19 protein-coding genes are annotated in these 41241 nt (G+C 44.3%); 8 read left to right on the forward strand and 11 right to left on the reverse strand.

Features of this window, described 5'->3' with window-relative positions:
- The first annotated feature begins 6 nt into the window (after positions 1-6).
- From Q0954_RS17595 to Q0954_RS17610, 4 genes are all read left to right on the forward strand, one after another.
- Positions 7-11694: a gliding motility-associated C-terminal domain-containing protein gene (locus Q0954_RS17595; RefSeq protein WP_299458811.1), complete on the forward strand. Its 11688-nt coding sequence runs from the start codon at positions 7-9 to the stop codon at positions 11692-11694.
- A gap of 88 nt (positions 11695-11782) precedes the next feature.
- The gene (locus Q0954_RS17600) at positions 11783-12730 is read left to right on the forward strand and encodes a type IX secretion system membrane protein PorP/SprF (protein WP_299458812.1); all 948 of its coding nucleotides are present in this window, start codon (positions 11783-11785) and stop codon (positions 12728-12730) included.
- 320 nt (positions 12731-13050) lie between these two features.
- The gene (locus Q0954_RS17605; protein WP_299458813.1) at positions 13051-15030 is read left to right on the forward strand and encodes an OmpA family protein; all 1980 of its coding nucleotides are present in this window, start codon (positions 13051-13053) and stop codon (positions 15028-15030) included.
- A gap of 500 nt (positions 15031-15530) precedes the next feature.
- Complete coding sequence (locus Q0954_RS17610; protein ID WP_299458814.1) at positions 15531-16145, forward strand: MarC family protein; 615 nt, start codon at positions 15531-15533, stop codon at positions 16143-16145.
- 319 nt (positions 16146-16464) lie between these two features.
- Here the strand turns inward: Q0954_RS17610 and Q0954_RS17615 are convergent, their stop codons facing one another.
- Both Q0954_RS17615 and Q0954_RS17620 read right to left on the reverse strand, forming a co-directional pair.
- On the reverse strand, positions 16465-17574 hold the full coding sequence (locus tag Q0954_RS17615) for a BamA/TamA family outer membrane protein (protein ID WP_299458815.1): 1110 nt from the start codon (positions 17572-17574) through the stop codon (positions 16465-16467).
- Positions 17574-18239 (reverse strand): hypothetical protein, encoded by a 666-nt coding sequence (locus Q0954_RS17620; protein WP_299458816.1) that lies wholly within the window; start codon positions 18237-18239, stop codon positions 17574-17576. Before Q0954_RS17620 ends, Q0954_RS17615 begins: the two co-directional genes overlap by 1 nt.
- A gap of 881 nt (positions 18240-19120) precedes the next feature.
- Here Q0954_RS17620 and Q0954_RS17625 point away from each other — a divergent pair.
- The 4 genes from Q0954_RS17625 to Q0954_RS17640 are packed head-to-tail and all read left to right on the forward strand — an operon-like array spanning position 19121 to position 26242.
- The gene (locus tag Q0954_RS17625) at positions 19121-21328 is read left to right on the forward strand and encodes a TolC family protein (protein WP_299458817.1); all 2208 of its coding nucleotides are present in this window, start codon (positions 19121-19123) and stop codon (positions 21326-21328) included.
- A 19-nt stretch (positions 21329-21347) separates the two neighbouring features.
- Positions 21348-22460 carry an efflux RND transporter periplasmic adaptor subunit gene (locus Q0954_RS17630; protein ID WP_299458818.1) on the forward strand — a complete coding sequence of 371 codons (1113 nt, stop codon included), beginning with the start codon at positions 21348-21350 and terminating at the stop codon, positions 22458-22460.
- Between the two features lie 16 nt (positions 22461-22476).
- Positions 22477-25587 carry an efflux RND transporter permease subunit gene (locus Q0954_RS17635; protein ID WP_299458819.1) on the forward strand — a complete coding sequence of 1037 codons (3111 nt, stop codon included), beginning with the start codon at positions 22477-22479 and terminating at the stop codon, positions 25585-25587.
- A 13-nt stretch (positions 25588-25600) separates the two neighbouring features.
- Positions 25601-26242 carry a potassium channel family protein gene (locus Q0954_RS17640; protein WP_299458820.1) on the forward strand — a complete coding sequence of 214 codons (642 nt, stop codon included), beginning with the start codon at positions 25601-25603 and terminating at the stop codon, positions 26240-26242.
- Between the two features lie 374 nt (positions 26243-26616).
- On the opposite strand, the gene Q0954_RS17645 is transcribed toward Q0954_RS17640, so the two are convergent.
- The 9 genes from Q0954_RS17645 to Q0954_RS17680 form a co-directional block, all read right to left on the reverse strand.
- Positions 26617-27153, reverse strand: coding sequence for a hypothetical protein (locus Q0954_RS17645; RefSeq protein WP_299458821.1), 537 nt, complete (start codon positions 27151-27153; stop codon positions 26617-26619).
- Positions 27154-27174: 21 nt separating this feature from the next.
- On the reverse strand, positions 27175-28200 hold the full coding sequence (locus Q0954_RS17650; RefSeq protein WP_299458822.1) for a hypothetical protein: 1026 nt from the start codon (positions 28198-28200) through the stop codon (positions 27175-27177).
- Between the two features lie 66 nt (positions 28201-28266).
- A complete protein-coding gene (locus Q0954_RS17655) occupies positions 28267-29376 on the reverse strand; it encodes a hypothetical protein (protein ID WP_299458823.1) in 1110 nt (369 codons plus the stop codon).
- A gap of 138 nt (positions 29377-29514) precedes the next feature.
- Complete coding sequence (locus Q0954_RS17660) at positions 29515-38358, reverse strand: LamG-like jellyroll fold domain-containing protein (protein ID WP_299458824.1); 8844 nt, start codon at positions 38356-38358, stop codon at positions 29515-29517.
- Positions 38359-39143: 785 nt separating this feature from the next.
- On the reverse strand, positions 39144-39935 hold the full coding sequence (locus Q0954_RS17665; protein ID WP_299458825.1) for a WG repeat-containing protein: 792 nt from the start codon (positions 39933-39935) through the stop codon (positions 39144-39146).
- Complete coding sequence (locus Q0954_RS17670) at positions 39935-40204, reverse strand: WG repeat-containing protein (protein ID WP_299458826.1); 270 nt, start codon at positions 40202-40204, stop codon at positions 39935-39937. The genes Q0954_RS17665 and Q0954_RS17670 overlap by 1 nt, the downstream gene beginning before the upstream one ends.
- Entirely contained in the window at positions 40092-40538 is a 447-nt protein-coding gene (locus tag Q0954_RS35080) for a WG repeat-containing protein (protein ID WP_366916750.1), read from the reverse strand. The genes Q0954_RS17670 and Q0954_RS35080 overlap by 113 nt, the downstream gene beginning before the upstream one ends.
- A 44-nt stretch (positions 40539-40582) precedes the next feature.
- Positions 40583-40744, reverse strand: coding sequence for a hypothetical protein (locus Q0954_RS17675; protein ID WP_299458827.1), 162 nt, complete (start codon positions 40742-40744; stop codon positions 40583-40585).
- A partial coding sequence (locus tag Q0954_RS17680; RefSeq protein WP_299458828.1) for a hypothetical protein occupies positions 40744-41241 on the reverse strand: 498 nt, incomplete at its 5' end. The genes Q0954_RS17680 and Q0954_RS17675, both read right to left, overlap by 1 nt.

Below are 41241 nucleotides of genomic sequence, written 5' to 3' on the forward strand. Positions count from 1 at the left end.
CCTACTGTGGCATCAGTAACGGGAGGCGACCAAACCTTGTGTAATGTAACAACAGCCAATATCACTGGAAACACGCCTACAGTAGGCACTGGCCAGTGGGTGAAAGTATCGGGTCCAGGTACGATTACCAATGTGAATGCGGCCACTACCACAGTGACTGGCATCAACAGTACCATTCCCACAGTGGTGCGTTGGTTGATCACAAGTGGAGCTTGTACTTCACAAGAAGACATTACGATTACGGTAAGTCCTAACCCTACTGTGGCATCAGTAACGGGAGGCGACCAAACCTTGTGTAATGTAACAACAGCCAATATCACTGGAAACACGCCAACGGTAGGTACCGGTCAATGGGTGAAAGTATCGGGACCGGGTGGTATTACGAATGTTAACGCAGCCACTACTACGGTGACAGGTTTGAACAGCACTACGCCCACTGTAGTAAAGTGGGTAATTACAAGTGGTGCTTGTAATTCAGAAGATCAAATTACGATTACAGTAAGTCCAACGCCTACTACGGCGGCCATCACTGGGGGTGACCAAACATTGTGTAACGTAACAACAGCAAATATCACTGGAAATACGCCTACCGTAGGCACTGGTCAGTGGGTGAAAGTATCGGGTCCTGGTACGATTACGAATGTAAATGTGGTCTCTACTACGGTGACAGGTTTGAACAGCACAACCCCAACGGTGGTACGCTGGGAAATCACCAGTGGGGCTTGTACCTCTCAAGATGACATTAATATTACGGTAAGCCCAACACCTACCACTGCATCAGTAACAGGTGGCGATCAAACACTTTGTAATGTAACGACGGCCAATATTAGTGGCAATACGCCTACGGTAGGTACCGGAGCTTGGGTGAAAGTATCGGGACCGGGTGGTATTACGAATGTTAACGCAGCCACTACTACGGTGACTGGCTTGAATACAACTACGCCTACGGTGGTGAAGTGGGTCATTACAAGTGGGGCTTGTAACTCAGAAGACCAAATCACGATTACCGTGAATGAGGCTGCCACGATTGCGGCGGCAGGTGCCGATCAAAACTTATGTAATGTAACCACAGCCACACTTGCTGCAAATAACCCCACGGTGGGTACCGGAGCCTGGCAAATTGTATCGGGTCCTGGAACCATTGCGGGAGCAGACTTGAACAACCCGAATGCACCTATTACTGGATTGAGTACCACTACCTCTACGGTAGCCCGTTGGGTAATCACCAATGGAAGCTGCAATTCACAAGATGAGGTGACCATTACGGTAAGCCCTGCACCTACTACGGCGGCAGTAACTGGTGGTGACCAAACGCTTTGTAATGTAACCAGCACGACCATTACCGGAAACACGCCTGCGGTGGGTACCGGAGCTTGGGTGAAAGTATCTGGTCCTGGTACGATTACCAATGTGAACAGCACCACAACAACGGTGACAGGTTTGACTACGACTACTCCTACGTTTGTAAAATGGACAATTAGCAACGGAAGTTGTACTGCTTCTGAAAACCAAATCAGCATTACAGTAGATGCAGCACCTACGGTGTCTAATGCAGGCACGAACCAAACCTTGTGTAATGCAACCACGGCAACAATGGCGGCGAATAACCCCACAGTGGGTACCGGCGCTTGGGTAAAAGTATCTGGTCCTGGTACCATAGCGGCGGCCGAGGTAAACAACCCAACTGCTCAGATCACTGGTTTAACAGCTGGTTCTACTACCCGCTATCAGTGGGTGATCAGTAACGGGGTTTGTACCAATTCCAGCAGTACAGTAGACATTATTGTAGATGCTTTGCCAACTGTGGCCGCAGTAACCGGAGGCAACCAAGACTTATGTAATGTAACTACTACCAATATCACTGGAAATACCCCGACAGTGGGTACTGGTCAGTGGGTGAAGGTATCAGGTCCTGGAACGATTACGAATGTAAATGCGGCTACTACTACGGTGACAGGTTTGACTAGCACTACTCCAACTGTAGTGAAATGGGTGATTAGTAATGGAAGTTGTACCGATTCTGAGAGCCAAATCAGCATCAATGTAAATGCTACGCCTACGGTGGCCAATGCCGGGGGCAACCAAACGCTTTGTAATGTGACCACGGCTAATATCAGTGGAAACCCTCCCACGGTAGGTACTGGTCAATGGGTGAAGGTATCAGGTCCTGGTACGATTGCCAATGTGAACGCGGCCTCTACCACGGTGAATGGCTTGAACACAACTACGCCAACTGTGGTGAAGTGGGTGATTAGTAATGGTACCTGTACCGATTCGGAAGATCAAATTACTTTGACTGTCAGCCCTACTCCAACTGTAGCCAATGCTGGAAGCGATCAAACGTTGTGTAACGTGACCACAGCTACGCTTGCTGCGAATAACCCGACGGTGGGTACTGGAACCTGGCAAATTGTATCAGGTCCTGGTTCTATTGCGGGGGCAGACTTGAACAATCCGAATGCCCCTATTACTGGTTTGAGCACCACTACTCCTACGGTAGCTCGTTGGGTGATTACCAGCGGAAGCTGCACCTCACAAGATGAAGTAACCATTACGGTAAGCCCAACGCCTACTACGGCAGCAGTAACAGGTGGCGACCAAACCTTGTGTAATGTAACCACTACCACTATTACTGGCAACACGCCTACGGTAGGTACCGGAGCTTGGGTGAAGGTGTCAGGACCTGGCACGATTACGAATGTAAATGCGGCTTCTACCACGGTGACTGGCTTGACTAGTACCACACAAACGGTGGTACGTTGGGAAATTACTAGTGGAGCTTGCAATTCACAAGACGACATCAACATTACAGTAAGCCCAACACCTACTACGGCATCGGTGACAGGTGGTGACCAGACGCTTTGTAACGTAACAACAGCAAATATCACTGGAAATACGCCTACCATAGGCACTGGTCAGTGGGTGAAAGTATCGGGTCCTGGTACGATTACGAATGTAAATGTGGTCTCTACTACGGTGACAGGTTTGAACAGCACAACCCCAACGGTGGTACGTTGGGAAATCACTAGTGGGGCTTGTACCTCTCAAGATGACATTAATATTACGGTAAGCCCAACACCTACCACTGCATCAGTAACAGGTGGTGACCAAACGCTTTGTAATGTAACAACGACCAATATCAGTGGCAATACGCCAACGGTAGGTACCGGTCAATGGGTGAAAGTATCGGGACCGGGTGGTATTACGAATGTTAACGCAGCCACTACTACGGTGACTGGCTTGAATACAACTACGCCTACGGTGGTGAAGTGGGTTATTACAAGTGGGGCTTGTAACTCGGAAGACCAAATCACGATTACCGTGAATGAGGCTGCCACTATTGCGGCGGCAGGTGCCGATCAAAACTTATGTAATGTGACCACGGCCACACTTGCTGCGAATAACCCCACGGTGGGTACCGGAGCCTGGCAAATTGTATCGGGTCCTGGAACAATTTCGGGAGCGCAGTTGAATAACCCGAATGCACCTATTACTGGATTGAGTACCACTACGCCTACGGTAGCCCGTTGGGTAATCACCAATGGAAGCTGCAATTCACAAGATGAGGTGACCATTACGGTAAGCCCTGCACCTACTACGGCGGCAGTAACTGGTGGCGACCAAACGCTTTGTAATGTAACCAGCACGACCATTACCGGAAACACGCCTACGGTGGGTACCGGAGCTTGGGTGAAAGTATCTGGTCCGGGAACAATCACCAATGTAAATAGTACTACAACAACGGTGACTGGCTTGAATAGCACCAATCCTACTGTGGTACGTTGGGTGATTACAAGTGGTGTTTGTAGCTCACAAGATCAGATGACAATCACAGTAAACGCTGCTCCAACCGTGGCTAATGCGGGGGTTGATCAGAGTTTATGTAATGTAACCACAGCCACACTTTCGGCAAATACGCCCACCGTAGGTACTGGAACCTGGACAGTAGTTTCTGGTCCTGGAACGATTGCTGGGGCACAGCTGAACAACCCAAATGCACCTATTACAGGCTTGAACAGTACTACCCCCACGGTAGTACGTTGGGTGGTAAGCACGGGTGCTGGCTGTAGCTCACAAGACGATGCCACCATATCAGTAGATGCCTTGCCAACAGCGGCAGCAGTAACTGGTGGCAACCAAGACTTATGTAATGTAACCACGACCAACATTACTGGAAATACCCCGACAGTGGGTACCGGAATTTGGGTGAAGGTATCTGGTCCTGGCACGATTACCAACGTGAATGCAGCTTCTACCACAGTGACAGGTTTGACTAGCACTACTCCAACTGTAGTGAAATGGGTAATCAGCAACGGAAGTTGTACCGATTCTGAGAGCCAAATCAGCATCAATGTAAATGCTACGCCTACGGTGGCCAATGCCGGAGGCAACCAAACGCTTTGTAATGTGACCACGGCTAATATCAGTGGCAACACGCCTACGGTAGGTACTGGTCAATGGGTGAAAGTATCAGGTCCTGGAACGATTGCCAATGTGAATGCGGCCTCTACCACGGTGAATGGTTTGAACAGTACGACACCTACCGTGGTGAAGTGGGTAATTAGTAATGGTACTTGTACCGATTCGGAAGACCAAATTACTTTGACTATAGAGGCACTGCCTACGGTAGCCAATGCCGGAAGTGACCAAACGCTTTGTAATGTGACCACGGCGAGTATTACCGGAAACGCCCCTGCGGTAGGTACCGGAGCTTGGGTGAAAGTATCTGGTCCGGGAACGATCACCAACGTGAATGCGGCGTCTACCACGGTGACTGGATTGACTAGTACTACCCCTACTGTAGTGAAGTGGGTAATCAGTAATGGAAGTTGCACCGATTCGGAAGACCAGATTAGCCTGAGTGTAGACGCCTTGCCCACGGTGGCATCGGTGACTGGTGGTGACCAAACATTGTGTAATGTGACTACGGCAAATATCAGTGGCAATACGCCTACGGTAGGTACTGGAGCTTGGGTGAAAGTATCAGGTCCGGGAGCGATTGCGAATGTAAACCTGGCAAGCACCAGTGTAACTGGTTTGAACAGTACTACGCCAACTGTGGTGAAGTGGGTAATCAGCAATGGCACCTGTACCGATTCGGAAGACCAAATCACGATTACGGTAAATGAAGCGGCCACGATTGCGGCGGCAGGTGCCGATCAAAACTTATGTAATGTGACCACGGCCACACTTGCTGCGAATAACCCCACAGTGGGTACCGGAGCCTGGCAAATTGTATCGGGTCCTGGAACCATTGCGGGAGCAGACTTGAACAACCCGAATGCGCCTATTACTGGATTGAGTACCACTACGCCTACGGTAGCCCGTTGGGTAATCACCAATGGAAGCTGCAATTCACAAGATGAGGTGACCATTACGGTAAGCCCTGCACCTACTACGGCGGCAGTAACTGGTGGCGACCAAACGCTTTGTAATGTAACCAGCACAACCATCACTGGCAACACGCCTGCGGTGGGTACCGGAGCTTGGGTGAAAGTATCTGGTCCTGGAACGATTACCAATGTAAACAGTGCGACCACTACAGTGACAGGTTTGACTACAACTACTCCTACTTTTGTAAAATGGACAATTAGCAACGGAAGTTGTGCTGCTTCTGAAAATCAAATCAGCATTACAGTAGATGCAGCACCCACAGTATCTAATGCTGGTACCAATCAAACCTTGTGTAATGTAACTACGGCAACCATGGCGGCAAATACGCCTGCGGTAGGCACCGGAGCTTGGGTGAAAGTATCTGGTCCGGGCACCATAGCGGCGGCCGAGGTAAACAACCCAACGGCTCAGATCACTGGTTTGACGGCTGGTTCGACTACCCGCTATCAGTGGGTGATCAGTAACGGGGTTTGTACCAATTCCAGCAGTACAGTAGACATTATTGTAGATGCTTTGCCAACTGTGGCCGCAGTAACCGGAGGCAACCAAGACTTATGTAATGTAACCACCACCAACATTACTGGAAATACTCCGACAGTGGGTACCGGAATTTGGGTGAAGGTATCAGGTCCTGGAACGATTACGAATGTAAATGCGGCTACTACTACGGTGACAGGTTTGACTAGCACTACTCCAACTGTAGTGAAATGGGTAATCAGCAACGGTAGTTGTACTGATTCTGAGAGCCAGATCAGCATCAATGTAAATGCTACGCCTACGGTAGCCAATGCCGGAGGCAACCAAACGCTTTGTAATGTGACCACGGCCAATATCAGTGGCAACACGCCTACGGTAGGTACTGGTCAATGGGTGAAGGTATCAGGTCCTGGTACGATTGCCAATGTGAATGCGGCCTCTACCACGGTGAATGGCTTGAACACAACTACGCCAACTGTGGTGAAGTGGGTAATCAGCAATGGTACCTGTACCGATTCGGAAGACCAAATTACCTTGACCATAGAAGCACTGCCTACGGTAGCCGATGCCGGAAGTGACCAAACGCTTTGTAATGTGACCACGGCGAGTATTACCGGAAACGCCCCTGCGGTAGGTACCGGAGCTTGGGTGAAGGTATCGGGTCCGGGCACGATCACCAACGTGAATGCAGCTTCTACCACGGTCACTGGCTTGAACAGTACCACTCCTACATTAGTGAAGTGGGTAATCAGTAATGGAAGTTGCACCGATTCGGAAGACCAGATTAGCCTGAGTGTAGACGCCTTGCCCACGGTGGCATCGGTGACTGGTGGTGACCAAACATTGTGTAATGTGACTACGGCCAATATTAGTGGCAATACGCCTACGGTAGGTACTGGAGCTTGGGTGAAAGTATCAGGTCCTGGTACGATTGCGAATGTAAATGCGGCTTCTACCACGGTGAATGGCTTGAACAGTACTACGCCAACTGTGGTGAAGTGGGTAATCAGCAATGGCACCTGTACCGATTCGGAAGACCAAATCACCATTACGGTAAATGAAGCGGCCACGATTGCGGCAGCCGGTGCCGATCAAAACTTATGTAATGTGACCACGGCCACACTTGCTGCAAATAACCCCACGGTGGGTACCGGAGCCTGGCAAATTGTATCGGGTCCTGGCACCATTGCAGGAGCAGACTTGAACAACCCGAATGCACCTATTACTGGATTGAGTACCACTACGCCTACGGTAGCCCGTTGGGTAATCACCAATGGAAGCTGCAATTCACAAGACGAGGTGACCATTACGGTAAGCCCTGCACCTACTACGGCGGCAGTAACTGGTGGCGACCAAACGCTTTGTAATGTAACCAGCACGACCATTACCGGAAACACGCCTACGGTGGGTACCGGAGCTTGGGTGAAAGTATCTGGTCCGGGAACGATTACCAATGTAAACAGTGCGACCACTACGGTGACAGGTTTGACTACAACTACTCCTACGTTTGTAAAATGGACAATTAGCAACGGAAGTTGTACTGCTTCTGAAAACCAAATCAGCATTACAGTAGATGCAGCACCTACGGTGTCTAATGCAGGTACGAACCAAACCTTGTGTAATGTAACCACGGCAACAATGGCGGCAAATACGCCTGCGGTGGGCACCGGAGCTTGGGTGAAGGTATCGGGTCCGGGTACCATAGCGGCGGCTGAGGTAAACAACCCTACGGCTCAGATCACTGGTTTAACAGCTGGTTCTACTACTCGTTATCAGTGGGTGATCAGTAATGGGGTTTGTACCAATTCCAGCAGTACGGTAGACATTATTGTAGATGCTTTGCCGACTGCTGCCAATGCAGGTACCGACCAAACATTGTGTGGGGTAACTACGGCTAATTTATCGGCCAATGCCCCAACTGTAGGCACCGGAACTTGGTCAGTAGTATCTGGGCCAGGAACGATTGCAGCGCCACAGTTAAATAATCCAAATGCGACGGTCACTGGTTTGAGTACTACTACACCAACTATACTGAAGTGGATGGTGACCAATAGTACTTGTAACTCTGAAGATCAGGTAACCATTACAGTAGATGCGACACCAACAGTAGCCAATGCAGGGGGTAACCAACAATTATGTGGGGTAAATACTACCACCACGACAAACCTTGCCGCGAATGCTCCAACAGTGGGTACAGGAACCTGGACAGTAGTGTCAGGGTCGGGAAGCTTTGGTAATGCCAATGTGCCTACTACTACAGTTTCTGGTTTATCGTATGGAGCCAATGTATTCCGTTGGACCATTAGCAATGGTGCTACTTGTACACCCTCTATGGCTGATGTAACGATTACCTTATTTCAACCACCAACTACTGCCAATGCTGGGTTGAACCAAAGCTTATGTGGACCGAACACCACTACTACGGCAAATTTGGCGGCAAACACACCCACGGTGGGTACGGGTGCTTGGACTGTAGTGTCTGGTACGGGTTCATTTAGCAATGTCAATGCGGCCAATGCGACGGTCTCTGGACTGTCTTATGGAGCCAATGTATTCCGTTGGACAGTAACCAATGGTACTTGTGCACCATCTGCCTCTGATGTGACGATTACCTTGTTTGAGCCACCAAGCACGGCAAATGCTGGCAGTAACCAAAGCCTATGTGGGCTCAACACTACTACTACGGCCACGCTCAACGCTACTAATCCAGCGGTAGGTACGGGTACTTGGACTATAGTATCTGGTACAGGTTCATTTAGCAATGTCAATGCGGCCAATGCAACGGTTTCGGGCTTGTCTTATGGCGCCAATGTGTTCCGTTGGACAGTAACCAATGGCAATTGTACACCAACGGTTGCTGATATAACAGTTACCTTGTTTGAGCCACCAAGTACAGCCAATGCAGGGGTAAGCCAAACTTTGTGTGGAGTAAACACCAGTACCACAGCAAGCATTACTGCCAACACACCTACAGCTGGTTCGGGAACCTGGACAGTAATTTCGGGAAGTGGGGTATTTGCCAATGCCAATACGCCTAATACTACTATTTCGGGCTTGTCTTATGGCGCCAATGTATTCCGTTGGACAATCAGCAATGGCTCTTGCCCAACGTCTAGCTCTGATGTAACCATTACATTAAATCAGCCACCTACCAATGCCAATGCTGGGGCAGATCAGGTTTTGTGTGGCTTGACAGGAGCAACGAGTACAAGCCTTGCCGCGAATAACCCTACGGTAGGCACTGGAACTTGGACGGTGGTATCTGGTACAGGGTCGTTTAGCAATGCCAATGCGTCCAATGCCACAGTTTCGGGCTTGTCTTACGGTACCAATGTATTCCGTTGGACAATTAGTAATGGTAATTGTACTCCGTCTGTATCTGATATGACTGTTACGTTGAATCAGCCGCCTACCACTGCCAATGCAGGAGGGGCTCAGACAGTATGTGCTACTACTGCTACATTGAATGCCAATACCCCAGCGGTAGGTACGGGAATGTGGACGTTGATTTCTGGAAGCGGAGCCGTTACCAATGCTACAAGCCCTATTACTACAGTTACTAACCTGGGAGTAGGTATTAACACCTTCCAGTGGACAATCAGCAATGGCAATTGTACCAATAGCACCGCTACGGTAACTATTACCCGTGAGGCTACCCCAACCACGGCAAACGCTGGCGCAGATCAAAGGGTATGTGGAACGTCAGTGACCTTGAATGGTAACAATCCAAGTGCTGGTACGGGTCAATGGACTTTGATAAGCGGCAGTGGTACTATTTCTAACGCAGCAAGCCCTAATACTACTGTGTCTAACCTGGGCATAGGAGTCAATGTATTTAAGTGGACAATCTCTAATGGCTCTTGTCCAGTTTCTGAATCAAATGTAAACATTACCAGGGATGCGCCGCCTACAACTTCTATTGCCGGAGGTAATCAAACAACTTGTGCCACTACGGTGAATCTTACAGGTAATACACCCACTACTGGTACTGGGCAATGGAGTATTGTGAGCGGTTCAGGTGTTATTACTGATCCTGGTAACCCTAATACGCAAGTATCTAACCTGGGTGTAGGGTTAAATATATTCCGTTGGACAATCACCAATACCTGTAGCAGTTCTTCGTCAAGCATTAGTGTTACCAAAGAAGCTACTCCAAGTACAGCAAACGCTGGCAGCAATCAGGTTGTTTGTGTAAACACGGCAACACTGACTGCTACCTCGCCCACCGTGGGTACTGGTAACTGGACGACTGTAGCAGGAACCGGAACCGTAACCAATCCTACGAGTCCTAACTCTGGGGTAACCGGATTGAGTGTAGGAGTAAATACCTTCCAATGGACAGTTTCTAACGGAAGTTGTACGCCGTCAGTGGCCAGTGTGAGCATCGTAAGAGATCAGGAGCCTACCATTGCAAGTGCGGGACCTGACCAAACACTTTGTGGAGCCACTACTGCCACTTTTGCTGCCAATAGCCCCACAGTGGGTACCGGACGCTGGACACAGGTTAGTGGTCCGGGTACGGCCAACATTATTAATCCAGGAGCAAACGTATCTGGAATCACTGGTTTGGTGGCTGGCTCTTATACTTTCCGTTGGACAATTACCAATGGAAGTTGTACTGCAAGCACTGACGATATGGTAATGAATGTGATTGCAGCACCTGTTACTACGGTTAATTTGCAAGTAAGCGATGCTACCTTCTGTATAGATCAACGGCCAGCTGTATTCAATATCACAGTGAGTAATACCGAAGCTGGTACAACCTATGAGTTAAGAAATGGGGCTACTGTACTTACCTCGCAAGTAAGTGCGGGTGGAACGCTTACATTTAGCAATTTGCCAACTCCCACAGCTTCGGCAACTTATGATGTATATGCAACTCCTGCGGCAGTAGGTGGTGCCTCTTGTCCATCCGAGAAGCTGGCTGATCGGGCGCAGATAACCATTGATAATTGTAATACACCAGTGGCAAATAACCTGACGCTGAAAACAGACAACTGTACAGACATTAACCTGAATTTGCTACCTGATTCAACCAATCAGGCGCAAGGTGGAGTTACCTTTGCTGTGACCGAAGCCAGAGATTTTGTAACGCCTACGGGAGGGATTGTCAATATGAGCGCCAATGGCACATTTAAGTATGAACCACGCACCGCCTTTATTGGGCGCGATAGTGTGTCTTACCAAGTGTGTAATTCTAACGGTAGTTGTGCTGACGGCAAAATCTATATCAGTATTGAGGCTTGTACCAACGATGCCCCCGAGGCCAAAGATGATGTGTACACCATTGATAATTGTAAGGTGCTCACGGGCAACGTGTTGCTAAATGATGTGGATGCCAACACCAATACCTTGAAAATAAGTATGGTAGGCTCGTTATTAACCAATCGTCGTGGAGTAGTTATACTTGAAGCAGACGGTGGGTTTACTTACACGCCTCCTGAGGACTTTGTGGGAATTGACACCCTGGCTTACCAAGTATGCGATGACGCTTCTATTAGTAAGTGTGATAGTGCCTTGCTCATTGTGAATGTGACTGAATGTGGACAAATATTTATTCCAAATGGCTTCTCGCCAAATGATGATGGTAAGAACGATACTTATGTGATTTTGGGAGTGGAAAAATACCAGGTAACATTTAGCGTGTACAACCGTTGGGGAAGTCGGGTATACTTTAATAAGGATTATAAAAATGACTGGAATGGTTTTGCCAACCAAGGCAACCTAAGCGGGCAACGTTTACCTGATGGTACTTACTATTATGTTATTGACTTGAACAATGGCCAAAAACCATCGGCTGCTTATTTGATTTTACAACGATAGAATATACCAACCTCAGCCCTTGCTTTGTGAGGGTTGAGGTTATTCAAACATAAAAATTTATAATACATTAAAAACGAACGGGCAAACTATGATGCACATTAAAAAATATGGTTTATTAAGCCTTTTGGTATTTTGGGGGCTTAGCCTGCTGTCGGTGCAGAAAGGACAGGCACAACAAGACGTACAATTTACCCAATACATGTTCAATGGATTGGCAATTAACCCAGCGTATGCAGGTAGTCGCGATGTGTTCAGTGTTACGGGATTGTTTCGTAAACAATGGACAGGCATTGAAGGAGCCCCGGTTACCCAAACGCTCTCTGGGCACTTGCCCCTTGTCAAAGATCGCATTGGTCTGGGGTTGACCTTGGTCAATGACAAAATAGGTATTACCAACAATTTTTCAATGATTGGTTCTTATGCCTTCCGGATCAGGTTTAATACTGGAGTATTGGCCATGGGTATTCAGGCAGCCATTACTCAGTTCAGGGCTAATTTTACTGATGTACGCTTTTCGGTAGACCCTACCAGTACCGACCCGGCGTTTGACCAGAATATCAATAAGACCCTGCCCAACTTTGGTACTGGCGTGTATTATTATACTGACAGGTTTTATGCGGGGTTGTCTGTACCTCAATTGATCAACTGGGACCTGGCAGATGGAAATATTTCTAATGCTCGTCAATCGAGGCACGTGTTTGCTACAGCAGGCTATGTGTTTGATGTATCGCCTACAGTGAAAATACGTCCTTCGCTGCTTGCCAAATATGTATCGGGTGCCCCTTTTTCTATAGACATAAACGCCAATGTATGGTTGTTTGACCGGTTTGCGGTAGGGGGGTCTTATAGAATAGGAGACGCAGTAAATTTATTAGCCGAAGCCCGTATTTCAAATAATATCTCGGTAGGGTATGCGTATGACCTTACCCTCACCCAGTTGGGGAGGTACAATTCGGGTAGCCATGAAATAATGTTACGAGTGGAGTTTGGGGTGGGCAAAGACAAAACCAAGATATTGACTCCCCGTTATTTTTAATAAAAGTGAGTTATCAGCTGCTAACTTAGTATGTACCAAGACAAAATTAAATATACCTAATATGCAAGTATAACTATCATATTATGAGAGAGTTATCTTTACTTGTAGCTTATAGCTAATTGCACCGATATTCATCGGTATCTAAGGACTTGCTGCTACTTAATGTTGCCGAAATAATGTCAGTAAATATTCTTTCGCCTTGTCTAGCGACTAAAATATACAGTTAAAATGGGGAAGTTATTTTGACTGCATTACTTAACAATTAACTGAAAATAAACTTAACCATTAATTACCCAGTGTTATTGAAAACAACTACAGGAATGAAAAAAGGAGTCTTGCTTATTATTATTTTAATGTGCTCGATGTGGGTACAGGCACAACGTACCCGTTTGCGTAAAGCAAATGTTGAATTCGCAAAGTTTAATTACAAAGAGGCCATTAAGTTATACGAAACTTACCTGGCAAAAAACCCTAGTAATAAAGAGGCACAAGCAAACCTGGCGCATTCTTATCGGAAGGTAAATGATAGTAAAAATGCCGAAAAATGGTATGCAGTGGTAGTAAACCACCCTAACACCAACCCTACCAACAAATTGTACTATGCCCAGGCATTGGCTATGAACGGGCGTTACAAAGAGTCACGCAAGTGGTATAAAATATACGCCAAAGAAGTAGGACATGATGAACGTGGGCATGTGTTTGAACAAACGTATCAGAACTTGGCGCAGTTTTATGAAGATGCCAGCAAGTATGAGGTAAGACTAGCACCATTTAATTCAAAAAAGGCAGACTTTAGCCCTATGTTTTATCGCAATGGCATTGTGTTTTGCTCTAGTAGAGAGCCTGATGAGGACAAAAGAAAAGACAAAAAAGAAAAACATGGGTGGAACGGTGATCGTTTCCTGGATTTGTACTACACCAGGGGAGGAGTGACTTCTCCTGAACCCTTTCATAAGGATCTTAACTCTCGTTATCACGAAGGACCTTTGAGTTTTTATAATGGAGAGAATTCGGTGGTATTTACCCGGAATAATTATTACAACGGCAAGTTTAAAAAGAGCAAAGAAGGGATAAATAAATTGAAGCTTTACCTTGCTACCATAGTGAGTGACAAATTTGCCGAGATTACCGAGTTTCCTTACAACGATGACGAATACTCGGTAGGTCACCCCACCTTAAGCAGTGATGGCACTACGTTGTATTTTGTATCTGATATGCCTGGTTCGCTAGGAGGCACCGATATTTTTAAGAGTACGCTTCAGGCAGGACAATGGGGACCTCCCCAAAACCTGGGTTCTGGCATTAATACCAAAGGAAATGAAATGTTTCCTTTTTTAGACGCTGATAATAATTTGTTTTTTGCGTCTAATGGACATGCTGGGCTGGGTGGACTGGACATATTTCTTGCGCGTAATATCAATGGGCATTTTGCCCCTCCCGAAAATCTGGGTGCCCCTGTAAATAGTAGTAAAGATGATTTTGGCTTTATCATGGACACTGATAAAAACGAAGGCTACTTTAGTTCTAATCGCGATGGGGGAGTGGGAGACGATGATATTTATTATTTTAAGCTGCACCCCTGTAAAATAGCTGCAGTAGTGGTAGATTCTGTGACAGGCAGAATGATTGATCGGGCTCACCTTGAAATCCACGAAGAAGATACCAAAAAACAGGTCATTCATGTAAATGCAAGCAAGTATTTATTTACACTACAAACCAAAATACGCACTAATTATTTAATCACTGCCTCGAAAGAGGGGTATGTGCCCAAAACCATAGAAATTACCCATCAACAATTGATTGACTGTAAAAACCAAGACCGTAAAATAGTAGATACGATTAAAATTGCCTTGGGTCCACCTATCATTGCACGCAAAACAGGTAAGCCGAGCAGGGGAGGTAACATATTACGGACGCCGCCAGGCAGAGGTTGGGACTCCACCAAGATTATCCAGGTAAAAACCATCTATTATGACTTAGACAAATACTTTATCCGACCCGATGCGGTAAAAACCTTGGACGAACTCTTGGTTATTTTGTATCGAAACCCAAAAATGCGCATTGGACTGTCGTCGCATACCGACTCGCGCAACACTTCTAAATACAATGTGCAATTGTCGCAAAGGCGTTCGCAGTCAGCGTTGCAGTATTTAGTGAGTCGTGGTATTAGCCCCCAACGCATTATTGTAGATTGGTTTGGTGAAACAAAATTAGTTACCCCTTGCCCAGACGGTGTACCTTGTAACGAAACTCAGCATCAGCTCAACCGACGTACCGAAGTGATTGTACTTGAAGAGTAGCTTTTGCTGGTTTTAATGTATTGAGATAATATGCCCATTGAAGTTCGATGGGCATGTTCTTTTATGTTTTAATTAACATAATGTTTGATTATAAAACAATACAAACGCCAAAGCAGCTACACATAATTATGTGAAAATAAAAAAAATGGGGGAGAATAGACAAAATAAAGTACTTTGTAATAAATTCAGGCTTTATTTAAAAGCGCTTTAATTCCTGTAGTTATTGCAGAATATATTGAAATAGAAACAGGGGAGGACAACCCATAAATATTGCCTACTTGTGACTTGTCAAATAATTATTCTAATATGGTATTGTGCTTATTTTAGGGTGGGTATGGTATGGTTTAAAATAGGGATGCAATAGTGCCTATACAATAAAACACTCCACTCCCTTTTTTGTTTAACATAAAAATGTCTTGCCAAGCAATTGCTAACAAAAATGAATAACTTTGCGAGACATTTTGAGATAAGGATAGTGCATACCCATAAAGCAAATATAGATGAGCGATTTGATTAATAGTTTTCTTTTTCTTGTAGCAGTGCTTGATCCCATTGGTTCTGTACCTGTATATTTAGAGGCGACTAAGGATTTTGATAAAAAGCATAAAAAGAAAATAGCTGTAAGAGCCTCATTCATTGCTTTCATGATTTTACTGGCTTTTATTGTCATTGGGCAGTTTTTTTTAGAAGGTATGTCCATTACTCTAGATGCCTTTAGAATATCGGGTGGACTAATTTTGTTTTTGTTTTCACTTACTATGATTTTTGGTGAGAGTAAACCTGAGTCGGAGAAACAACTGATTACTGATTATAAACACGTGACCATATTCCCCATTGCTATCCCCTCTATAGCTTCTCCAGGGGCTATTATGTCGGTGGTAATATTGACCGATAACCATATCTATACTATAGAGCAACAAATCGTTACCACTTTACTAGTGGCTTTGGTGGTTTTTCTTACCGCCCTCATACTGCTTGCCGCCGTAGCAGTTCAAAAAAGAATTGGAGACTATGGTATCATTATCATTAGTAAGGTGATGGGACTGATATTGGCTTCTTATGCAGTACAGAATATTTTGAGTGGTTTGAAAAACTTCTTTATGTCGGTAAAATAGCCTAAGAAAAGCAACAAAATGCCTTGCCCATGATGGACTAATGCTGGCGTAGTTCCGCTGAGCACCAATATACATTGGCATCTAAGGACTCGTAAGCTCGGTTCCTTAACAAGACCGTTGACTTTAGCCTGTTGCAGATGGCTTATGCGTCTGTTTTTTTTAATGCTCAACTCTTAAGAAACCGATGGCTTCCGTTGCTGGAGATTCGTCCAACATCTACTGGAGTTTGTCGTGCTTAAAAACACCCCTCACCAGCATTACAAACTCATCATTTTTAGCGCTGAAGACCTGATGATTTAACACATACTCTAAAGTCAAATTAAAATGCCTCGTTTACCCCAAAATAAATTCCACCATTGCCGTCTCTGTTGTACCCATAATCGAGCCTAAGCAAGGTGTTTTGGTCTTTTACAAATTTAAACCTAAATCCTCCTCCAAAACTGACCTTAAAGTCATCAAAAAGTCGATTTGGCACATCGCTTATGCCACCAATGATACCAAAGGCTGCCATGCTCCATCGGGAATGTAGCTGTAAACGGTATTCTAATTGACCCACATACATATGGTTATCGACAAACCTACCTCTAAAATAACCTCTCCCTCGTTGGCCACCTCCATACCAGGCTTTGCCCTGAAAGGGTACCACCCCAAATGTATTTTCAGAATATACTTGCATTGCCACAACACTACCTGTGCCAATGGATTGATAAGTACGAAAATCACCAATAAATTTGTTAAACCCAGATGTAGCCCCCCAATTTTCGCTGGAAAATTGAGTATCCATTCCAAAGAAAAATCCTTTTCGGGGAGATTCAATCATATCGCGGCTATCAAAATTAAATATAATGCTCAAACCACTGATGATAGCCCCATCACTACCTAAGATGTTGCCTTGAGCCAACAATCCACCTTCTGCAACCTCGGTAACTTGATGCATTTGAAGGTTTAATCCAATCCCAAAATTCAATAAAGGGGGAAGGCGTTTAAGAAATGAAGCCTTCACTTCGGTAGAGGTCATATTGTATCTTTCTTCATTAGATGCAGGGGTATCGTTTCCGACACCCCAAAAAGAATTAGGGAAGATTTTATACTTTGTCTCCACATCCAGAAAGTAATTTCCCCGACCAAAGTAAATTTGAGGCCTTACCTCTAGAGAAAGCTGTTGGTTAAGTGTATAGATAGCGCTCATCAAAATGTTAGAAGTCCGCGAATTATATACATTGGAATTATTTAATAGTATAAACTGGGCTCCACCACCAAAGCCAAAGTTTGTTTCAGGAGAGGTAAAGGCAATAGGTAAACCAATAATTTTCAGTTTCTTTTGTTTGCCAATGGTGTCAAGGCGATAAATAATATTATTTTCTTCTTCTTGGGCAAACGCTGAACAAAATGTCAAAGAGACAATGATCAGGGTAAAGAGTAGCTTCATTAAAAGAAATATTTATCCAGTATTACATTAAATCCAAATGAAAACAAAATACCCCCAAAGGCAATGTTTTCCCTTATCGTTAGCCCCGAAGGGTCTATCGATTTGTTGGCTACTACCCTAAAGGAGTTGATGTCTACTCCAAGGTCAAAAACAAGGTGATCAGTGATGGCGTAGGAATATCCTATACCTATTTCGCCTCCATACCCATTACCTCTGGTAACTTCTTTGATAGATGCTGTACCGTTCTGAATAATTGATTTTTGGAAGAAGCGTACGTAGCCAAATGCAATTGATATAAACACAGAGCCTTGCGAATTGTCAGATAGGTATTTTACAAATGTAGGAGCTGCAAATAGTGTTTCTGATTCATTTTCTGTAAATTCATTGTTATCGCTGGTTCGGGCAAGACCCAGACGAAAACCAGGCAAAAACCGCCCACCAGAAAATTTTCCGTTGAAGAATTCGATATGGTAACCATTCGAAAAAAAATTATTGCCACTACTACGACTACCACTGTTGGATTCTATACTACCAGATAGCCCGGTAAACCACCTGCCTTTTCTGAAAGGGGTTTGCGAGGAATCTGTTTTCGCTTCTTGGGCAGATAGATAAGTAGTACAAAAAAGTAAACAAGCTATGAAAATAAAAGTAGTTTTTTTTTTCATTAGGTGAAATATTTAGCACTTATGATTGGGGCAATATAGTAGAAAAACAAAGAGGCAACCTGATAAATCAGGAGTATTTTTTTGATCCTTTACAAAATACTCGGAAGGCTATAGTAATGGCCATTACTTCAAAAAATGCCTCGCCCCCAAGAAAAATCTCCACCTAAATTTTGCCTATTTTATTTCTTAATTGACCCCTAAATAGATGACGAGTGTTTTTTGTTGAAGGTCAGGTAAATGTGTTTAAACAAAAGTATATTTTCGCTTGAAAGTTTGTTAATAGCAAAAAATAGTACATACTTGTCTTGTCGATATAACTTACCATTTCATCCGTAGCTCTCTTTCTTAGATACTTAAACAATTAAGTAAGTAGCAACAAGCAATTAGCTATAAGCTACAAGTAAAGATAACTCTCTCATAGTATGATAGTTACACTTGCATATTAGGCATAAGCCATCCTACTATACATTTTGGCTCAAGCTGGCAGTGGAGACACTGCCAGCGGCGCGTCCGCCTCGAGTTGTGTCTCCACAACCGAAAAATGTATAGTAGGATGGGTATAAGCTACAAGTAAAGATAACTCTCTCATAATATGATAGTTATACTTGCATATTAGGTATATTTAATTTTGTCTTGGTACATAGAGTTTATTTTAAACTTTATCTTGCTTACATAAGTTGTTTTTGCACTTATTTTTAAGTGACTATGAACTGGTGAGTTATAAGCAAATTGATTCAAAAAAAGGTCAATCCATGTACAAATTAAAAATTCTAATCCTACTATTGTCAATTACCCATTTCGCGATGGGTCAAAAACGGGTCCGTATTGGTATATCCACTGATTTTGAAAAAACAACCACTTCAGATTCTCTATTTCAATCTATGGTTGCCGAAATTGATCGTACTTTGGGCGCTTCTAAGAAAGTGACATTGCCCAACGACCAAGTGTTTTTTGGTAATAATAGCTTGAGCAAAGCACAACAAAACTATGACAAGTTAAGCGGTAAGGTTGACCTGGTTTTACTTGTCGGTTCTATTAGCACCAAGGGGGCTTTGCAAAACAAGCGTTTGAATAAGCCAACGATTGCGATTGGAGTCATCGACCCTAACCTCCAGGAGCTACCTTACCAAAATGGCACCTCTGGGAAATACAATTTTAGCTACATTTGGGCAAATAAAGATGTGTTTAAAGAGTTGTCCGAGTTCAGGAGATTGGTTGGGTTCAAAGAGTTGGCGGTGCTTGTCAATGCTTCATCTGCTTTAACCGTAAATACCCAAAAAGGAAAAAGACTGCTTGATTCCTTAGGCAAAGCATTTTCTGCCAAAGTCAGCGTGGTTCCAATAGGAGACAATATAACTACTTCATTAAATGCCCTCCCTTCAAAAACCGATGCGGTATATCTTACACACCTTTATGGCAAAACATCTGCCGATATAACAGCCATTGCGAGCGAGCTTAAGAAAAGAAAATTACCCTCTTTCTCAGGAAGCCAGTGGCATGTCAAGCGTGGTATTTTGGGAAGCAATGGTGAAGAAAACGATCTCAGACAGGTAATTAGAAGGTTGTCGCTGATGGTAGATGATGCTTTGTCGGGAAGTGCTCTGGCAAAAATGCGGGTGAGTATCAATTTTAAGCAATCTTACAGTTTAAATGTGAAAACTGCCCGAGAAATTGGCTTGTCGCCAGCATTTGATGTATTATTTACTGCCAATCTAATAGATGAAGATAAAGTAAAGTCGACTACTTACTCGCTCACCCAGATACTAGACCAGTCGTTGCAAAAAAACCTCGATATCAAACTTGCCTACAAAGATATTGAACTCACTTCGCAAGACATTGTCTTGGCACGTTCTTCGGTTTTACCCAATGTAAGTTTAGATGTTTCAGCAGTCCAGCTCAACCCTGATCAGGGCAGTTTTATTTCTCCAGAAAGGCAAGGAAATGCGCAGTTGTCCCTTACTCAGGTGATATACTCAGAAGAAGCAGTAGCAGCTATTCGGATAGCTAAATACATTAATGAGGCTCAAAAATATCAAACTCAGGCCAATGTACTGACTGTATTGATCAACACTTATGAGGCGTATTTTAATGTGTTGTCAGCCAAAACTGACTTATTGATTCAACAAGAAAACCTAAGAAACTCGCTGAAAAACCTGGAAATTGCCAAAGTAAAAATAAGTACGGGAGCTTCCAGCAAAGCCGATGCGCTAAGGTGGGAAAGCGAAGTAGCGGCTTCTCGCCAAGCAGTGGTGCAATCCGAAACAACCGTGATGTCGGCGAAGTTCAGGCTGAATAATTTACTTGCCAATACGTTGGAACAGGATTTTGATATTGCAGATATTACCATTGAAGGAGACATTTTTAAGAAATTGAGTGAAGATAGAATATCAAAACTTATCACGCGCCCCAGCGATTTTTCCAGCCTGTCTAATTTTTTGGTGACAGAAGCAGTACGTTCAAACCCCAATAAAAAGCAGTTGCTGGAAAACCTCAAGGCCATTGAAAGAACCCAGCTCCAAAATAAGCGTTTGTTTTATGTTCCCACCATTGCCATTCAAGCATCAGCGGGGTATGTATTTCATAGAAGCGGTAACGGTTCTGAAGGAATTCCTGGCTTTAACCTGGTAGATAATCCCTGGCAAGTAGCTTTGTCTTTGAGTTACCCCATTTTTGTTGGAAACCAAAGAAGAGCCAACCTACAAAAATCCCATATCCAATTAGACCAAATCAAGTTAGCCCGTACCCAATTGGATCAAAGCCTGGAGTTACAAGTAAGAACTAGTTTATTGACTACCTTGAGTGCCTCTACTAATATCAATTTTAGCCAACTTGCTGCTCAGAATGCTTTAGAAAATTTTGAGCTGGTAAGAAATAACTACCAACAGGGAGCGGCTACCATCACTCAGCTCATTGATGCTCAGAGAGCTGCATTGAACGCTCAGTTGAGTAATGCTTTATCTATTTATAACTTCATACTGGCTAAACTGAGGGTTGAGTTTGCTATAGGATTTTTCTCTATGCTTACCCCCGAACAACAATTGAAGGATTTTGAAGACCGTTTTGAAAAATATTTAAATGCTAAGGACTAACCGATAAAAGAAGCTATTCATGAGAACTTACATCAAAAATATGACAGGAATCATTCGTTGTTCCTTGGTTGTTTTGATTTTTTTATGCCTCAATGCTTGTGGAGGTAAGGAAGAAAAAAAAGTAGAAGTACTGCGCCCTGTTAAATACAAAAAAGTAGGCATTTACAGTGGGGAAAAAATAAGAACATTTAGCGGCATAGCCAAAGCAGCAGGCGAGGTGGTGCTAAGCTTCCGAGCGGGGGGCATCATTACCGAAGTAAAAGCAAAAGTAGGAAATCGAGTGAAAAAAGGTGATTTGATTGCCAGACTAGACAACGTAGAAGCCCGTCTTGCATTGGAAAAATCGGCTACTTCAGTCAATAGTGCACTGTCGGGAATGAACACTGCCAAAAGTGAACTCGATAGAGTAAAGACACTTTATGAAAAAAATAGTGCTTCACTCAAAGAGTATCAGGCAGCGCGAAACGCTTACCAAAATGCCTTGGCTCAATACGAATCTGCCAAACGAAATCAAAGCATTCAGGCAACCCAAACCAAGTATGGATTTATTTATGCCCCTCAGAGCGGGGTAATTGCCGGGGTTGATGGTGATGTAGGGGAGAGTGTACAACCGGGGCATCAGTTTGCTACCCTCAATGCAGGAGATGGCATGCAAATAGAAGTAGGCATTCCTGAAAACTTGATTAATAAGATTACTACTGAAATGGAAGTAGATTTGTCTTTTTCATCTTTAGACAAAAAAACTTTTAAAGGTAGTGTGGTGGAAGTAGCCCAAATCACTGATAAAGGAGCGGCTACCTACAAAGTCAAAATAGATGTAATAGCCCCAGTGAGTACCATCAGACCAGGCATGGCAGCCGATGTTACTTTTAAATTTGGAAAAAAACAAAAGGAAGAAAAGCACAAGGTAGTAGTTCCGGTGAAGGCGGTAGGAGAAGATGGAAATGGAAACTTTGTGTTTGTAGTCACCTCTAAAGATGGCAAGGTGGGGGTTGTCAAAAAAAGAAAAGTAGTCATAGGAGAGATTTCTTCAGATGGCTTTGAGATTAAAACAGGGCTTTCTCAAGGTGAACTCATTGCTACAGCTGGTCTGCAAACTTTGTTGGATGGACAAAAAGTAAAACTTCAATAACTCTATATACTTAGCCATGAATCTTACAAAATTTTCAATTGAAAGAAATCGAATAGTTTTAAGCATACTGGGTATCATAGTAATTACAGGGTTGTTGATGTATCAGTCTCTACCCCGGGACAGTATGCCCCCTTATACCATCAGGGTGGCTTCTGTTGTGTCAGTGTTTCCTGGTGCCAGCCCCAAGAGGGTAGAGGAGTTGGTCACCGATAAAATTGAAAAAGTAGCCCAGGAATTACCAGAACTTAAATTGGTTAAAAGTACTTCACGTACTGGTCTATCAGTGGTTCAGGTGGAGCTAAGAATGGAAGTAAAGCCACAAGAATTGCAGCCTGTATGGGATCGGCTAAGGAGGAAACTAAGCAATGTTCAAGGACTACCAGAACGCGTGCGCCCTCACCTCAAAGATGACGGACTAGGTGAAGTGTTTGGGATTGCGATTGGTCTTACCAGCGATGGGTTTTCTTATGCCGAAATGAAAAAACATGCCGATCACTTACGAAATAACTTGATTAGGTTAAAAGATGCTGCTAAGGTGGAAATTAACGGTGAGCAAGAAGAACGTATTTTTATAGAATTTGACAATACCCGGCTCAAAAGCTATGGATTAACCGCCAGTAGATTACAAGGAATCATTGGAAATACCAATATTTTGAATTCTGGGGGAGAAATATCAGTAGAAGAAGAAAGAATTGTTCTCGAGCCTACAGGTAATTTTAACAATATATCTGCCATTAAAAAAATGTTAATCCCCATTGGGGAAGCTGGGCAGGTAGTTCCTTTAGAAGATATTACAGTAGTAAAAAGGGGCTATATTGACCCGCCAAAGCAAGTGGTAAAAATCAATGGACTGAATGCCCTTTCGTTACATATTTCTTTGAAAAAAGGAGCAAATGTTATCAAACTTGGAGAAGAAGTAGATCAAGTCCTTAAGAAATGGCAAAGCAAGTTACCTGTTGGACTAGAAGTCTTTCGAGTATCTTCACTCGATACCTACATTAGTGCAAAAATTGGCGACTTTGTAAGTAATCTTATCCAGGCGATTGTAATTGTTTTGGTAGTAATGTTGATCTTTTTAGGCCTTAGAACAGGTTTGGTCATTGCCAGTTTAATTCCATTTGTAACCGTTACTACGTTGCTAATTATGGGGTTGATTGGAGTAGGACTTAATCAGATTACCTTGGCTGCGTTGATCATGGCGTTGGGGATGATGGTAGACAATGGAATAGTAGTGGCAGAGTCGATTATGGTAAAAGTAGAGCAAGGAATAGATATAAAGAAAGCCGCTATCGACTCATGTAGTGAACTATTTGTGCCCCTCCTCATTTCAACATTGACTACCTCCGCAGCATTTTTATCTTTTTACTTGGCTGAATCGGTAATGGGAGATATTATGGGGCCACTCTTTGTAGTGATTAGCATTGCGTTGCTTTCTTCTTGGGTGCTTTCTTTGAGTATTATTACTTTATTATCGGTGTTTTTTTTGAAGGTAAAAAAGGGAAGCAGCAATAAGCAAAGTTTTCTTGACAGAACTATCAATACGCTTAAAAGGTATTACAAAAACCTAATTCTAAAAGCCCTGGCTTGGAAACGAATGGTTATTTTGTCTATTGTAGCATTGTTTGTTTTGTCGATCGTTGGTTTTGGATTTCTGTCATTTTTGTTTTTCCCTGATAGTGACCGAAACATGATTACGATTGATGTAAATCTTCCGGAAGGCACCAAAATAGAAGCCACTAACAAAGTTGTAACTGAAATAGAGCAGTACATGCAGCAAAAGCTAAAGGTTAACAAGGGGCGCCTCGAAGGAGTCATAAGTTGGGCTTCTTTTATAGGCGAAGGGCCATCATCTTATGACTTGGGCTACAGTGCCGATGAAGCTAATTCAAATTACGCTCATATACTGGTCAATACCTCGTCATTTGAAGCCAATGGGGAATTAATCAGTAAGTTAGATGCTTTTTGTTTTAATAGTTTTCCTAATGCAGAGATAAAAATTGGGCGTTTAGGTTCGGCAGGAGGAGGGGCACCTGTTGAGATTAAAGTATCAGGCAATGACCCAAATAAATTATCAGGGATTTCTAATGCCATCAAAGCTGAACTATTTAAGATAAAGGGAACCAAAAATATTAAAGATGACTGGGGACCCAAAGGGAAAAAGTTCATTGTAGAAATAGACCAGAACAAAGCTCAGAGTGCTGGGGTGAGCAACCAGGATATTGCGGTTTCGTTGCAAACAGTATTAGATGGTTTCAAGGCGGGAGAGTATCGGGAAGCTGATAAGTCAATTCCTATTATAATGAAAGGGGGAGACAGCAAAGAACAAACGCTTACTAAATTGATGGGACTGAATATTTACTCTCAAAATTCAGGCAGGAGTGTTCCATTTTTACAAGTAGCGCGTATTGTACCTCAGTGGCAATATTCTAAGATTAAAAGACTAAATTTGGTGCGAACCATTGTAATATCGAGCCAATTGACTGAAGATGGAAATGCTTCGGCTATTATGGCTCAAATAACGCCCTGGTTGAAAACTCAGGCAAAGAAATGGGGAGATGATTACTCGTACAGCTTAGGAGGAGAAGCCGAAAGTACTGCGGAGAATATGGGAGCAGTTGCTAAGTACTTGCCGTTGTCAGGCTTCATCATTATGATGTTGTTGATTATTCAATTCAACTCATTCCGAAAAATGTTTATGATCGTTTGTACGATTCCGCTAGGGGCAATTGGGATGGTAGTGGGACTTTTTGTTTTTGGAACCCCGTTTGGTTTTATGGCTTTTCTAGGGATGATTTCTTTGGCTGGAATTGTGATTAACAATGCCATTGTTTTGATTGATAGAATTGAGATTGAAGAAAATGAGCTTAAAAGAGCACCCCAAGACGCAGTAATTATGGCTTGCTTGCAACGATTTAGACCCATTTTGTTGGCCACTTTTACTACTGTACTCGGTCTTATCCCTTTGTATCTGGGGGGAGGCGCCACCTGGGAACCAATGGCGGTAACCATTATGGTGGGATTACTCTTTGGGACGGTAATTACTCTTCTTTTTATTCCGTCTTTGTATAGTATTTTATACCAAGTGAAATATGATGGATATGTTTTTGACGAAAAAATGATGGAATAAGAGTTTTTGCAAAATGTTAGATAACCTGTACAATCGCCGTTTTTCGGTTTTTCTGGGTAGCTTTTTAATACTTATATTCGGAGATTTGTTTCTGCCTATTCAGGATAAAAACCTGGTACAAACCATTTTATTGGTACAAAATATTGCTTTTAGTTTCATTCTTTTTATCCATGAATCCATTAAAATAAAACGATTGGTTGGCGTGGTATTTTTGGTCACCATCATTACCCGGTTAATCCCCCTTATTGGTTATGATGGGTCGCTTGGGTTTGCCTTAATTTATATCATTTACTTTGCTTTAATTAGTTATGAAATACTCAAGGCTTTACAAAAGCAACAGGCGGTAGGGCTGGAAATGATCAGTGCAGCATTTTGTGGCTATATATTGCTAGGTGTTTTGGCAAGCATTGTGTTTTTTACTATGGATCGCTCATCAGAGGCTTTTACCAGCACTGCAGTCAATAAAGAGTATGCAGATTACCTATATTTTAGTTTTATCACGCTTCTAACCATTGGCTATGGTGACATTACCCCTACCTCCGAACTGTCTCAAAAGCTAGTCATTATTGTGGCTTTGATTGGTCACTTTTACACCGTATTTGTAATGGCAGTAGTCATTGGCAAGTTTTTGAGCTCATCAAATAAGCCGTCTTAAAAAAAACTGTGTATCAGATAAGTAGTTGCTCAAACCAAGCGTTTAAAAAATCTTGGGTTACTTAGTATTTTACTTAACATAATTTATAGTTACATAACAACTAAATAAAAAGAAAATCCTTCAATACAAACCCCCTATTGTCAAAGTCGAAGGACAAGAAGGGGGGGGGAGAAGACTCAAAACCAAATCAGCCCCAGAAAATAAAGAGCAATTGGAGGGTAATCCTAAACCAAAGATAGGCAAGTCCAGAGCTATCGATCGCCTGTCACACAAAAAAATCCCTTTTCTCCCCAAAGCAAATACTCAGAGAAAAAAGGGAAATCATAAAACCGCTAATACAATGGTTCATCGACAGAAAACTGTCGACTATCATTCTAAAACTTTCCTGGTACCAGTTTTTTACCGATATATATGCGGTAAGGGTCATCCGACAAACTGTAGTTTACAGTACTCATTGTCAACGATCCATTACTTTGCAAAGTAAGCACTTGGCTGGTATTTGCCGGGTCAACCAACAAAGCAAGCAGCTTGGCTCCATCACTGGTGTTTATGCCAGGGGTAGTGTTGCTTTGGGTAGCCTTGAGTTGCCACAGATAGTTTGTTTTTTGGCCATCGTTATAAGCAGCAAAGCTTAGTGTGTTGCCATTGCGTTTCAAAAACTTATCGGGAGCTGCTGCCGAGGCAATCAGTAATGTGCCATCGCCTTGGCGTTTAAAAATAAAAAACTGGCTTTGGTCGTTCTTATCAGTTCGCGCATTGCTACTGGTACCTGCTGTTGCAAAGTCTGGTTGTATTGTCACTATTTTGTTGCCTTGGCGAAAAGTGAGCTGATAAGTAGTATAATCGCTTTGGGCATAAGTGGTGCTTACTAACAGGCAAAGCCAAGCCATACAAATTAAATATCGTTTCATTGGTTTGATTTTTCTTTTAGTTTATTTCTTTAAATTTTGAACCTTCTTTTCTAATGCCTGCATTTTCTGCTGCATTTGTTTCATTTGCTTGTTTTGTTCAATCAAGTGCAAGGTAAGCTCCTCTACTTTTTCTACCAACAACACATTAATTTGTGCCACGTTCATCCCTTCTTTCTCTACCTTTGCCGCCTTGGGTACTTTGGGCAAGTGGTGGTTTGCATTGATATAAGCCTCTACTTGCTCAAGTGGCATCAAATCATAGTTTTTGGCAAACACATAATCAGGAAAAGAACCCACGTTGAGGGTAAGGCTGTTGGCTTGTACCCTGCCACTAAAATTAGCCGAAGTACCTGTCAAAGCACCTGCTAATCTAGCAGTGCCATTCACGTGCAGTTTTGCCAAAGGGTTGCTCGTGCCAATGCCCACATTGTTGTTGGTATGAATACGCATGGTTTCTGCTTCGGCATTATTTTTAAACACAATGGCATCGTCACCAGTGTTATCAGTATCGGGGCGAAAGTTGAGTGTACCATGACTACTAAAAGCGCCGCCTTCCAAATGAATATCTCCTGACTTTACAGTGAACTTTGCCAAGCTATTGCTTGCCGTGGCAGTACCAATGCCTAAGCTCAACCGCCCGTCGGCACTCAGGGTCATCTGGTCGCCGTTGTTATAAAACCTTAGCGAAGAACCAGTACTGCTATTACGTCCTACAAACCAGTCATTTGTGCCAGCTTCTATCCACAAGCCTGCATTGCTGCCATTGAGCCGCACTCTTTGGCTAAAGTTCCAGTCACCGCCCGCTCTGATGGTATACCCCTCCGAATACAAGCCCGAAAATTCGTGTGTGCTAGAGTTGTATGACTTAAGGTTATATAAGTAAAACCCGTTAGGTTGTCCCGCAAAATAGGCTTGGCTATCATTGGCACCATTGCTACTGGAAAGGTAAATTTTCCAAAAAGTACCTGTTTGTGCCTGAAGTGTAAAAACTCCAGAAAATAAAAAAAGCAATAAGCAGGTAGTAATATTGATGAATAACTTTTTCATTGTAATAGATATTTTGGGTTAAGTAAAGCAGTAGCAAGTCTTTAGCTACAAGATTAGCGTTTATTCCTAATTCTTTTGGAGCAATTTCTCCAACCTTTCCAGTCTTTTCAATAGCTCCTGGTTTTGTTGTTGCAAACCTTTGATCTGTTTGTGTTGGGTAATGGTATGTAAAGTTAATTCCTCTACCTTTTCCATCAACAATACATTGATCTGTGCCACGTTCATGCCTTCTTTCTCTACCTTAGCCGCCTTGGGTACTTTGGGCAAGTGATGGTTTGTCTTGATATAAGCCTCTACCTGCTCAAGCGGCATTAAGTCATAACTTTTGGCAAAAACATAATCAGGAAAAGAACCCACGTTGAGGGTGAGGCTATTGGCTTGTACATTGCTGCTAAAATTAGCGGTAGTTCCTGTAAGGTTACTACTGAAGTTGGCTGATGTACCTGTCAAAGTACCCGCTAATTTAGCAGTGCCATTTACGTGTAGTTTGGCTTGGGGGTTATTGGTGCCAATGCCTACATTGTCATTAGTATGAATACGCATGGTTTCTGCCTCGGCATTATTTTTAAATACAATGGCATCGTCTCCGCTATTGTCGGTATCAGGGCGAAAGTTGAGTGTGCCGTGGCTGCTAAAGGCGCCACCTTCCAAATGAATATCTCCTGATTTTACGGTAAGCTTTGCCGAGCTATTGCTTGTCGTAGCCGAGCTAATACCCAAGCTCAGACGTCCGTCAGCGCTCAAGATCATTTTATCACCATTGTTATAAAACCTCAACGAAGAGCCAGTGCTGCTATTACGCCCCATAAACCAGTCGTGAGTGCCAGCTTCTACCCATAATCCAGCATTAGAACCCCCAATGCGCATACGCCCTTCTACATGAAGCCTTTCTCCTGGGTTGTCAGTGCCAATCCCCACATTCCCATTGTATCTCAAGCGCATAATTTGTCGATAAGGCAAACTGCTACCACTGCCACCCCCTGCAGCAAACTGTATTCCTTCGTCGTGATTTGAGCCATCACTATTGGCACGAATCACAATTCTTGAATTGTGGTTCATCCAATGCACACTTGAGCCACTGGGTTGGGCTTGAGCAAATCCAGCATTTGTGTTAAGGCAAGTAACAATAGCAGTAGCTGCCAATCCGATGTATATTTTTTTTATCAATTTCTTCATTGTGAATTTAGTTAAGAGCAATCAATCGGTAATCCGTAGCGCTAACAGGAGAGTTGTAGTTAGAGTAAAGGATTTACTGATCGCTATATTTATAATTAGCAGTTAGCTACAAGTAGCTTGTAGCTAACTGCTTACAATTTATTGAATCGTCAAACGCTTGGTAAGTGTACCCCAGGGCGTTTTCAAAGTATAGAAATACACCCCTTTGGCAAGGGTTCCACCTTGCTTTGTTCTGCCTTGCCAGATTACTTGATGTTTTCCAGCAGTTTGGGCTTCGTTTACCAAAGTAGCCACCTGTTGCCCCAAGGCATTGCTAATGGTCAGGCTTACTTTACCCTCTTTGGGTATTACATAAGTAATTGCCGTTTGCCCCTTCATCGGGTTGGGGTGGTTTTGGTACAGTTTCAAACCATTGGCAGGTGCCACCTGAGCCGCTTGCAGGTTTTGCGCCAAACGGAATACATAAGGTTTGGCTACTTTGCCTTCCATCTGTGCCGACTGTACCGATAAAGTATTGCTCAAAGCATACGCTTCGCCATTGGCTTTATTGACCAGTCTAAAATCCAGCTTTTCGCCTTCTTGGTGACCGTAAGCGGTCATAAAATAATACCACTTACCAGCTATTTGCTGGGGCACCGCCACCCCACGTACTTCGTTGTTGGCATACGCTACAATCAAGTAATCGGACTCATTTTCAATTGCTTTGCCTCTTTGTTGCAATATCCCAGTGATGTGGTGAGCAAAGGCATAAGCATAAGGGTTTACCTCTAGTTTCAACTGAGCCGCGTTTTGCCACACTTGCTTGTTGGGGGCAGGCATTACCGACCTTATGCGGGCATTGCTGCTGGTGCCAACACTGGCGTAACGAATGCTGGAATTTTGGGCTACTTTTATTTTGTACCCCTGGTTAGGAATCAGATGGGTGAGCGAACCTACCCAAGTACCTACCCCATCTACCATAATGTACTGGGCACTGCCTGTACGCGAAGTAATCACATCGCCTATGCTGGCATCTGGTGTCATGCGCCCCAATGCCTGAGTAATGGTAATGGCATCGGTGCGGGTATAACCCAACGGGTTGTTGTCGCCATCGTTGCCTTGGTTGGCGCTTGCGGTCAAGGCAATGCTTTGGCTGGCGTCTACCACATAGCCGTTTAACTGTAAAGTACGAGGCGCTTGTACTTGCACCTGATAAGACTTAGCGGTATTCAATGCCGTAAGCGAACCCGACCAGGCAGCCCCATTGTATACCGCCGATTTGCTGGCGTTGGTGCCGTGTTCCGAGATCACATCGCCTGCGCCAAACCCGGTAATTTGACTGAGCAAGAGGCTTGAACCACCAGCTGCATCGCTTACCCGGAAACTCATCCAGTGGTAGCCCGCTACGCTCAACTTGACCGTATATTGGGCTTTGCCCTGGTAGCCTACATCCAGGGTTTGGTTTACACTACCGCCACTGGCAAAGTTGCCCGTGCCTATAGGGTTTTCCTGGCAAGCTGTATCGTCCCATAAATACGCCGTGTAAGTGTCAGTAGTAGTATTAGAATAAATATTGAGGCTTGCGATGGCGTCGCTTCCTACCAACTGTACTATGCCTTTGCCTACCAGCGTGCCCGCGCTGTTTCTTACCAACACTGTTTTACCCTGAGCGTCGGCGTAAGCCTGCCCATTTTTTTGCAAAGAAAAAGTAGCACTCATTTGGTGGGCAAAACTAGTAGGAGCCAGGCTGAGGTAAGAAACATCACAACTTACAATTACCTTGATGTCTACTGTCTCATACCCTAACAAGGTGGCTCCCTGCGAAATTTTAGCTTTTACTTGACCATTGTAAGTGCCTGCACTTAGCCAGGCTGCCGTCTCAAAAGTCATCGGGTGGCTGTTGCCCGACGGTAAAATATAGGAGCCATTGCTTTGCGAAGCATTGTTAGTCACTTTGAGCCACATAGGTATTTCAGTCAGTTGGTATTGCACCTCCGACGCATTGTCGTTTTTCAAGGTCAAGCCAAACGAACTACTATTGCCTGTGGTTTGTGCCACGGTGTGGTTGCCTTTGTTCCAGCTCACATAGTTGCCGTCTACCCTAAACGTCCAGGACTTACCCACTGCTGGGTTGCCATACTCATCTTTGATGGCATTGTCGAAAATGGTAGCCGTAAGCAGTGCCCCTTCCAACAACTCGCTGGGGTAGTCGCTCTTGGGTTGAATAATGAGCTTGTCTTTAGCCGAAGAGGTAGTCACCGTTACCGGAATATCCTGAACAATGGTGGCTATTTCTAAAGGAGCTGCTTGTTGCTTCGTCACAAACGAAAGCCCGGTTTGAGTAGTACTTCGGGTTTTTGCCGTATAGTCGCGAATGGCTTCTCCGTCTAGAGCATTATTGTCTAGCACATAATACGCCTGTAGGCCGTTTTCGGTACCCAACAAACGTTTGTTCATGTGGGTGCGAATATCGGCTGCATCTAAGGCTTTGTTCCAGATACGTACTTCGTCCAAGCCTCCTTTAAAACCCTGTCCTGCGCTGGCTTTGCCTATAGTCAGTGGGTCGTTGTTGGTTGTAAAAGCATTGATCCCTGCCGATACGGTTTTGTTGAGCATTCCATTGAGGTATATTTTCAGGGTGTGAGTACTGCTACCTTTTACAAATACCACCGCTACATGAGTCCAGCCATCCGTGCCCAGAGTTTGGGTAGAGATGACATCTGCTTGCCCTGCGTATATTTTATTCCCTTGAATAAAAGAAATATACATATTGCTGCCTTTTTCTATAATAGGCGTAGGCAAGGTGGTGCTATGCATGCGGCTTGGCTTTACCCAAAACTCCACCGTATAAGAATCTGCCAAGTCTAGTGCCGACTGATCGGGCACCGTGATTTGGTCTGCTACCTGGTCGAACCAAGCTGAAGTAGGCACATAGGTATTGCCTCCCAAAATACCTCGCAGAGATACATTCAGTGGATTGGCTCCCTGGGCGTCTAATACGGCATCGTAAGTAGCACTAAAGCTTGCCACTTGTGTGGTAGCTCCATTGGCAGGGGTTACCCCGGTAATCAATGGTACTTTGCGGGCAATAGCGCCGTTGATCCACTCACTGGGAGTGTTGGTTTGCCAGCCTTCGGTTTCGCTGCCACATACTGGTACCACCCGCACTCTATATGCCTGGTCTGCCCCAATTGCCGACACATCTAAATCGTAGGTATAATATCCCTGACTGTCTGTGTTGCCCAAATCACTGATTTTTACATCTTTGGCAAACTGAATAGTATTAGAGTTGGGCAAGGCAAACTCCAGGCGTACTTTCTCAAAAGTAGTGTGTGGCGTGACTGCCTTGAACCTGAACTTGAGCAAATTATTGGCAGTGCTGTTTACTACCCAATTGGCTACAGGGGCGGCTACCGCCATACTGCCCGCACAAGGCGCATGAAATTTTGCGGTCAGCTTTACCACATCACGCAAGCGCACATATTCCGACCCATCGGAGTTGTACAAAGCTGCGCGCTTGTCTTCGCCTTTTACATAAGTATAACCACCTTGTCCGTCCGATACTTTTTCGCCTTCATAAAAATCAAGCACACCCTCATCGCACGCCGAGTAAAAAGTAAGCGGAATATTGGTAAACTCAGTAGGAGAAGTAGTTTCAGCCCGTTTGATGTATATTTTTAGGGTTTTAGACTCCCCCGGTTCAAGGGTATATGTACGTGGAATCAACAAATTGCCCAAGCCCTCTACCCGTACCGAAGCACCCGAAGGCAAATCAGCCGAAGGCACTTTGAGCTTATAGGTTTTGGCAAATCCAGCGTTTACTGCTTCGTTGGCTTTTTGGGTGTTGCGTATGGTTACGTCAAACACTGCTTCACCCGTCAGGTCAGCCCAGCCAATGGCATTGGCGCTCACTATTTCTACCCCTTGGCGCGCCACTGTATTGGGCTCTATAGGGCACATAGATTGCCCGGCATTGGCAATAATTACTGGAGTAGGATACTTGGGGTCGCGACGAAACACAGCGTCAAAGCTGTCTTCGGCTTCGTTGTCGCTTAGATGAATACTGATAGAGCTACCACTGCCACTGCCCCCTTCCTGGTCGCGGCTAAACTCATAACCCAGGTTGAGCTCTATTTCGAGGTTGAGCTTAAACCCAAATATGGTCAGGTTGGTATTAAAATATTTGGTCAGGTCCAGGCTATGGCTATGACTCACTTTGTTGGTAGTAGATTCGTTCTCGCCAATGGTATAATTGGTAGAAGTTCCCCCTCCGCCAAAAGTGATATGGTTACTTGGCAAACTCTTGGTACCTGCATTATTGCTCATGCTAAAGGTCGTATTGTTTTGCCCATCTTTTACTTTTTGGCGTTGGGTGGTGGCTTCCGCCAAAATAGTCTTCCATCGCTCAATGTCCTGAAGGTAATTCTTAATCGTATCTACCTTGCCCCGGTCACTTACCGATAAATTTTCACGCTTTTGGGTTTCAGCCGTAGGGTCAGCCAATTTGCCCCGCAACGATGCGATCAGGTTATCGAGGTTGGGCAACAAGGTATTTTCAATAGTCCAGCGCGAGTATTGAAACGACGCCCCTGGCTCGGTAGAAGCCGTTGCATCCTCTTTATTGGCAGTGGCAGTACACCCATCTACGCTCACTGTATTTCCTGAGCCAATGTATACCACATCACTGGTACCAATAAATACGTCGCTTTGGGCACCTGGCAATGGGCTGATGCCGCTGGAGGTACTAATGCTTTTGTCGAAGCTGAGCGAGTAACTGCTAGAGTTGCCTATTTTTACACTATGGCTGGTGCCTATTTTTCCGCCGGCGGTTACGCTTCCGGTAGACGACTCATACAAGGCAACCACTCCGCCACCAAAACCTGCCCAGGCACCCATATATGCCGAGTGTTTGGTTCCAGTAGTAATTTTGGTAGCCGCTTTTCCGCTAATGTTGTTCGAGATAGACACTGAACTGTTCAGGGTAGAACCCGAAGACCACTTAATATTACTGCCATCGCCGGGTGGGTCATACAATACTTGTTGTACATTGGGGTAAGTAAGAGTAAAGTTTTGGTTTTCGTCCTGTACTGTCCCCGTGATCCAGGCGCGCAGGCTGGCAGATGCACTGCGTTCGGTGGCGTTGATCTCCAGCGTACGGCTGTAGTTTTTTGCCGGATCATTACCAGGGTCTTTCAAAAAGTTGGGGTAATTAGACCATACAATGACGGTGTCTATGCCACTTTCCGAAGTAAAAGGCTTGCTGGAAGAACTGCCCACAGTTTGCGAAGCCAATTGCCCGTGGTTGAGTTGTAAATCGCCTGCTACATAGTATTTGGTGTTTGTCACATAGCATTTGTTGCCACTGTAGTTTTCAAAAAACTCTAGGCGCACCTGATACTGTTGCTGTTGCTCCAGAATATAATTTTGCTTGTCGCTACAGTAATTGGCGGGCAATGTTTGGTCAAAGCTTTTCCATTCAGGTACTTTGTTGACGTCTTTGCCCAATAACTGCACTATGCTGGCGGCTACCTGCAGTGGACTGCGATATTCTATGTCTACATTTGCCCAACCTTTGGTAATGTCTATACCAAAGCGGGTTTTTACAATGTTGTTGTCTGCCTGATTGGTCAGCGTAAGCTTATACACCCCTGGCAACAAACCATCTACTGAAAATACAGTACCCGCAGTATTAAATATATCCGCTGCTTTTACTGTGGAGGTCGTCGTAAACTCTTTGCTAAATGCTGGGGTAGTAATATCGGTACGCTCCAGTTTTACATTCCACAAACCTATGCTATTGTTGCAAGGAATAATAATATTTCCAGTAATGCCATAACGGGTATTGTTATAAAACTTTTGCCCCGATTTGGGTGCGTCTACATTCAAGGCAATCTTTTCCTCGTTGGCGTAAGCCCCCTGCGCGCTATACTCATACCTATACTGACGAGTATAAGGGTTTACGATAGCTGCATCGTACTGAGGCATGGTGGTTTCATCGCTGGGGTTGTGTAACAAATTCAACGAAAGTGACTGACTACCCGCTGCCGAACTCACCGCCCGCAGGCTTTTGGTATCTTCATTGAACAAGTAAGACGCCTTTAATTGCTGTACATCATTTTTTATGTAACTACCCGTGCGCAGGTTGTTTAGCAAGGCAGGGCTATAATTGGTATGGCGTAGCTCTATCAAGTGCAGGTTACCCTTCAAAAACTCGCTTTGGGTGCTACCCTCAGACCTTGCCCCCAAGTAAAGGCTTCCGCCTAAATCGCTGGCGGGCAGGGTAGTACTGGCGGTTTGAGCTGTAGTAGTGCTGGCATATAAATACAATGTTTGGGTGCTTTGGTCATAAGTAAATCCAAAAAACTGCCAATCGGTGCTTCCGGCAAAGGGTACCTCTGCCAACGATGCGTTGCCCTTGTACAAAGCCAGGTAAGTATTGTCTCGCAAGACCAACCTTATATTGCCTATTTGCATAATGGTTTGCAAGGCAGGAATGGCGCCGCTAAAACTACCTCGCTTGACCCAACCCGACCAGGTAAGCCCTTGAGTAGAGACAGCAAAGGCTCCTTCTGATTTGGCAAAGTCGTTGGTTCCGTCAAACTTAAGACTTTGGGCACCCAACGATCGTGATTGATAAGGATTTTTTACCCTGAAATTCTGAAAGCCAATGGGCAAGCTCAACGAAAACTGTCCAAAGTTATCGGTTGCCTTGGGTTGCCCGTCTGAACCATTGATTTGCTGAAAATCTACTTCTCCCGGCGTACGCCCCGAAGCAAACTCAAAAGCTTGTCCGGCAGGCACCGGATACTCCGTATCGCCTTCTTTGTAATACACATACCCAGTCAGGCTAAACTGAGACTCGTCGGTAAAGTCTATCCCTGTTTTGCTATAGTCGCCCACCGTAGTGCTGCTTTTCAGGGTGCGTACCTGGGTAGTAGGGTTAAACGTATGGTTATTTTTTTCGGGGTCTATAGTCAGCGTAACCGAACCACTGCCATAATTGATCTCACGCATGTCATATATGCCCGCCGTATTGGTATAAGTCGCATACTTGAGCGTGGGGCAATTGGCAACACGCGTCAAAGTTTGGGCACTTTCGGCGATATAATCCCCTTTGGTGGTGGCTGCCTGATTGTAGGCGGCATCTTGGGTGTTGAGGTCAAAGCGGTAATACAACAACAGTTTATTATTTTCGTCGCTTTGAATAACATAAGGCTTATACTTGCCTATTTGTGCCGTAAGGCGGGCGTTAAACTCAGCGGTGGTTTCTTGACGCACCGAGTTGTCCAATTGGGTTACATTCACTTTGTCCGCATCCCATATCCTGAGTTCATCCAAAGCATAGGCAGCTCCCGCCTGGGCATTGAGGCTAAAGTTGTTCAACAACCCAATGTTACTGTAGCTGTAGGCAGTGGTATTGCTTACATTGGCCATTTGTATTTTCTGAGCATCGGTGCCGTCTACCTCTTTGCCCCCATCTACATAAATAGCGCCTCCACTTTGTGAAAAAACTACCGCATAATGGTGCCATTGTCCGTCGGTAACGGCAGGGCTGCTAAAACTGATATACTCTTGACCGTGTTGGTTGAGCGCCTTGATACTGCCATTGCCCAGCATTTGTATTTTGAGGTTGCCCAAGGCAAAAACGGTATTGTTACCCCCGCTGCCCTGGTACCAAAACTCTACCATAAAGTCACGCGCCGAACCATTGTTTTTAAACACATCGGCATTGCGAATGGTCAATGGCTGACTGCCTGCGCCAAACTGCATGGCGTGTCCAGGTAGGGTAGAAGCACCAAAAGTAACGGCTACCTCTGGGGTACCCACGCCACTCGACGATTGTACCTTGCCCGCAATGCTTCCGTTATGGAAAATAAAGCCATAGTCGGTGCCTTGTGCCCCGCTTATGCTCCCTTGCGATACTTGTACCTTGTATTGGTCAATTTGCCCTGGTAGCAGGTTGGTATTGATAGAAAAAGTCATGGGGTCACCCACGGCTTTGTTAGACGCATCGATCAACCTTTCGCTAAAGGCAACGTCGTTTTTATAGATGGTGTATTGGGTGGCACCCTTGACGTGTGGCCAGTTAAGCACCACTTCGCTGGCATAAGCCCCTTTAGAGGCAGTGAGATAAATAGTCTCATTTTTGAGAATGGGATGCTCAATATTATTGCGCACCTCAATCAACGCGTGGGTAGTGCTCCCTTTGGTATAACTGCCCACGCCTTTGCCCATGTTTTGGGCTCCCGGCACAGAGTTGTCCCAAAGTATGGTTTTGAGCTCTGAGAAAACCACCGAGTTTATTTCTTGTGCCTTGCTATGGTCGCCCAACAAGGTATGCAACCCCTGGTAAGTCACCTCAGACAGGTTCAACTCGTCTTTGGCAAAGCTACGGAGCCAGTTTTGCGCCACCTCTCTATCGGTTCGGGTGGTGTTCCAGGCACGTATTTCTGCTATTTCCAGTGAGTGACTGCTGTTTTTGTCCCGGTAAAAAAACAAAGGACGGTGAGCAACGTTGGGCAAGTTCATCAATAGCTCGCCCCGCTTGGTGCCGTTGATATAGATTCTGAAAATGCGCGATTGCCCACTCAACGATTGAATGGTAAGCATGACATGATGCCAGGCGCCCGACTGTACCAATGGTTGGTTAGTCACGGCATCGTTGAGGGTAATGCTTTGGCTTTGGCTACCAATGCTCAAATGCAGTTGATTGCCTGCAGTCATTTTTAGCGAAAGCGACTGGTCATCGGGCAACATATCGGTCAATTCCCAACGGTTGTCACTAAAAGTAGAGCGCATCCAAAACTCCAGAGAAGCTTCGCCCTCATTGCCTTGGGCGAGTACTTGGGGCAACTCAATGCCAGTATTAAAATAAGTGGCGTAATTAACGGCATGCATTTTTAAGATGCCATATTCTTTTTGTGCGTGCAGGGGTCCGCTTCCGGCCAGCATAAAGGCCAGAAACCAGAACCAATAGGCGTGTAATATTTTATGGTGATTCATTATTAATGGGTTAAGTTAAGCTGTAGTGATTTTTTCAATTCCTCCGTTTATTTTTCGGAGAGTGTGCATCTCAAATTAGTTGATGATGGCGCCTGCCTAAGGAATTGTTCAAAAATAAATTTACACTCTAAGGGGTGATTTTTCGCCTTGATACTTCGTTATTTTTATTGCCCGTAGCGCTGCTATGGGCGCAAAAAATAGCCTCGTCTCAAAACAAAACCTCTACCTCAAGAATGGTAATTTAATTTCTCACCATTCCTAAGGGTCGGTGATACCCAAGTAAAGACAGGCTAAAAAGTAGTGTTTAGGTGTAGTTACTGATAAAGCAGCGTTGATTTTAAAATGAGTCATTGTGTAATTTTTTTAAACTGTAAAAAATAAATTGGTAAAATATTAAACTGGCGAATTGGATTTATACAAAACAAAGAATGGTTTGTGTCGAAATCGAGAAAAGCAACTATACAACCTCTCTACTTGGTCATTATATGAGGTATACAAATATAATTAAATAATTGATTATTAGTTATTTATGAAGACGGGTGGTAAGCAAGCCGTAAGCGGTTAGTCCTTAGATAGGTGGGGCTAGTCGATGGTTGGAGGCAATATTGGGCGCTTTATTTTAACTCGTAAACTCGGTTGTGGAGACATAAAGCGAGGAGAAGGATGATTTTAAACTTAAACAAAAATGGTTTCACTTACCCCTTTCTTGTGTAATAAATGTATCTCTCCTGCGGCATTGTTTACTATAAAGGTACCCCAGAAGTATTGGTATACATGGGGGCGCTTTACTTCTCAATGCAATAAAAATCAGAGACTTCTTCAAACCTGGGCTTGATCATCCACTCGCCTTTTTTGTTGATAAAACCCCAGCGATCGCTTTCGAGGTCAGAAATAGAAGCAGGTGTAAGTACTAACTTGCCATTTTTCTTTTGTATAAAAGTAAGCGAGTCGGCAGGGGCTAACACCCTTGCCCAACCCTGTTGAAAATGGGAAGCAATGATAAAGTTACCTTGTATAGCAACACTGCCATCTGGTTTAATAAAACTGTATCTATCTCTGGGCTTTTTTTGCGCTGCGGCTAACCCTTCCCTAAACTCCCCTATTTCATCATACTTGGTGGCAATCGTCATTTTGCCCATGGTATCTATCAACCCATGCACCCCTCTTGAGAATTTATCAAAGTATAGCAAATGGCTATAATCCCAAGGTATGTCGTTTTCATCACGAATTGACTTGTTCATTCTATACCAATGCTGGAAGCTTTTTCCCAGTATTTTGGCAAGCCCGTGGTGATCAAAGGATTGCAAAAAATATTCTCTGGCAAGGGGTAAAACAATTTTGCCTGATGGCAATGCCACCAAGGTACGCTTACGCCCAAAGTGTAGGGCAGTTCTGCGGGGGTGAGTAAATTGCCATACAGCAGCGCGGTTTGCCCCCAATAGTTGCACATATTCGTATTGGGGCTTGAGTACCCATTGCCCTGCCTCAGTCATAACGCCCCACTTGCCCGTGGTATCTTTCGCCACCAACCGCCCCTGCACCCGTTGGGGGCTTATGCCAAGGTAGCGGTTGGGCACTACCCACTTGCCTTGTGGGCAATTGCCAAGCCATTGACAAAATACCCTATGTGTTGAGGGGGTATCTCCCAACCACCTTGGCGGTTGATGCCCCCATACAAACCCTCCTTTTTTACCATTGCCAAGCCATTGACAAATTCCTCTACTGCTTGGTAACTAAGGGCAATCACTTCTTTGCCTTGGGCATTGACAAACCCCCACTTGCCTTGGCGCTTGACTGCCACAAGCCCCTCCGAAAAATCGCCCATAGCATCGTATTGGGGGGGCAATCACCCATTTGCCTTTGGCATTAATACAGCCAAACTCTTTAAACCTAAACTCAGGCAAGACTATTCGAGCTTTTAATAGCCTGTGATGATTCATTGTGCTTACACTCAATGTATCGGGGATGCTGTATATTACCTTGCCTTTAAAGTCAATCAAGTAGGTTTTCTGTTTACCCCCAGTTTGTGCATAAGCTTTCAATAGTTTGTCACTGTAAAAATACAAATAATCATACATAGGCTCAACCACCCATTCGCCTTGGCGGTTGATCAAACCGTCTTTGCCATAAAAAGTAGCGATGGCATAACAAGAGGGCGGGGGCGGTTGGGCGAATGGCACACGCCGCGCATGTCCCAATGAATGCGAGGTATAATAGCATGTTTCTAATCATCGGACTTAGATTTAGGGTAATGGTTCTTGAAATATTGGTATACATGGGGGCTCAATAGTTCAAGGGTTTTAGATTCGGTCATATACAAGGCAAAGGCTTCGGCAAAGTTTTCCAGGTCGTTTTGGTGTCTAATTCTATATTGTAATGTATGCACTACCTAATAGTCAATAGTTTGTGCCAGTTTTTGGGTATTTCTTCCAATTGTTTGGTTTCCCTGTTCAATACCAACAACTCTTTGGTCTGATACTTTGCAAACATTGGGTCAGTTGATCTATTCACCAGCACTACCAGGTATTTTCCATGAAACTCTACCGAAAACAATGTTGAGCTAAATTTACCAAACATTGTTTTAAACTCATTATAGCCAATACTATTCTGAAAGTGTTTGAAATAAACCTTGCTCAACGCACTATCAGGTAAAAACTTTGGAAAACGTGATAAATTGAATATTTCAGTTACCCCTTTCTTGTGTAATAAATGTATATCTCCTGCAGCATTGTTTACTATAAAGGTACCCCATCTGTTTTGTATTAATTGTTTACTCGAAAACGCCCATTTATTAGGGTATGTGAGCCTTTTAAGCAAGTAGTTTTTATAAAATACCTGATAACTCGTATCCGACTCTTGGCAAATGGTATACTCACCTGCCAA

Origin of the sequence: uncultured Microscilla sp. (genome assembly GCF_947493425.1) — a bacterium.
Classification (GTDB): Bacteria; Bacteroidota; Bacteroidia; order Cytophagales; family Microscillaceae; genus Microscilla.

Excerpts from the sequence above, each read along its gene's own strand:
- Q0954_RS17600 (WP_299458812.1), top strand. The coding sequence starts at position 11,783 with ATGATGCACATTAAAAAATATGGTTTATTAAGCCTTTTGGTATTTTGG.
- Q0954_RS17605 (WP_299458813.1), top strand. The coding sequence starts at position 13,051 with ATGAAAAAAGGAGTCTTGCTTATTATTATTTTAATGTGCTCGATGTGG.
- Q0954_RS17610 (WP_299458814.1), top strand. The coding sequence starts at position 15,531 with ATGAGCGATTTGATTAATAGTTTTCTTTTTCTTGTAGCAGTGCTTGAT.
- Q0954_RS17615 (WP_299458815.1), bottom strand. The coding sequence starts at position 17,574 with ATGAAGCTACTCTTTACCCTGATCATTGTCTCTTTGACATTTTGTTCA.
- Q0954_RS17620 (WP_299458816.1), bottom strand. The coding sequence starts at position 18,239 with ATGAAAAAAAAAACTACTTTTATTTTCATAGCTTGTTTACTTTTTTGT.
- Q0954_RS17625 (WP_299458817.1), top strand. The coding sequence starts at position 19,121 with ATGGTTGCCGAAATTGATCGTACTTTGGGCGCTTCTAAGAAAGTGACA.
- Q0954_RS17630 (WP_299458818.1), top strand. The coding sequence starts at position 21,348 with ATGAGAACTTACATCAAAAATATGACAGGAATCATTCGTTGTTCCTTG.
- Q0954_RS17635 (WP_299458819.1), top strand. The coding sequence starts at position 22,477 with ATGAATCTTACAAAATTTTCAATTGAAAGAAATCGAATAGTTTTAAGC.
- Q0954_RS17640 (WP_299458820.1), top strand. The coding sequence starts at position 25,601 with ATGTTAGATAACCTGTACAATCGCCGTTTTTCGGTTTTTCTGGGTAGC.
- Q0954_RS17645 (WP_299458821.1), bottom strand. The coding sequence starts at position 27,153 with ATGAAACGATATTTAATTTGTATGGCTTGGCTTTGCCTGTTAGTAAGC.
- Q0954_RS17650 (WP_299458822.1), bottom strand. The coding sequence starts at position 28,200 with ATGAAAAAGTTATTCATCAATATTACTACCTGCTTATTGCTTTTTTTA.
- Q0954_RS17655 (WP_299458823.1), bottom strand. The coding sequence starts at position 29,376 with ATGAAGAAATTGATAAAAAAAATATACATCGGATTGGCAGCTACTGCT.
- Q0954_RS17660 (WP_299458824.1), bottom strand. The coding sequence starts at position 38,358 with ATGAATCACCATAAAATATTACACGCCTATTGGTTCTGGTTTCTGGCC.